We start from the raw sequence: 56895 nt of genomic DNA, 5'->3' as shown, positions 1-56895 counted from the left end.
TCATCGGCTGAAATCAAGTCATAGACCGCTACACGCACTAGACGAGAAAGGTCTCGTCTATCACTGGCATCAGGGTGCTGCATTAGCGCTCACCGCCGAAACAGCTGGAAAGCGGTTGAGGGGCGCGGTGGACGGCACTGCCAATGCGAAAGATTCTGTTGATAGCAATCAGGCTGTCCTGTCTGGTGGACACCCCACTTTCGGGATAGCCTGTCGTCAGGCCGGACCCCGAGCCATCGCCGAAAGCTGTTGGCGGTTGTGCCGCCAGATCCGCAACTCCTGGGCACAGCAGCTGGAACTGCGCCGATGGTGCAAATCGATTTACGAAGGATGACTAATGGATGCCCTGCTATTACACACTCAGCCCGCCTCGCAAACGTCTACCGTCGAGGCGGAACTCAACTATCTCGCCCCGGGCAACGCCAGGCCTGTCAACTACACATTCGAGCCGCCTGCGGGAACGCCGTGGAGTTCGGGCAAGATCGACGCACGGCGCGTGACGATCCACAACGCACGTCCGCTTGCGGAAGCCGGCGAGATCTCGCTCGACCGCAACGGCTTCCAGCTCGTTTCGCATCGCAGCGCGGTAAGCGACTTCAGCGACGACACGCTGATACGCTGCGTCTATCGCCCCGAAGCCGAGGCGTTGCTGCGGAACTTGACGGGGGCCGAAAAGGTCATCGTCTTCGACCATACGATTCGTGACAGCGCAAACGGCTCGCACGCGAATCCCGCACTTCGCCTGCCCGCGCGTCGTGTGCATAACGATCAGACGTTCGTCTCCGGACCGCGCCGCGTGCTCGACCATCTCGATGCCGAAGAGGCGCAACAGCGGCTCCAGCATCGCTTTGCGATCGTCAATCTGTGGCGCCCGCTCCGCGTGGTGGAGCAACTGCCGCTCGCGCTGTGCGATGCGCGCTCGATTGCCGCCGCCGATCTCGTTCCCAGCGACCACGTCTACCGCGACCAGACCGGCGAGACCTTTTCGTTTCTCGCGAATCCGCAGCATCGCTGGTACTTCTTTCCCCGCTTGCGTCCCGACGAAGTCCTGCTGCTGAAGATCTACGATTCACTGGAGGATGGCACGGCGCGGCTCACCGCTCACACCGCATTCGAAGATCCTACGAGTCAGGCTGACGCGCCTGCGCGGCGCAGTATCGAATTGCGCGCGCTTCTGTTCTGGCCGGCGAGCAAGGACACGCCGATCAGGGCAAGAGCAGCGATAACCTGATCGAAATAAGGCGTGACGTCGCAAGAGAGCGTGAAAGAAATGAAAGCATTCGATTTCGATTTGTTTGTGATAGGTGCCGGCTCCGGCGGTGTACGAGCGGCGAGAATTGCAGCCGGGCACGGTGCGCGAGTTGCGATTGCCGAAGAGAGCCGTTTCGGCGGTACCTGTGTGATCCGAGGCTGTGTGCCGAAGAAGCTGCTCATGTACACATCGCAACTCGGCCGCAATTTCGCGGAAGCGGCCGGTTTTGGCTGGCGCGCAGATAGCGTGCTACATGACTGGAGCGCGATGATGGCGGCCAAGAATGCCGAAATCGTTCGTCTCGAGAACGTGTATGCACAGCTTCTCGCTGACGCCGGCGTGACCCGGTTTCGGGACCGCGCCACTATCGCGGGGTTGCATCTCGTGGAGCTGGGAGGCAAACGCATATCGGCCAAAGTGATCTTGATTGCAACGGGGGCAAAGGCGGTCAAGCCTGATGTTCCCGGCGCGGATCTCATGATCACGTCGGACGACATATTCGAAATGGCCTCCATGCCACGCCGGATCGCAATCGTTGGGGCGGGGTATATCGCTTGCGAATTCGCGGGCATCTTCAGTGGGCTTGGCAGTCGTGTCACGCAACTGTACAGAGGCGAGCAGGTCCTGCGCGGCTTCGACGGCGAAGTGCGAGAGCACCTTGGCAAAGAGTTGGTGAAGAGCGGTATCGACTTGAAGCTCGGCACCGATGTCGTATCGGTCGCGCGCGCCGGAACTGCACTGCGCGTGGAGTTGGCCAACGGAGAAGTGCTCGAAGTCGATGCCGTGCTCGCTGCAACGGGGCGGCGGCCGAACACGAGGCACCTGGGTCTCGAGGCCGCGGAGGTCGAGCTGACAGAAGGTGGGGCCGTGAAGGTCGACGAATATTCGCAGACGACGCGGCCTGGCATGTACGCCGTCGGCGACGTGACCGATCGGCTCAATCTCACTCCTGTGGCCATTCACGAAGGCCATGCATTTGCGGACACGGTGTTTGGCAGCACGCCTCGCACGACCACGTACGATTACGTGCCTTTCGCCGTGTTTAGCCAGCCTCAGGTGGCGGCCGTCGGCTTGACCGAAGAACAGGCGCGTGGGCGCTTCGGCAACGTAAAGATATTTGCAACACAGTTCAAGCCGATGCGCACGGCGATGACACGCGGCAGCGATTCTGCATTGGTCAAGCTGGTCGTCGATGCGGAAACCGACAAGGTGGTCGGCGCGCACATCGTTGCGGCGGACGCGGCGGAAGTCATTCAAGCTATTGCGATTGCAATGAGCGCGGGCGCGACGAAGCGTGACTTCGACACGACGATCGGCGTACACCCGACGCTCGCGGAAGAATTGGTCACGTTGCGCACGCCGCGTTGAAGACGTCAAACGCTTTCACGGAACTCCAGCAGTATCCTTGCGTCGCTTCGCTGCGGAAACATTGGCGAGTTTTTTGCTTCGGGCTCGTATCAGTTCGGTCAGGATTTGCGCTTCCGGCGACAACGGGGTTCCCGCCATTGTTATGAGCGCCAGCCGGACCGGACGAAGGCGGTCCTCGATTGGCAACGCAACGATCCGATCGCCCAGATGTTCATACAGCGGGGCCACCAGCACTGCGAGGAGGTCGCTCTCGGCGATGCTCGCCTGAACGCCGGTGATCGCATCGCAATGCATGTCGACACGGGGGGCAGGCAGCCCATGTTCGAGGAAGATCTCCTCGACGGTCGAGCGATTCCTGCTTGTGGCCGCACCTACGATCCAAGATTGCTCGGATAGGTCGGAAAGGTGCCGAGAGCCGGCTTTGGGGTGCCCCTTTCGCGCTACCACTCGCATGGGATAGGTGATCAGTTCTTCGAAATGAAATGCCCGTGTATCCCTGTTGCCAGACGGAATCTGGGCAAGGATAAATTCAACACCCCCGTCCCGAAGAAGGGGAGTCAGATCGTGGAATTGCCCCTCGATAATGCTCAGACGAACGTCGCTCACCCTGCGCTGCAGTGAAGTCCAAAGCGGTGCGACGAGTTCGACGGCGGCGAGAGGCGAAGCGCCAATGGTAATGGACGCAGTTGAGCGACTGGTGATTCGTGCCATGTCCGCCTCTGCGCGGCGGACGTGATTGGCGATTGCGCGCGCATGGTGCAGCAATGTGCGACCGGCGGCGGTCAATGTTGTCCCGCGCGCAGTACGGTTGACCAGCGTCGCGCCAACATCGTGCTCAAGTTCAGCGATTCGGGCGCTCAAGGCGGGCTGCGTGAGACCCAATGATCGCGCAGCACCGCGAATACTCCCTTCATCGACGAGCGCAATCAGAGCGCTCAGCTGGTGGATTTTCATGACAGTAGGCAGGGACAAGATCTTTATCACTGGTGAGCCACACTGTACATCATCCCGGAAGGCGCGCGAGCCTGTTCTCGCAGGAAAAGGGGGCGAAGCGAATGGCCAGTGTGCAAGATTTTGTTTATCGCAATTCGGTGATTCTGTCTGGTGGGGGCCGTTAGTGCGAGATACATTTTCACCACACTAGGCTCACCGCAGCCGGGGAGACACGGACGCCGCGCGCGTCCACGGAAGTCACAAAATATATCGGAGATATGCATGGATATGGATGGATCGACCATCGAGGCCAGTGGGCTGCTCGACAAACACAAGCCAAGCCGCTTCCAGATCGTCGCGCTGACTTTGTGTGCCCTTTGCGTCTTGATGGATGGATTCGACGTGCAGGTCATCGGCTATGTGGCTCCGCCCATCATTCATGACTGGCGGTTGGCGAAAGCCGATGTCGGTGTGGTTTTCAGTGCCGGCCTGCTCGGTCTCGTGATCGGAACGTTCGGGCTATCGATGCTTGCGGACCGGATGGGCCGCCGCCCGCTATTGATCGCTACGACGTTGTTGCTCGGTATCTTCTCGATCTTCACAGCGCTGGCGGGCTCCTTGCCGGAACTGACCGTATTGCGTCTGCTGAGCGGACTCGCGCTTGGCTCGATAATGCCCAACGCGATGGCGCTTGCCGGGGAGTACAGTCCGCCGCGGCACCGGGTCTCGGCGATGATGGTGGTGTCGCTCGGATTCACCGTCGGGGCCGCGCTGGCGGGTTTTCTGTGCGCGTTACTGATGCCGCAATTCGGCTGGCGCGGCGTGTTCATCATCGGCGGTATCGTTCCGCTGGTGAATGTGGTCCTCATGGCGAGGTATCTGCCGGAATCGATCCAGTTTCTGCTTGCCCGCAACCGAACCCGTGCGGCAAGCAAGTGGATCGAGCGTGTAGGGCAACCGATGCCGGTTCACGAGACAAGCACTGCACCGCAGACCGCTGCGGAGCAATGGGTGCGGTTGTCATGGGCCGGTTGATCGATCGCCGAGGTTTTCGCGCAATACTTGGACCAGCCTTCGTGATTTCGGCGCTCTGTCTTGCCTCATTCGGCATTCGAAGTGCCGGCATGCCAGTCATATTCGCGGCGATATTCGTCATCGGCTTTTGCATTATTGGAGGACAGTCGGGCTTGAATGCCATGGCCGCCGCATATTATCCAGCTCACGTACGTGCGACTGGCATCGGATGGTGTCTCGGCGTTGGACGACTTGTAGCGGTACTAGCGCCGCTCCTCACTACAATGGCGTTACGCGATGGGTTGACGTCGCGCACCATCTTCATGGTGAGCGGTGTTGTTCCACTCCTCTGTGCGGCGGTGATTGCGACGTTGAGAATCAATTTGACGTTCTCGAAACCGTGACGTATCCCCGGTAGACGCCTTTAAAACAATATTTCTCTGGATGTAACGATCAGGACGAAAGTCTTGAGGGGAGCGCTCGTCTTTGGGCGCGACCTCAACGACGATGTGCTGAGGCGTGGTCGCTTTCTGCAAACAAAAAAAATATCTCCAGCAATTGAGTTGGCCGATAGGGCCATCAATGACTGGGAATGTAGTCCAGGAGACGCAATGAAACTGAAGTGGAGTGCCTCGGCCGTGCTCGCGATCATGTCGGGCGCGGCGCACGCGCAATCATCGGTGACGTTATACGGCGCCATCGATACGGGTCTGTTCTATCAGAGCACGTCGGCCGCTTCGTACGCGACGAACGCGAAGAACCAGGGCCACATCTACACCGTGAAGGACGCCGGCCTCTATGGGAGCTACTGGGGCATCAAGGGGACCGAGGACCTCGGCGGCGGCTACAAGGCCAATTTCAGGCTGCAAGGCATATTCAATAGCGGAAGCGGAAAATTAGGCCTCGGGGACACGACGGGGGCCGCCACCCTCTTCAACATGCAGTCGACGGTTGGCGTGTCGGGGCCGTTCGGTTCGATCGACCTGGGGCGGCAGTTTACGCCAATGATCTATGCAATGGCCGATACCGACGTCCGCGCTGCCGAGTACTTCGGCAGCATCTACGTGGCGTGGCTCGGCATGAACACGGCGGCGCACTGGACCGGTACCAACACGAATCTGCCGATCGGCGGCCTGTTCGACAGCTATGCGATCGTCTACCAGTCGCCGAAGTTCTATGGCACCTCGTTCGCGCTGGAATACGCACCGGGGGGCGTGCCTGGGCAGATCCAGGGCGGCTCGCGTGAATCCGCGGTGCTCAGGTATTCGAACTATGGTCTGAACCTCGCGGCGATGTACTACAACGCACACGATACGAACCTGGCGGCCGCGACGCCCACTGGCCTCGACAACAACCGTCTTTACTACCTCGGCGCGAAGTACACGTTCCACGGACTGTCCGTATCGGCCGGCTATGGGATCGGCGAGAATCCGTCGGACCGGGGCGCGACGAACATCGAGCTCATCTCAGGCGGGCTCGGCTATCAGTTCAGTCCTTTCTTCACGCTGACTTCGGGCTTCTATTATCTGAGGGATCGCAACGAACCAGCGAATCATTCGAGCGAATACGCGCTAGGGGCGGAGTGCAGCGTATCGAAGCGCACCGTTCTTTACGCACAGATGGGCTATGTCGCTAACCACGGGACGATGAACTCCCCCATCACCTTTGGCCAGCCTGTTGCACCCGGTGTCGCCACGACGGCGGCGATGCTCGGCATTCGCCACAGCTTCTAACCGGTCCCGCACTCGCGCCGCGGATCGTCTGCGCCGCGGTGGCTCGGGCGACAACGATGGATCTAAGGCAACTGCGCTACTTCAAGGTGCTCGCTGCACACCAGCATTTCGGTCGTGCGGCGGCGGTGCTGCATATCGCGCAGCCCGCACTGAGCCGGCAGATTCGATTGCTCGAATCGGAGCTGGGCGTGCGGCTTGTCGAGCGGCATTCGCGTGGGGCGTCACTGACGCCTGAAGGCGAACTGCTGCTCGATCGCGCGTATTTCCTGCTGCGCTACGTCGACCAGATCAAGGTCGACATCATTGACCTGCATGGCCGGCCACGCGGGCCGGTCGTGCTGGGTCTGCCGCCTGCCCTAGCAAGTGTGCTGGTGCTGCCGCTGATGCGTGTGTTGCGTGAGCGATATCCAGAGATCCAGTTGCGTGTCGTTGAGAACTTCACTCCGGCGCTTGGCGACGCGCTCGAACAGGGGACCGTCGATGTCGCCGTGTTAAGCGGGCCGATCGTTGCGTCACCGCTGACTCACACCGAATATCTGCTGACCGAACGGATTTGCGCGATCGGTCTTGCGAGCGATGCCCGTCTCGAGGGCGACTCGCTGCCGATTGCAACGTTGCGGCACGTGCCGCTTATTCTGACCGGCGTACAGAATTCCGGCATTCGCCTGGCGCTCGAACGGGCCATCGCCAAGGCGAACGTCGAACTCGACACGGTAATCGAAGTCGAGTCTGTGACGGTCGCGGTCCAGCTCGTGCGGGCTGGCATCGGGTGGACGATCCACTTCCCGGCACCCGTCCAAAGTGAGATCGAAAGCGAGCTATTACGAGCGGTGCCGATCGACGGCATCACGCTTGAACGCTACCTGGCGCGTTCAGTCGTGCGGCCGCGATCTGCCGCGACTGCCGCGATGACGGCGCTCGTACTCGAAACAGCTCGTTCGCTGATACTCGGCGGCCAATGGCTGATGGCTGAAGCCAGAAGCCCAGAGCCGGCGCACGACCTTGATCCGGCACTGCGACGGCAGCCTTGATTGCCGAGGTCGCGATGCCGGAAAGTTATGGAGGTGAGAAAAAAATGGTGTTGGATTCAGTCGGACGGATTCCTTAGCATTTAGGTACGGACTCAGCTGTCCGTCGGAAAATTTCCGCCTGACTATTCATCAAGGAGATTCAAATGGACATCACACCCGAGCAGATGGAAGCGACCCGCGTTGCCCGTTGGGGGAAGGTCGAACCCTACGGCGAGACTTTCATTGAAAGCCGGCTGCCGGGCTTCACCAAACGCCTGTACAAGATCATCAATCGCGGCGTTCTGGAGAACAAGGGCGTACAGCCCGCCATTCAAGGCGAACACCGGTTTGGCGTTACGTTGATTGAGGTGCCGGTCGGGCAGGGCGCGAACTTGCACTCGCACAGGACCGAGGAGGTGTTCTTTCCGCTGAACGGCAAAATGATCGTAATTTGGGGCGACAAAGGCGAGCATCAACTCGAGTTGAATCAGTGGGACTGCATCTCTATGCCAGTCGGTGTCATGCGTGGGTTTCGCAACCCGAATGACCATGATCTGGTGGTCTATTCGGTCGTCGGTGGCCGTGACTCGGAGGTCGGTCGAATCCAGTGGCATGACGACGTGCTCAAAGCGGCTGATGGTACTGGCCTCGCGTATGATGAAACTGGCTATCTCAAGAACGAGCAATAGTCAGGAGCTCGCGAGAGTGAGGTAAGCGAGCAGGCGTATCGGCTTTCGAAGATCGCACGCTCTCTTGGAAGCTCGGCTCGCGACGAAGTCGCCGAGGAGGCTTGTGCGCGGCGGTTCGTGGCCGATCACTACCTCCAATATGGACATTCGCGTGCTTAGACGGCGCGAGTCTGGGGCAAAGTTCTTACACGGATTCGTGACGGCGGGTGATTGAACTCCGTCCGATAGAGCCGACCCGATGAGCGCTCTATTCGTGATCAAGCCGTGGTAAGTCCGCAAGCCTTCGGCCCGCATCGGAATCAGTGATCACCATTTCGATGCCTTCGCGTCCGGCCACATCGACGACGCGGCGGACTTCTGGACCTGCGACGCGCTGCCCATCCAGCGGAAAGACTGTTACGACGGTGTCACCCTTCGCCAGTGCGTCTACCACTTCGATTACAGGCGATGCGTGCGGAGCGACCTCAAATTGGTCTCCACTCACGGACACCTGTCCCCAAAGCACGTGTGTGACCGTTTCCGAATTCCCGTCCATCCGAACCGCCGTTATAGCGTGCACAGCCGGTTCGAGCGATGGTATCCGACGCTCGCGGTCAACAAGCACGCTCACAATATCGCGGCATAGTGCCCCCGCTGTGGCGCGGTCTCCGAGTTCTCAGACCGTGACGCCTTCGACAAGCGCATGCAGCGTACCGACTACGACTACTACACGACTTCCGAAGCCGGGCTCAAGACGATCGCGGAAAACTACGTGGGTTTGCCGTACGAACCCGTTGAATGAAGCAAGAGTGATGTTCGATTGATTCGCACTCGCTCGCACCTTACTGGCTGGAGGGCGCCGGGTTCACAACCATCCGGCGCTCACCCTGCTTTGATAGGGAGGTTTGCGCATCGTCGCCCGTCTAGATCCGGTCGATGCGCAAACCCTGTTGCGTGGGAGATAGATGCGCGCTCAAGCTTCTGAGCCATCTCGCCCCGTGGCGCCTGTCCATTCTCTACCTTGCCGCTCCCTGCTTCGCTTAACCGCTTGTCTGGCGACGGATTCCATTTCGATCGAACTCAGCGATTCGACGACAGTTCGCGCGTAGGCATGGTGCCTGTCCGTAAGCGGTGCCGCGAGGTCTCTCGCATCCATGTACCGCAACAGCGCAATCTTCTTGTGTCCACAACGAATGCTATGGTCGTACAACACCAGCGCCGCCATTGCGTCGCGCTTGTGCACGACGTTCTCAACCAGCATTCGTGTGTCTGATCGTTTCATTTGGGACATTACGGCGCCTCGAAGAAGCGCGATGATACCGGCGCGACTGGACCGTCGCTCGAATTCCGCTGTCTCGTAGTGTCAGTTGAGGTGCTGGATATGGCAACTTCATTCTAGTAATACCTCCAGGGGGTAGGTGGCCGCAGCAGAGGCCAGGCGCCACGGCAGGACAGGGGAGCCTGCACCTGCCGCATCGTTGAGACGCGATCGGGTGACTGCGACCGCCTGCGGCCCTGTCAAGAAAGTTATCCCTGGACTACCTCGTACTGGGCATTGATATCGCCTTGAATCTCCACGATCCTCTTTCTGACGTCAGTGGGTCAATGTGGAGACGCCGCAATGAGTTCCTTTGCCAACGAAAGTCACCTCCGCCGAACTCCCGTAGTGCCGGATCCGAACGGCACCGAGCATTGGTTCGTCACGTCACACGCGCCTGTGGAAGATTGCGCGAATGCCTTCACTGCGTTTGCGGATCTTTCGCGGATCGAAGTATGGACGGTAGACGCACTGATGGCGCAGGCCGGCGCCGGCGGGGTGCACGCATTGCCCACTGCCATTGCCCGTTGGTTCCCGGAGGAAGCTGATCTCTTCTGGGCGCTCGAACATTCGATGCACAGGGTGCATGCCGGTCTGCGAATCTACGCAGTTGGCGCGGGTCAGTTCACCCACTCGGTCCGGCAATTGGCTGGCCGGATCGGGATCGCACCCGGGTTGGTCAGGATTTCACACCGCGGAGCAGATTGAATCCGTTGCCAGGGTGATGATCGAGTGGTGGCAAGCGGCTGACTCCCGGCTCAAGCTGATCAGGTATGAGGAATGGGAATGGACCCTGTCTATACCGTACTGCTAATCGACGATCATGCGCTCTTTCGCAAGAGTGTCGCGCAGCTCATTCAGATGGATCAGGCGTTTCGAGTGGTCGGGGAAGCTTCGTCCGGCCGTGCAGGCGTTGAACTCGCGGTTCAGCTCAAGCCCGATCTCGTCCTGGTCGATCTGAACATGCCGGATATGAGTGGCATCGAAACGCTCGAATCGCTTAGGCAACATGGCGTACAAGCCCGCTTGCTGATTCTGACCGTATCGGACAACGAGCGCGACGTCGTCGCCGCTTTCCGTGCTGGTGCGAGCGGGTATCTACTGAAAGACATGGAGCCGGAAGAACTGTGCCTTAGCCTTCAGAAAGCGCTGCAGGGCGCGTCCGTGCTCAGCGAAGCGGTCACGGGCAAGCTGTTTGATGCCTTGTCCGCCAGACAGCCTCCTCACGTCAACGGGACAGGACTTTCTCCACGCGAGTACGAAGTCCTGCAATATCTGGTGGAGGGGCTATGCAACAAGGAAATCGCGCGCAAGCTCGATATCAGCGTGGGAACCGTCAAGGTGCACGTCAAGCACCTGTTGCACAAGCTCGATCTGCATTCGAGGGTGGAGGCCGTCGTCTGGCATCAGGAGCACCATGCGCGCCGCGCTCTGACCCGTGGCTGACATCGCACGTCGGTAGCCGGACTGAAAGAACTCGTCCTTCGTTCGCCAGCCACTGGTACTATGCGCAATGCGGGCCATTGCGCATGGGTCCCCGCATCCGGTTGCCGGGTTGCCGGGTTGCCGGGTGGTCGGGTGGTCGGGTTGTCGGGTTGTCGATAGTCACGTGTAGAGCTGAGCGATGAAAAGCGAAAAAGATACCGAGTTGTTGGCTCGTGAGTCTGATGAAAGTGGCGACGGGAGGTCGATCGAGGCATTCCTCGGCAAGGTCGTCAAGGAGCACCGGACGAATCAGGGACTGACGATTGCTGACCTCGCAGACCAAAGCGGTCTATCGCGCAGCATGGTGTCGAAGATCGAGAATGGGCAGGTGTCGACCAGCCTGGACTCGATCGTGAGCCTTGCGCGCGCGCTGGGCATATCGATTTCCGCGCTATTCAAGAACTTCGAGCATCGCCAGGGGAATGCGCAGCACGTGAAGTCGGGTACGGGAATGGAGGTCGTGCGGCGCGGTACCACCAAAGGGCACACGTATCATCTTCTCGCCTATGACCAGGGGCCCGTCAAGCTGTTCGAACCGTTCCTCATCACGCTGGACGACGAAGCCGAGGTATTCCCGACGTTCGAGCACCCCGGCACCGAGTTCATCTATATGCTGCAGGGAAAGATGGAATATCGCCATGGCAATCGCAGTTATCTGCTGCAGCCCGGCGACGCGCTGACCTTTCAAGGGTCGGTTGCGCATGGTCCCGAGCGACTCATCAAATTGCCCATCCGCTTCATTACCGTCATCATGTACGGTCACTCGCCCGACGTGAGTGAATAGCACCTTTCACCTTCCATCTGCCATCACGGCCTTCCACGAGCTGGCGCGCCGGCGGGGCAACTGCCTTTCGCGCGTCACGGCCTCAACTAGCGCGCTCATCGCACCCACACCATTCAAAACGCAAGCGCATCGTCCGATGCGCATCGCGGGGATAGCTGCGCCCATCATTCCCAGTGGGCATTGCAGAGCATTTTTGGGGTAGATGGCGAGCGATTTTCTGGGTGGTGGGACTACATGCATCGCGATACTCCCCCATGGGTAGAAAAGTCGTACGGGTGTTTCCTGAGAGGAAAAAAAGTTGATTAGCGTTGACGGTGGCGTTTTAACTGGCTACTGTTGTGCTCAACGACTCCCCACTCCGGTTCGATGCGCACCATGTCCTCCACCATGCACCGCTTCACGCTGACCCTCTCGTGTCCCGACCGCATCGGGATCGTTTCTGCTGTAAGCACGTTCCTTGCCGAACATCACGCGTGGATCACCGAGGCCACGCATCACGCTGACGAGATCGAGAAGCGCTTTTTCATGCGTCATGAAATTGCAGCGGAGTCGCTGCCATTCGGCATCAATGCGTTTCGCGAGCGCTTTGCCCGCATCGCCCGCGAGTATTCGATGGACTGGAAGATCTCCGACAACTCGGTCAAGAAGCGGGTCGTGATACTCGTATCGAAGCTCGAGCACTGTCTCTACGATTTGCTCGCACGCTGGAAGGCGGGTGAGCTGGACATCGAAATTCCGTGCGTGATCTCGAATCACGAGACGTGGCGCAGCTTCGTCGAGTGGCACGGCATTCCGTTCCACTACGTGCCCGTCACACCCGACAACAAGGCAAAGGCGTACGAAGAAGTCCAGCGCCTGTTCGACGATGCGCGCGCCGACACGATGGTGCTCGCACGCTACATGCAGGTTCTGTCTCCGACCCTGTGCTCCGCTTATCCGGGGCGAATCATCAACATCCATCACTCGTTTCTGCCGAGCTTCGTGGGCGCCAAGCCTTATCACCAGGCATTTGGGCGCGGCGTGAAGCTCACCGGCGCGACCTGTCACTACGTGACGGAAGAACTGGACCAGGGGCCGATCATCGAGCAGGACGTGATTCGCGTGCGTCACTCGGACCGTCCAGACGATCTCGTGAGGCTTGGCCGCGATATCGAAAAGGCAGTGCTGGCGCGAGGGTTGCGATATCACCTCGAGGATCGCGTGCTGATCCACGGCAACAAGACCATCGTCCTGCGGTAGTTGCGCGGTCATCTTTGCTTGGTCCAGGTCGCAGAGCCGCCCCTAGCGGGGCAACACAAAGGAGTGTGTGTTATGCCATGGCGTCTTGTCCGCTTCGCTCTCTCGAAGAAGCACCCCGAACCGAGGATGTTCACCCGACACGACACCTTGCGTCCTTCGTACGACGTGGTGATCATCGGTGCTGGAGGCCACGGTCTTGCGTCGGCGTACTACCTTGCGAAGGAGCACGGCATTACGAACGTGGCAGTGCTGGAAAAGGGATATATCGGTGGAGGTAATACCGGGCGTAATACCACGATCATCCGCTCGAATTACCTGACGCCCGAAGGCGTGAAGTTCTACGACGAGTCCGTGAAACTGTGGCAGGACCTGTCTCAGGACTTCGACCTCAATCTGTTCTATTCGACGCGCGGTCACTACACGCTCGCCCATACGGATTCCGCGATGCGCACGATGCGCTGGCGCGCGGAAGTCAACAAGCACTACGGGGTGGATTCGGAAGTCGTCGGGCCGAACGAAATCAAAAAAGCCGCCCCGATGATCGATCTCTCATGCGGGGGCGTTGCGCCGATCATGGGGGCGCTGTATCACGCGCCAGGCGCCGTCGCGCGGCACGATGCCGTGGCCTGGGGCTACGGGCGCGGGGCGGATCAGCGAGGCGTGGAGATTCATCAGCAAACCGAGGTGCTCGGCATCGACGTGGTGGGGGGCAAGGTCAAAGGCGTGAAGACCTCGCGCGGCTACATCTCCACGAACAAGGTGCTGTGCGCCGTAGCGGGCTCCACGCCGCGCGTGACGGACATGGTGGGTGTGCGCACGCCGATCTTCATCCACCCGCTTCAGGCGATGGTGAGCGAGCCGCTCAAGCCCTGGCTCGATCCGATCCTCGTGTCCGGCAGCCTGCATGTCTACATCAGCCAGTCGGCGCGCGGCGAGCTTGTGATGGGTGCGTCGCTCGATCCGTACGAGCTGCATTCGACCCGCTCCACGCTCGATTTCGTCGAAGGCCTCACGGCCCACATGCTCGAAATGTTCCCGTTCCTCTCGCAGGCGAAGGTGATGCGGCAATGGGCAGGGATGGCCGACATGACGCCGGACTTCGCGCCCATCATGGGCAAGACGCCCGTCGAGGGCTTCTACCTCGATGCGGGCTGGGGCACCTGGGGCTTCAAGGCCACGCCCGTATGCGGCAAGACGATGTCGTACACGGTGGCGAACGACACGACCCATCCGCTGATCGAGGGTTTCTCGCTTGACCGGTTCCGCCGCTTCTCGCTGACGGGCGAAAAGGGTGCGGCATCCGTTGGCCACTGACCTGGAGAATGACGATGAAGATCATGACCTGTCCGGTGAATGGGGCGCGTCCGGTGTCGGAGTTCACGTACTGGGGCGAGATACGGCCGATGCCCGACCCGCAAGTCGCCGACGATGCGCAATGGGCCGACTACGTGTTCTGCCGCAACGGCGCTGCGGGCGTGAAGCAGGAGTGGTGGTGCCACACGTCGAGCAACACGTGGTTCATTGCCGAGCGCGATACTGCGAAAGATCTCGTGCTGCGTACCTACCTTGCCGGCGCGGAGGCCTGAATGCGTCTTATACCTCATCGCGGCGAGTGGATCACACGCAATACGCACATCGGCTTCTCGTACGAAGGCAAGCACTATAGCGGCCTTTCCGGCGACACGATTACAAGCGCGCTGTGGGCATCGGGCGTGCACGTGCTTGGCCGCAGCTTCAAATACCACCGGCCGCGCGGCGTGCTGTCGCTCGCCAATCACGATGTCAACGTGATGCTCCAGGATGGCGCGAGACTGAATGTTCGCGCCGACGTGACGGCCCTGACGCGCGGCGACTGGCATTCGGTCAACACGTTCGGCGGCGTGGACGCGGATCGCGGGCGCGTCATTGGCAAGCTCGCTGCGTTCCTGCCCGTCGGCTTCTACTACAAGGCGTTTCACAGCAAGCGCTGGTTTCCGCGCTGGGAACGCATGTTTCGTGCGATGACGGGCCTCGGCACGGTCGACTTTAAAGCGCCGCATATTCGCACACCCAAGCGCTATGGATTCTGCGACGTCCTCGTGATCGGTGCGGGTCCATCGGGTCTTTCGGCGGCGCTCGCTGCGGCTCAACAGGGGGCGGACGTCGTCATCGTCGACGAGAACGCGCGCATTGGCGGCAGCGGCGGCTATCAACTGGGCGGCGACGAGACGCGATTCGAGCGGGCCCGCGAGCTGGAGACGGCTGCGCTTGGGCACCCGCGCATTCGCGTGATGACGCAAACGCTCGCGGGCGCGTATTACGCCGACCTGTGGGTGCCCCTCGTGGAGCCGACGCGCATTACGAAGATGCGCGCGAAAGCGGTGATCGTCGCGAGCGGCGCATTCGAGCAGCCGGCCGTGTTTCGCAACAACGACCTGCCAGGCGTGATGCTGGCTTCGGCGGCGCAGCGGCTCGCGTATCGCTACAGCGTCGCGCCCGGCAAGCGGGCCGTGGTGCTCACGGCCAACGCCGATGGCTATCGCGCGGCGCTGGACATGCTCGCGCGCGGCATTCCGGTCGCGGCCGTCGTGGACCTGCGTGCATCGCACAAGTGCCAGGAACTCGAACGCCTTCTGAGAGCGAAGGGTGTCGACGTGCTGATGTCGAGTTGCGTCGTCGAGGCCGTGCCGGACGCCAAGGGCGGCCAGTTGACCGGCGTGCGCGTGGGCGCGTTTTCGGCGGAAGACGGTTTGCGCGCCTCGACGGTCGCCACGCGCCTGATTGAATGCGACACGTTGCTCATGAGCGTCGGCTGGGCGCCCGCGGCGAACCTGCTGTACCAGGCCAACACCAAGATGCGCTTCGACCACGACATCGAGCAGTTCGTGCCGGAGCAATTGCCGCCCGGTGTCTTTGCCTGCGGGCGGGTCAATGGCGTGTATACGCTCGACAGCAAACTGCTTGACGGCGCGCGCGCTGGCATTCAGGCGGCGGCGCATAGCGGCTTCTGCGATGTGAAGACGGCAAACGCGGCCCATTCGCGTCTCGCGGAACAGGAATCGCCTTCTCATCCCTGGCCGATCGTGGGCCACAGTTCCGGCAAGAACTTCGTGGATTTCGACGAGGACCTGCAACTGCAGGACTTCGCGAATGCGGTTCAGGAGGGTTTCGACAACATCGAACTGTTGAAGCGCTTCTCGACCAACGGCATGGGACCGAGCCAGGGCAAGCACTCGAACATGAACGGCTTGCGCATCCTTGCACGGCTCACCGGCAAGAAGCCGCAGGAAGTCGGCACGACGACGGCGCGGCCGTTCTTCCATCCGGTGCCGATGTCGCATCTCGCCGGCCGTGGTTTCAATCCCGAGCGGCGCACGCCTTTGCATGCGCAGCATCAGTTGCTCAACGCAGTCTGGATGGCGGCAGGGGTCTGGCAGCGGCCGGAGTACTACGCGGTCCCGGGCAAGGCGCGCGGGGCATGCATCGAGGAAGAAGCGCTCGCGGTGCGCAATGGCGTGGGCATCATCGACGTGGGCACGCTCGGCAAGATCGAGGTGCGCGGGCCGCAAGCCGCCGAGTTTCTCGAACGCGTGTACGTGTCGAAGTACGCGGGCCTGAAGCCCGGCATGACGCGCTATGCGGTGATGTGCGACGAATCGGGCGTGGTGATCGACGACGGCGTGATCGCGCGCCTCGCGGATGACCACTTCTACTTCACGACGACCACCTCGGGGGCGGCCGCGATCTATCGCGAGCTGTCGCGGCTCAATACGATCTGGCAACTCGATTGCGGCATCGTCAACGTTACGGGCGCGTTTGCGGCGGTCAATCTCGCTGGCCCGGCGTCGCGTGCGGTGCTCGGCAAGCTCGTCGATCTCGATCTGTCGTCTACCGCGTTTCCGTATCTCGGTGTGCGCGTGACGGGCGTCGCGCTCGGTCAGCATCGCGTGCCGGCACGGCTGATGCGGGTCGGCTTCGTCGGCGAATGGGGCTACGAAATCCACATTCCCGCCGAATACGGGGCGGCGCTCTGGCGCACGCTGCTCGATGCGGGCAAGGAACACGGCATTCGTGCGTTCGGTGTGGAGGCTCAGCGTCTGTTGCGCCTGGAGAAGGGCCACGTGATCGTCAGCCAGGACACCGATGGCCTGACGACGCCGCGCGACGCGGGCATGGAGTGGGCCGTGAAGATGGACAAGCCGTTCTTCGTCGGCAAGCGCAGCCTGCAGATCATCGACAGTGCGCCGGCCAAACAGCGTCTCGTCGCCTTCGCGCTGGACGTGGGGCAACGCGAACCCGGGCTGCGCGAGTGCCATCTCGTGATCGATCGCGGCGAGATTGCGGGGCGCGTAACGAGCGTCGCATGGAGCGCGAGCCTGAACAAAACGATCGGTCTCGCCTTCGTGCGACCGGATCAGGTCGAGCCCGGCACGTGCATCAGCTTCCGTTTGACGGATGGCCGGATGGTGAGCGCAACGGTTGTCGCCACACCGTTCTACGACCCGGAGAACGAGCGCCAGAAAGACACCGTCACGACCAAGGCGGCTTCGCCGAGAAAGGAGACCGCATGAACGCGCCACTTCGAATGAGCCCGCTTGGCGATGCACGCAAGCCGGCCAGCCTGCGATGGAGCGTGCGCGACGACATGCGTGTCGACGAGCAGATCGATGACGCAGACAGCGCGCGGGCCCAGATCCTCGGGATCGCCGACGTCTCATACCTTGCCCGCACCGGCTTCAAGGGCAAGGGCGTGGCCGACTGGCTGCGTGCGCAGGGCATTCCCGTGCCGGCGCAGCCCAATAGCTGGGCGCCGCTCGCAACCGGGGGCGTGGTGTTGCGGCTCGGTCTCGCCGAATACCTGATCGAAGATGGTCTCGTTCAAGGTAGCTCGGCGCCGATGTCGCATCTCGATACGCCCGTGCATGTGTATCCCGTGCTGCACCAGGACGTCGCGCTCGCGCTATGCGGCGAAGCGGTGCACGAGTTGTTGCTGCAAACCTGCAATGTCAACTTCGGCGCGCTCGACCTGGCGGCCCGGCCAGTCGTGCTGACCTCGATGGCGGGAGTCGCCGTCACCGTCATGCCAGGCGCCCGGGCAGGCAGGCCTTACTACCGGATCTGGGCCGACGGAACGTACGGGCTGTATCTGTGGGAAACCCTCTCGGGCATTGCCGCCGAGCTTGGCGGCGGTCCGGTCGGGATCGCCGCGATGACCGAAATCGATCAGTCGCCATCCCGATAGTGAGCATGTGGTCGACGCGGGCGCGAACACGGGCCAGCGTTCTCCGAAACCCCTGGACTTTTCACGTTTGAGGACATTCACATGACCCCCGAATCCGCCCGCAAGTTTCTCGCAGAGAACGAGGTGAAGTACATCCTCGCCCAGTTCGTCGACATTCACGGCGTAGCGAAAACGAAGTCCGTGCCCGCCGCTCACCTGGACAGCATTCTGACGGCAGGCGCCGGTTTCGCAGGCTTCGCCGTGTGGGGGCTCGGTATCGATCCGCAGGGTCCCGACTTCATGGCCGTCGGCGACATCGACACGTTGCAGCTCGTGCCCTGGCAGCCGGGCTACGCCCGCATCGTCTGCGATGGCCATGTCAAGCGCGAACCCTGGCCGTTCGAAAGCCGCGTGACGCTCAAGAAGCAGGTGCGCCGTCTCGAAGAACGGGGCTGGATTCTGAACACGGGCCTCGAGCCCGAGTTCTCCCTGCTGCGCAAGGGCCCCGACGGCGCGATCGTGCCGTGCGATCACACCGACGCGTTGCCCAAACCCTGCTATGACTACAAGGGGCTTTCACGTTCGCGCGAGTTCCTCGAACGCCTCACCGATGCGCTCATCAAGGCAGGCATCGATGTCTATCAGATCGATCACGAAGACGCCAACGGCCAGTTCGAGATCAACTACACGTACACCGATTGCCTGAAGTCCTGCGATCACTACGTCTTCTTCAAGATGGCGGCCGCGGAGATTGCCAACGAACTCGGCTTGATCTGTTCGTTCATGCCGAAGCCCTTCGCGAACCGGCCCGGCAACGGCATGCATATGCACATGTCGATTTCGGACGGCAAGAAAAACCTGTTCGCCGACGACCACGACGCGAACGGCCTCGGTCTTTCGAAGCTCGCGTATCACTGGACGGCGGGCATTCTCAAGCATGCCGCGGCGCTCACGGCGATCTGCGCGCCGACGGTCAATTCATACAAGCGTCTTGTCGTTGGCCGTTCGTTGACGGGGGCGACATGGGCGCCCGCCTACGTGAGCTATGGCGACAACAACCGTTCGTCGATGGTGCGCATTCCCGGCGGCCGGATCGAACTGCGCCTGCCCGACGCCGCGTGCAATGCCTATCTCGCGACGGCCGCCGTGATCGCAGCCGGGCTCGATGGCGTCGAGAACCGTCTCGAGCCAGGCAAGCCGTGCAATGCCAACCTCTATGAAATGTCCCCGCAGGAACTCAAGGAGAACGGCATCAGCATCCTGCCGCAGAACCTCTCGGCTGCGTTGCACGCGCTGGAGCACGACGAAGTGATGCTCGAAGCGCTGGGGCCGGCGGGCGGGGAATTCCTGCGTCTGAAGAACATGGAATGGATCGAGTACATGCGCCATGTGTCGGACTGGGAACAGAAGACCTACCTCGAATTTTTCTGATTAAAAACCGGGACGGTTTGTCGCCTTGAATGTGATCGCGAGGAGAAAACGATGTGTGGAATTGTAGGACTACTTGTTAAAAAGCCTGAGCTGCGGGAGCGGCTCGGCGAATTGATGGTGCCGATGTTGCTGGGCATGACGGAACGGGGGCCGGATTCGGCAGGGTTGGCCGTGTTCACGGAGCCCGCCAGGAATGGCATGCGCAAGATCAGCCTCTACTCGGGCCTCACCGATGAGGGCGCCGACTTCAACTGGCAAGGGCTCGCGCATGAGCTGAACGAGCACCTCGGCGCGAAGGCATCGGTGCATGCGAAGGACAACCACGCGATCCTGACCGTCACCATCGATCCCGAGACGGTCAAGCACTGGATCCGTGAAACGCACCCCCGGCTGCATGTGCTGTCGACCGGCCGCATGATCGACCTGTACAAGGACACGGGTACGCCCGGCCAAGTTGCGGACCGCTACGCTTTCAGCGGCCTGACGGGCACGCATCTGGTCGGCCATACGCGCATGGCGACGGAGTCCGCCGTGACGCCCGACCGGGCCCACCCGTTCACGGCCGGCGAAGACTTTTGTCTCGTGCACAACGGCTCGCTGTCGAACCCCAATGGCGTGCGGCGCATGCTCGAACCGCATGGCATTCGCTTCGACACGGACAACGACACGGAAGCGGCATGCCGTTTTCTGGAATACCGGCTGCGTGAGGGCGACGATCTCGAAACCGCCTTGCAAAAGGGCTTCGAGCAGCTCGACGGGTTCTACACGTTCCTGATGGGCACACCGGACAAGCTTGCACTGATCCGCGATCCGTTCGCGTGCAAGCCCGCCGTGGTGGCCGAGACGGACGACTACGTCGCCATTGCTTCCGAGTTCCGCTCGCTCGCGCACCTTCCCGACATCAAGCATGCGCGTGTTTTCGAACCGGCCCCAGAGGAGATGTACGTATGGAAAGTATGAACTTCGACCTGGCGTCCGCCTCGGTGACGGACGTGAATGGCTTCCTGCATCGTGAAGCCGCGCAAGCGGGCACGCGCAAGGTGTTCATCTCCAATCCCGATGGCGCGCACAACATCGCGGTGGGGCTCGATTTGCCCATCGAAGTGGAGATCGACGGCCACGCGGGCTACTACGCGGCCGGCATGAACAAGGAAGCGAAAGTGACGATCTCGGGCAGCGCCAGTACGGGTGTGGCCGAGAACATGATGAGCGGGCGCGTGCATGTGAAGGGCTTCGCCTCCAATGCGGCGGGTGCGTCGGCGCACGGCGGTCTGCTCGTCATCGAAGGCGATGCGGGCCTGCGTTGCGGCATCTCGCTCAAAGGCGCGGACATCGTCGTGAAGGGATCGGTCGGCAGCTTTTCCGCGTTCATGGCGCAGGCCGGCCGGATCGTGATCTGCGGCGACGCGGGCGATGCGCTGGGCGACTCGCTGTACGAGGCGGTGATCTACGTGCGCGGCAAGGTCAAGTCGCTGGGTGCCGATGCGCGTGAAGAGCCCATGCAGGGCGCGGACGTGGAAGCCGTTGCGCAACTGTTGCGCGCGGCGGGTCCAGCATTCGCCGAGTTCGACCCCAAGGAATTCAGACGCGTGGCATCGGCTCGCTCGCTGTACCACTGGAATGCCGACGCGAATCAGGAATATTGAACCAGGGACCCCGCCATGGAAATCAAGCCCGTACACATGAAACACATCGCCACTGAAGAGTCCTGGGGCTTCGACCGCAAGACGATCGACTATATCCAGAACGCCGCGGCACACGGACTGTATGAGATCCGTGGCCTTGGGGCGAAGCGGCGCGTGCCGCACTTCGACGACCTGCTGTTTCTCGGCGCATCGCTGTCGCGCTATCCGCTGGAGGGATACCGCGAGAAGTGCGTGACGAAGACGGTGCTGGGCACACGCTTCGCCAAAAAGCCGATCGAACTCGCGATTCCCATCACGGTTGCAGGCATGAGTTTCGGTGCGCTATCGGCCAATGTGAAGGAGTCGCTCGGCCGTGCGGCCACGGAGATGGGCACCTCGACGACGACTGGCGACGGCGGCATGACACCCGAAGAACGGATGTCGTCGAAAACGCTCGTCTATCAGTGCCTGCCGTCGCGCTATGGTTTCAATCCCGACGACGTGCGCAAGGCGGACGCCATCGAGGTCGTGATCGGACAGGGCGCGAAACCGGGTGGCGGCGGCATGCTGCTCGGCCAGAAAATCTCGCCGCGCGTGGCAAAGATGCGCACGCTGCCCGAGGGTATCGACCAGCGCTCGGCATCGCGCCACCCGGACTGGACGGGCCCCGACGATCTGCAGATCAAGATCCTCGAACTGCGCGAAATGACCGACTGGGAGAAGCCCATCTACGTGAAGGTAGGCGCTACGCGCACGTTGAATGACGTCAAGCTTGCGGTGCATGCTGGTGCGGACGTGATCGTCGTCGACGGCATGCAGGGCGGTACGGCCGCCACGCAAACCTGCTTCATCGAGAACGTTGGCATTCCTACGCTTGCCGCCTTGCGTCAGGCCGTCGATGCACTCGAAGACCTCAACATGAAGGGGCAGGTTCAGCTGATCATCTCCGGGGGCATCCGCAGCGGCGCCGACATTGCGAAGGCGCTGGCGATGGGCGCCGACGCGGTTGCGATCGGTCAGGGGGTGCTGGTATCGCTTGGCTGCAATAGCGCTTCGTATGTCGAAGACGGCCACCATGTCAACGCGCTCGACGACTACGCGCGCCTCGGCACGGCGCCTGGCTTCTGCCACCATTGCCACACGGGCAAGTGTCCCGTGGGCATCACGACGCAGGACTCGGTGTTGCAGGAGCGTCTGAAACCCGACGTCGGCGCGAAGCGTCTGAAGAACTACCTGAAGACGCTGAACATGGAGCTGACGACGATCGCGCGAGCGTGCGGCAAGCAGAACGTGCACCACCTGGAGTTGGAGGACCTCGTGGCGCTCACGGTCGAAGCGGCGGCGATGGCCCGCGTGCCGCTCGCCGGGACCAACTGGATCCCTGGCGTGAACGGCGCACGATGACGGCGCAACTGATCGACGGCCGCCACCTCGCGCGACGTCTGCGCACGCGCTTTCGCGAGCGTGTGGCGGCCTTGTCCGCGCGAGGTGTCGTGCCCGGTCTCGCGGTGGTGCTGGTCGGCGACAACGCGGCGTCCGAGCCGTACGTGGCGAACAAGGTGAAGGCGTGCGAGGATTGTGGCGTACGCTCGTTCATGCATCGCTTTCATGTGGACTGCCGCGAGGCGGAACTGCTCGACCGCATTGCCGCCCTCAACGTCGAGCGCAGCACGCACGGCATTCTCGTGCAGCTCCCGCTACCGCCACAGATCAACGTGCGGCGCGTGCTGGAAAGCATCGTGGTCGACAAGGACGTCGACGGTTTTCATCTGTACAACGTGGGCGCGCTGGTGGTGGGCAACTCGATCTTTCCGCCTTGCACGCCATACGGGGTCCAGCTATTGCTCGAAACGACGAGCATCGACGTGGCGGGGAAAAACGTCGTGGTGGTCGGCGCGAGCAATATCGTCGGCAAGCCGATGGCGCTGATGTTGCTGCAGAAGGAAGCGACCGTCACCGTTTGCCACGTGAAGACGCGGGATCTCGCACAGCACACGATACACGCCGACATTCTCGTCGTGGCGGCGGGCAAGCCCGGGCTCATCAAGGCGGAGATGGTGAAGGAGGGGGCGATCGTCATCGACGTCGGCATCAACCGGATGCCGGACGGACGCATTGTCGGCGATGTCGACTTCGAGCCCGTGCGCGAGCGGGCAGCGTGGATCACGCCGGTGCCGGGCGGCGTGGGCCCGATGACGGTCACGATGCTGATCGAGAACACGCCGCGCTCCGCCGAACGCTTTGCGGACGGCCAGGCGTTTCACCCGCCGCAGCCTTTCTGGCAGGTGCCGGCAAGCTAAGCGAATCATCAATCTTCTCTATACAGTGCGTTTCAGGCGGTCTGCGGACCGCCCATTTTATTTTGACTAGCGGTTGTTGTCATTGCCGATCGCGCTGGCCGTCGCGAGCAATGCCTCGGCCATCCGGATGCTGGCGGCATCGATCAGGCGGCCATCCAGCGATACCGCGCCTTTGCCTTCCTTCGCGGCCTGCGCCATGGCGTCCATGATGCGGCGTGCCTTCGTCACCTCCGCTTCGGCGGGTGTGAATACCTGGTTCGCGTGTTCGATCTGCGACGGATGTATCGCCCATTTGCCTTCGTAGCCGAGCACGGCGGCGCGGCGGGCTGCTGCAACGTATCCATCGGGGTCGCTGAAGTCGCCGAACGGGCCATCGATGGGACGCAATCCATACGCGCGGCATGCGACCATCATCCGCGTTTGTGCGGCATGCCATTGATCGCCCCAGAAGTAGTCGCGTTCGCCACGCTCGTTTTTGTCGGCGAGGACGCCGTAGTCCCGATTCACGCCGCCGATCACCGTCGTGCGCGCGCGCGTCGAGGCCGCATAGTCCGCGACGCCGAACGACATGGCCTCGAGACGCCGGCTCGACTGCGCGATGCTCTCGACGTTCGCCATGCCGAGCGCGGTTTCGATCAGCACCTCGAAGCCGATCCGCCGGTCGCGTTTGCGCGCCGTTTCGATCTGCGTGACGAGCATGTCGACGGCATACACGTCGGCCGCCACGCCGACCTTGGGGATCAGGATCATGTCGAGGCGCGGGCATGCCTCGACGATATCGACGACATCGCGATACATGTAATGCGTGTCGAGGCCGTTGATGCGGACCATCATCGTCTTGTTTCCCCAGTCGATGTCGTGGAGGCCTTCGATGATGTTCTTGCGTGCCTGCTCCTTGTCGTCCGGCGCGACGGCGTCTTCGCAGTCGAGAAAGATGATGTCCGCGGCCGAACGTGCGGCCTTTTCGAACATCGCGGTGTTCGAACCGGGGACGGCCAGCTCGGAGCGGTGCAGCCGTGCTTTGGCCGGCTCGATGACAGTGAAACTCATAGTGAAGTCTCCTGGATTGTCCAATAAGCGCTGACCGGCGCAAGAGCGCTCAGCCCGTTGCGCCGAAGCCTGAAGCGATGCAGTTGATGGAAAGCAGCAGGGGCACCTGATACGCCCGGCGCTGCCGTTCGGTCGTCGCCGTGCGGTAAAGGCGCAGCAGTTCGATCTGTTGCCGGCTGATGAGGTCGATGGCGGGCAGGCGCCGCTGGAGGCGGGCGCTGAACCTCGGAAAGCGCGTGCCCAGTCCGGCCGAACCCGTGACGGCCTGCACCCTCTTCACAGTGAGCCGGTATTCGGCTTCGACCTGCGCAAAGATCGTGTCGCGGATGTGCGGATCCTCAACGAGGTTCGCGTATTCGCGCGCGATCACCAGGTTCACCTGAGCCAGCGTTTTCTCGACTTCATCAATGACGAGGCGGAACACGCGTGACTCGTGGAACATGCGCCGGAGCAGCTCGGCTCCGCGCTCTTTGCGCACCGCGAGAAAACCCTCTATCGCGCTGCCGACGCCATACCATCCTGTGAGCGCATGCCGGTTTTGCGCCCATGCGAACACCCATGGAATCGCCCGCAAGTCTTCGAGGCTTTTCGCGCCGAACCGGCGGGCAGGGCGTGAGCCCATGTTCAGCATCGACAGTTCTTCGAGCGGGCTGGCGGCCTGGAAATACGCAAGCATGCCAGGCTGCTCGATGAACTTCACATAGGCGGCCCGCGACGCGCCGCTAAGCGCTTCCATCGCCTCGTCGAATTCGCCCCTGGGCAGCAATGCGTCCTCCCGCTCGGACTTGAGCGTGTGTTCAAGCACGCTCGATGCAAGCAATTCGACGTGATACTGCGCCGTGCCGCGATTCGCGTACTTGAACGAGACCACTTCACCCTGTTCGGTGACGCGAAAACGCCCGTTGACCGAACCGGCCGGTAGCGCGGCAATGGCGCGCCCAGCCGGAACGCCGCCACGGCTCACCGATCCACCGCGTCCATGGAAAAACGCAATCGCCACGCCCAGCTCGTCGCCAAGCCGCTTGATCTTCGTTTGCGCCTTCGACAGTTCCCAGTTGCTGGCGAGGAAGCCGCCGTCCTTGTTCGAATCGGAGTAGCCGATCATGACTTCCTGCACGCCGCCTTGCGCGCGTAGGCTGCGACGGACCATTGGCACGGCCAGCAACTCGCGCAGGATCTCGGGTGCGCGGCGCAGGTCGTCGATGGTTTCGAGCAGCGGCACGACGGGCAACGTGCAGCTCTCGACGCCGAGCGTGTCGGAAAAGAGGCCGGCTTCCTTCGCCAGCAGATAGACGCCGAGCACGTCGCTCGCGCGATGCGTCATGCTCAGGATGAATGCGCCGAACGCATGGCGGTCCACCCGTTGACGCATGTCGAGCACGGTACGGAACATCTGTAGCGTCTGCGCTTCGTCGGGCGGCAGCGACTCGAACCGGTGGTTCCTTTGCTCTGCGCTGTCCGATGGCTTTGCCAGCTCGCCGATCAGCCACGCTTTCCATTCGGGCGAATCGCTCGCGGGCGGTTCGCTCGCGGTCCCGCATGTCGCGCGCCACAGCGCGCGCAGCGTTTCCCCGATGACCGTCGTGTTCTGGCGCAAGTCGAGTTGCACCGTGCTGAAGCGAAACGTCTCGACTTCGTGACGCAACGGCCGCACGAGCATCCGCGCGAGCTGGTGGCTTTGCGTCGCGAGCAGCGCCTGCTCGATCACAAGCAGGTCAGCCGCCAGATCGTCCGCGCTCGCGTAGGCGCCCGCAACCGGCGAATCGTGGCTCGCCTGGTTGCTCTCGGCGAGCGTGGCATCGAGACGGCGCAGGATGCAGGTCAGGTATTGGCGGAACAGCTCCCCCGGATTGCGCGATGCGATCGGCCCGGGTTCGCCGCTGCGCGTCAGCGCGCGAGCCAACGCCGCGTGGAAACTGTCCGGTACGGGCAGCGCTTCTGACGTGATGCTGAGCATTTGCGTCAGTTCGACGAGACGCAGGCGGTAGCGCTTGAGCGACGCAGCCCGGTGCTCATGCAAGGTGGCGCGCGTCACGCTGTCATCCACGAATGGATTGCCGTCGCGGTCTCCGCCTATCCACGAGCCGAACTGGAAAAAGCGCGGCATGTCGAATCGCTCGCCCGGATAACCGCGTTCGAGCGCGCTCTGCAGCTTGTCGATGAGTTGCGGCACGGCTTCGAAAAGCGTTTCGCCGAAGAAGTGCAGTCCCCATGCAACTTCCTGGGCGACGGTGGGCTTTTCCAGCCGCAATTCGCCGCTCATCCACAAGAGCTCGATGTCGTTGCGCAGCGCGAGGACGAGCGTATGGCGCTCTCGCGGCGTCCAGCGCGGGGACTCGAGTTCCATGAGACGACGGTAGATGCGCCGGTGGCTTTCGAGCACGGTGACGCGCTTCGCTTCGGTCGGGTGAGCCGTCAGTACCGGCCGCACCTTCAGGTGGCGCAACGCATCGCGCACTGCGGCGGCGGGCACGCCGGCGTCGGCGACTTCTGCGATGACCCGCGCGAACGAGTCGGGCAGCCGGTCGTAACCCCCTTCGATCTCGATCTCGCGTCGCCGGCGCATGGCGGTGCTCTGCTCGGCGATGCTGAGCAACTGGAACCACATTCCCTGGGCCTGCAGCATGCGCCGCAGGACGACGCGCGCGGTGCGATCGTCCATGCGTTCGCGCATCAGCTCGCTCATAGACTCGTGTGCGGACTCGCCACGCAACGCGCGTTCGACCTCGGGCTGACGGGCGCGCGCGATGTCGCACAGCAGTTGCGAAAGGAGATCGATCACTGCGTGCTCATAATGCTCCGCGCTGAGCGTTGGCAAGGACGCCGAGGCCGTTGCGAGCTTGTGCAGCCCGTCTTCGGCGGTGTGTCCGAGCGCAGGGAGGGGGCGCACAGTCTCGACGCGCGGCGGGTCGGACTGTGTTTCCGTGCCATAGCCCCAGTCAGGCAACGCGGCGCGTGACATGGTGTTCGAGCACAGAGGCAACCGTGGAGCCCAGGTCGGAGGCGCTGGGCGCCACCGCGAGGCCGTAGGACTGCATGATTTGCGCTTTTTCGGCCGCGCTGTCGCCCGCTGCCGAGATGATCGCGCCCGCATGGCCCATGCGCCGTCCTTTAGGCGCGGTCAAACCCGCCACATAGCCGACAACAGGCTTGGTCATATGCTCGCTGACCCACCTGGCCGCTTCGGCCTCTTGCGGCCCGCCGATTTCGCCGATCATCACGACGGCCTCGGTCTCGGGGTCCTGCTCGAACAACTTCAGGTGGTCCAGGAACGAACTGCCGTTGATCGGGTCGCCGCCAATGCCCACGCTCGTCGTGACGCCGAGGCCAAGCGCATTGAGTTGCGCGGCGGCTTCGTAACCGAGCGTGCCCGAGCGCGAGACGATGCCGACATTGCCGCGCCGGTAGATATGGCCGGGCATGATGCCGAGCATCGCGCGTCCCGCGCTGATGATGCCCGCGCAGTTCGGCCCGACCACCATGGTGCGGGTCTCCTTGGGATAGCGCAGGAGATAGCGCTTCACGCGCATCATGTCCTGCGCCGGAATGCCGTCCGTGATCACGCAGACGAGCTTCAGGCCCGCGTCGGCGGCTTCCATGATGGCGTCGCCGCAGTAGGGGGGCGGCACGAACACGAGGCTCGCCGTTGCGCCCGTTTCGCTCACGGCGTCTTTCACCGTGTCGAACACCGGGCGTTCGAGGTGATGCTTGCCGCCCTTGCCGGGTGTCACACCGCCAACCACGTTCGTCCCGTAGGCGATCATCTCCTTCGCGTGGAATGAGGCCTTGTCACCGGTGAATCCCTGCACGATGACGCGAGTGGTTTCGTCGATCAGGATGCTCATGTCGGTACTCCTTATCTGTGGTTGGCCGCGCGGCGCGCACGATGGGCTTTCGAGGCCTCAACGGCCTTTTGCGCCGCTTCCAGCAGCGAATCCGCTGCGATGATGGGCAGGCCGCTGTCCTGGATGATGCGTCGCCCCTCGTCGACATGTGTCCCCGCGAGGCGCACCACGAGCGGCACCGTCAGCCCGCGGGCCGCCTGGACGACGCCCTCGGCGACCCAGTCGCAACGATTGATACCGGCGAAGATGTTGACGAGCACGGCCGACACGTTGCGGTCCGAGAGCACGAGGCGAAACGCGGCCGCCACGCGCTCGGGCGATGCGCCGCCGCCCACATCGAGAAAGTTGGCGGGCTCGCCCCCGGCGTACTTGATCGTGTCCATGGTGGCCATGGCGAGCCCGGCGCCGTTGATGATGCAGCCGATATCGCCGTCGAGCCCCACATAGTTCAGTCCGAACTGGGTGGCCTCGGCCTCACGGGGGTCTTCCTGCGTCGGATCGCGCATCTCCGACACATGCGGATGCCGGAACAGGCCGTTGTCGTCGAACGATATCTTGGCGTCGAGCGCAATGACGCGATCGTCTTCGGTCACGACGAGCGGATTGATTTCGACCATCGTCGCATCGAGGTCACGAAACGCCCGATAGGCACCCATGATCGCGGACACGGCGCGGCTCACCTGCTTGATGTTCAGGCCGAGCCCGAAGGCGAGTTCGCGCGCCTGGAAGGGCTGCAAGCCGACGGCGGGCTCGACCACGGTCTGGAGCACGGCTTCCGGGTTCGTGCGCACGATCTCTTCGATATCCATGCCGCCGTGCGCCGAAACGATGACGCGCACGCGTTCGGCTTTGCGGTCGAGCACGATGCCGAGATAGATTTCCCTTTCGAACTTCTCCGCGACCTCGATGTAGACACGCTCGACGGCCTTGCCATCTGGTCCCGTCTGCGCTGTGACGAGGCGCTTGCCGAAGAGACCGGTAGCGGCTTCATGCACGTCGTGGTAGGTCTCGCACAGCTTGATCCCCCCCGCCTTGCCGCGCGCGCCAGAGTGGATCTGGGCCTTGACGGCCCAATGCCAGCCGCCAAGTTCCGTCGCGCAGTACACGGCCTGGTCCGGCGTGTAGGCGACCGCGCCGCGCTGGATCGGCACGCCGAACCCCGCCAGCAGGTCCTTGGCCTGATATTCGTGAATATCCATGTTGGTGTCTCCGGTGATTTGCGTCGAATTCGTTGCGAGGTCGCGCGTGGTTCCGTGCCGCTCAGACCACGAGATTGCGGGGCTCGCCGCGCGCGAATGCCTCGATGTTCTCGATCAGCTGGTCGGCGAGGAACTGCATGGCATTGCCGGAAGCCCAGGCGACGTGAGGCGTCAGGATGAAGTTGGGCAAGTCGAGCCCGAGCAGGGGATTGCCCGCGACGGGCGGCTCCTGGCTCAGCACGTCGAAGCCCGCTCCCGCGATCAGTCCTTCCTCGAGCGCGGTGGCCAGCGACGCCTCGCACACGAGGCCGCCTCGCGCCGTGTTGATCAGCAGCGCGCTACGCTTCATGAGGCGCAGTTCGTCGAGTCCGATCAGGTTGCGCGTGGCGGCCGTGAGCGGGGCGTGCAGCGAGATGACGTCCGAGGTGCGCAGCAGCGTGTCGAGCGAGACGTATTCGAGGTCCGGCGAGCGGGCGCGCTTCGCGTCGTGAGCCGCGAAGACGACACGCATGCCGAAGCTCCCGGCAATCTGCGCCGTTGCCTGGCCCAGCGCGCCGCCGCCGATGATGCCGAGCGTCGAACCGTGCAGGTCACGAATGGGATGGTCGAAGAAGCAGAACTGCTTGGCCTGTTGCCAGCGCCCGCGCGACACATCGCTGCGGTAAGCGAGCAGGTTGCGCCGCAACGCGAGGATCAGCGCGAAGGTATGCTCGGGCACCGTATGGGTCGCGTAGTCGCGAATGTTCGCGACTGCGATGCCGCGCTCGCGGCAGTACTCTGTATCGACACAGTCGTAGCCCGTCGCCGCCACGGCGATCATCCTGATCGACAGATGCCTGTCGAGCACGGCGGCGCGCAGCGGCACCTTGTTGGTGATGGCGATGGTCGCGCGTTCGAGCCGATGCCCGACCTCGTGTGACGACGTCGACGCGAACTGGACCCACCGGTGATCGAACGCCGGGCGACGGACATCGGCGTTCAGTGTCGAACGGTCGAGAAAGACGATTTCGTGTTGCATGATGTCGTGCCTGCCATAGAGTGATCGGAAGTGATCGGAAGAATTGCGACCGGACGCGCCTCGGCTCGCCGATTCCGTCGAGACCGCCGCAATCAGGCCACGGCGACCCGGCGCACTGCGGGCTGGGTGACAGCGTCCGCCGCGGCTTGCGCGTGCGGTGCATGGGTACGCCAGTACTGTCCGGCCGCACCCACCCCGCTGCCCGGGCAGACGTCGATGCCGGCATCGAGCATCGCCATCTCCGCGCCCGCAATCGCGCTCATCAGCATCAGTTCGTTCAGGTCTCCCAGGTGACCGATGCGGAATACCTTGCCGGCGACCTTCGAGAGCCCGGCGCCGAGCGCGAGGTTGTAACGGCGGAAAGCCGTGTCGATGACCTGTGCGGCGTTGAACCCTTCGGGCACCACGATCGCCGAGACTGTGTCCGAGTGCCACTTCGGCGCCTTTGCACACAACTCCAGACCCCAGCCTTCCGCGACGGCGGCGCGCACGCCAGAGGCCAGGTAGTGATGGCGTGCGAAGACCCGGTCGAGGCCCTCATCGAACAGAAGATCGAGCGCCGCGCGCAGTCCGTAGAGCAGTGACAGCGCGGGCGTGTAGGGGAAGTAGCCGGTTGCGTTGGCGCGCACCATATCGGCGAGATCGAAGTAGCAGCGGCGCGATTTCGCCTGGGCAATCGTCTTCAGCGCCTTTTGGCTCACACACAGGATGCCGAGTCCCGCAGGCAGCATCAGCCCTTTCTGCGAGCCGGTCACGGCGAGATCCACGCCCCATTCGTCCATGCGGAAGTCGATGCAACCGATCGAACTCACCCCGTCCACGAACAGCAAGGCGGGGTGGCCCGCGTCATCCATCGCGCGGCGCAGGGCGCCGATATCGCTCGTCACGCCCGTCGCGGTTTCGTTGTGGCACGCGAGGATGCCTTTGATCGTGTGCTGGCGGTCCGCTTTCAGGATCTCTCCGACCCGTTCGATGGGCACACCTTCGCCCCAATCGACATCGAGAATTTCGACGTCCAGCCCGAGACGCTGCGCCATATCGGCCCAAAGATGGCTGAACTGGCCAAAGCGCGGAACGAGAACACGGTCGCCTGGCGAAAGCGTGTTGGTGAGCGCCGCTTCCCACGCGCCCGTGCCTGACGACGGGAAAATGAAGGGCTGGCCGTCCACCGTCCGGTAGAGTGTTTTCAGATCGGAAAGCAGACCATGCGCGAGTTCGGGAAACTTCGTCGAGCGGTGATCTTCCATCGATACGACCATCGCGCGTTGCACGGCGTCGGGGATGTTCGTCGGACCGGGGACCGCGAGAATGTTACGTCCCGGGACGCGCGTGCCTGGCGTGTTCGACATGATTGTCTCCTTGGGTAATGGTCGTGAGAAATCGTGAGGAGTCGTCTGAAGCGTTCAGTGCGCGGTGTGCGCAGTTGCGTCGTCATTCGCGAACGCGCCGGTCGTCGTGGCGATGGGCCCATCGCGATAGACCGGAAACTTCGCGGTGAGGGCGAGCACGGCGTCGGCCGTGCGGCGGATGACGAGATCGTTGGCGGGCGCGTCCAGCACGTCGGCGATCAGATGGGCAAGCTCGCGCGTTTCGGTTTCGCGCAGGCCGCGTGTCGTGATGGCAGGCGAGCCGATGCGCACACCACTCGTGACGAACGGCTTTTGCGGATCGTTGGGAATGGCGTTCTTGTTGACGGTGATGAGTGCGCGGCCAAGCGCGGCTTCGGCCTCTTTGCCCGTCACGTTCTTCGCGCGCAAATCGACGAGGAACACGTGTGAGTCGGTGCGTCCCGACACGATGCGAAGGCCGCGCTGCTGAAGGGTTTGCGCGATGACACGTGCATTCAGGAGTACCTGTTGCTGGTATTGACGGAATTCACCGGTCATCGCTTCGCGCAGGGCGGCCGCCTTGCCCGCTATCACGTGCATCAGCGGGCCGCCCTGGATGCCGGGAAAGATCGTCGAGTCGATCGCCTTCGCCGCTTGAGCGTTGGCGAGAATCAGACCGCCACGCGGCCCGCGCAGCGTCTTGTGCGTGGTGGTGGTCACATAGTCGGCAATGCCGACCGGGCTGGGGTAGAGGCCGGCCGCGACGAGACCGGCATAGTGCGCCATATCGACGAGCAGCGTTGCGCCGACGCCGTCGGCGATCTCACGAAAGCGTTGCCAGTCGATCACAAGCGAATAGGCGGACGCGCCCGCGACGATCATGCGCGGCCGATGCGTCTGCGCCAGCTTGCGCACTTCGTCGTAGTCGATGACTTCCGTTTCCGGGTTCAGGCCGTACGACACCGCATTGAACAGCTTGCCGCTCACGTTGACGGAGGCGCCGTGCGTGAGGTGGCCGCCATGCGCGAGCGACATGCCGAGAATCGTGTCGCCCGGTTTGAGCGCGGAGAGATACACGGCCTGATTGGCCTGCGAGCCCGAGTGCGGCTGCACGTTCGCGTATTCGGCGTTGAAAAGTTGCTTCGCGCGGTCGATCGCGAGCTGCTCGACCACGTCGACATGTTCACATCCGCCGTAGTAACGCCTGCCCGGATAGCCTTCCGCATATTTGTTGGTCAGTTGCGATCCTTGCGCTTCGAGCACGGCGGGCGACGTGTAGTTTTCGGACGCGATCAGCTCGATGTGGTCTTGCTGGCGCTGAGTCTCGGCTGCGATAGCCCGATGCAACTCAGGGTCGGTCACCGCAATCGTGATTTTGTAGCTGAACATGGCTGAACCTCGCTTTAGTGGAGTCGTTCACTCGGCAACCCACGCGTTCCCTTGCCGCTTTTTTTCGGTCGCCTGGTTGGCATGCCTGTGAATCGATCGTAGTGCCGTGCACGCGAGAACACTCATTCGGCTTACTTATTCGACCCATAACCCTGCGTGCGAGCCTTACTGGACGGGCTCTTCGCCTTGCGGAGTACCCCTTCATGGGCATTGCGCGCCGAGGCCCGGCTGATAGAGTTGAGGCGTGAAATCAGGCCGCTTTTGAACGTGCGGCCCGGGCATTCGGGAGGCCAGGAAAGGCGATGCTGCATCTGACTTTGCGCCAGTTACAGGTATTCGAAGCGAGCGCGCGGCACCTGAGCTTTTCGCGTGCAGCCAGGGAGCTTCACCTGACTCAGCCTGGCGTTTCGTCGCAACTGAAGCAGCTCGAAGCGGTCATCGGCATGCCGCTGTTCGAACAGGTCGGCAGACAGGTGTTTCTGACCGCGGCGGGCAAGGAGCTTTACAACCATACGCGGCTGCTTCAGCAGCAACTGTCCGTGCTCGAAGCGTCGCTCGACCAGTTGCGCGACACGAAGCAAGGAAAGCTGAAAGTGTCCCTGGTCAGCGGCACGGCCAACCCGCTGGCGCTGCAGTTGATTGCCAATTTCTCGCGCGCGTTTCCTGGCGTGACGGTGAGCCTCTCGGTCGGCAACCGGGAGTGTGTCCTCAACGAGCTCGCCACCAACGAGACGGACCTCGCGATCATGGGGGCGCCCCCAGAAGGGCAAGGTTTGGTCGCGGTGCGTGTGGCGAGCAATCCGCTCGTGATAATCGCGCCACCCGATCACGCGCTCGCACGGGAGCGCCGCATTGCGTTGCATACGATCGAACGCGAAACCTTTCTCATGCGTGAACCGGGCTCAGGAACACGCCGGGCGATCGAGCGCTTCTTTGCCGAGCATCGCATTAATTTTCGGCCCGGCATGGAAGTGAGCAGCAACGAGGCCGTGAAATGGGCCGTGCAGGCGGGAATGGGACTGTCAGTCATTGCGCTGGCAACGATCATGGCGGAACTCGAAACGTTGCGGCTGAAGGTGCTAGACGTCGAGCACTTTCCGATTCTGCGGTATTTGTATCTGGTGCACAGAGAATCCAAGCAGCTTTCCTCGGCGGCGTGCGCGTTCAGGGAGAGCCTGATGAGTGGGGCGCAAGAAGCGGGCGAGCGTGTGGCAATGCAAGCGTAGGCGCCAGCGTTCCCGCGGCCAGAGCGGAAAGGAAGCCACAGGAAACCACATGAACATGATCGACAAGAACCTCGCGGCGAGACCCTATCTCGCTTCGTCGGGGATGGACGTGATCTTCATCGAGGGATTTCAGGGCGATACCGTCATCGGCATCGATCCCGACGAACTGACCGCGCTACAACCCGTGCGAATCGACCTGTGGGCCGGGGTGCCGCATAGCCACGCATGCGACACGGACGCGATCGCCGATACGATCGACTACGGCAAGGTGCGCGAGGCACTGCAATTGCGGCTCGTGAACCACGGGGTGAAATTACTGGAGGCACTGGCAGAGTCGATTGCGCAAATGCTATTGGCCGATTTCCACGCACATTGGGTGCGCGTTTCGATTGCGAAGCCTGCGAAGTTCGTGAACGTGAAGGCTGTCGGTGTGACTATCGAGCGCACCATACGATGGCCGTAAGCGGCGGCACCTATTGGGTCATATCTGCACGAAGGGCCGGGCGGCCGGGTCATGCGGGGTGAGGTCGGCAAACTGGCCTTCCAGCCACGCACCCGACTTTTCGATCAAAAAGCGGCGGAAGGCCACGCAGGTCGGAGACATCCGCTTCGCGTTCATGTGAACCACGTGCCATACACGGCTAATGGGCGTGCCGTTGACATGCAGGACCGACACTTCGCCTGCCAGCAGTTCAAGCCGTAACGTATGCAGCGGCAACACGCCAACGCCGATGCCCGCGGCCACCGCCTGCTTGATCGTTTCGTCGCTGTCGCACGTGAGAGTACGGGCTGGAGTGAACAGATGATGGCGAAACATTTCGCTCGCGACGTCCTCGGTATCGGAGCCTGGCTCACGCATCAGGAACGTGTCGTTGCGCAATTCGTGCAAGTCGAAGCAAGCCGCGTCGATAAAAGGGTGATTCGCGTTCGCGACGACGACATGCGGGTTGTACGCGAGCGGCTCGCTGTGCACATCGAGTTCGACGGGCGGGCGCCCCATGATGGCGAGATCGATTTCATTGTCCTGTAACTGGCGCAGCAATGCATCACGCTTGCCGATCGAAAAACGGATATCGACCTTGGGTTGACGTTCCACATAGCGCCCAATCTGCCGAGGAATGAAGTAGCGGGCCGTGCTGACGATGCCGATGGAGATATTGCCGGCATCCGCCGATGAAAGGCAACGCATGGCATCTTCGGCATCCTTGATGTCACCGAGAATGCGCTTTGCGTGGTGCGAAAGCGTTGTGCCGGCTTCCGTCAAGGCAATGCGCCTGCCGACGCGCTCAAAGAGCGGCAATCCGATTGCCTCCTCGAGTTGCTTGATCTGCATTGAGACGGCGGGCTGGGTCAGGTGCAGGGTTTCCGCGGCGCGGGCGAAGCTCTCGAATTGAGAGGCGGCAGAAAAGATCTGCAACTGACGCAGCGTGAGATTGCGAAGGAGATTGAGCATGATCGGCACTCCCTGAGGCGACAGATAAGCATCGCTTAAAGCGCAAGTAAAAACATTTGAGTTTTCCCCGAGTATGCGCTGGCTTACCTTTCTAGTCAGCAGTCCTGGCGAGCAACGGACGATCGAGGTCGCGATGAATGCACGAATTGAACCCGCTGAGCATGCGCAACCGGTTGGCGCAGGCAATCGACGCACCGTGGCGATCGTGACCCAGCCGACACTGGCGCTATTCCTCACCGCGCACCTCGACGCTGGCCCCGAGCAAGCGCTTGCCACCGGGCGGCATGAAGCGAATGCCGTCTCGCTGCATAGCGTGCTCCAGGGCATTGCGCAGGCGGCGAAGATCATTGCGACCCGTATCGCACAGGGTACGATCGTCGATTCGGAGACGCTAGAGGTGGCGAGTGCCTCGCCCGATCGCGGGTCATGCGTTGATGCCGCGCAGGAAGCCTTCATCGCGTTAAGCGAGTGCAGGGCGCAGAAAGCGGGCATTGTGCTGCCTTCCGGGCAGGCGAAGCATACGGCGCTGGCACGGCCTTATGTGCTGTTCGCCAGTCCGCTTGATAGCGCGGCCAGTATCGAATCGAACGTCGCCCTCGGAACCGTCTTCTCGATACGGCAGGCAGAGGCGCGAAGCCATGGCGGTGACTGCGAGATTGTCGGCACGAAGCAGATTGCCGCGGGCTACGCGCTCTATGGTCCCTCCACGATGCTGGTGATCACAGTCGGGCGCGGCACCCATGGATTCACGCTTTGCCGTCAACGGGGCGAATTCATGTTGACGCATCACGCGATGCGCATACCCGAACAAGGCCCCGTGGTCGCCGTCAATTGCGGCAACGAGCGCTCGTGGGAGCCGCCTGTGCAGCGTTATGTGAACGAGTGCCGTGACGGCAGCGCGGGCGTGCGCCAGCGCGATTTCGACACGCGCTGGATCGATTCGCTGGCGGCCGATGCGCACCGCACGCTGATGCGCGGCGGCCTGTGTCTTTTTCCGTGCGCAACGCACCAGGTGTCCCGCGCGGCACGCCAACCGTTGCTGTATCAGGCGCAGTCGCTCGCGTGGATCCTCAAACAGGCCGGCGGACTTGCCAGCTCGGGGCGCGGACGGATATTCGACGACGACGCCGATGCGTATGCACGCACGCCGCTATTTGTCGGCAGCCAGCGGGAAGTCGAGCGCATCGAGCGATACCACCGCGAACACGATCGAGGTGAAGACACGCCGTTTACGTCACCGCTATTCAATGAGCGCTCTCTATTTCGCCCTGAAGCGCGCGTGTAATTGGGGGGGGCATGTCGATCAAACATCCAATCGTTGCGGTCACGGGTTCGAGCGGTGCCGGCACCACGACTGTCATGAACAGTTTTCAGCACATTTTTCGGCGCGAAAAACTGAACGTGCAGATTGTCGAGGGCGACGCATTCCATCGCTTCGACCGCGTGGGCATGCAGGCGGCAATGAAAACCGCTGAGGAACAGCGTCATCAGTTTAGCCACTTCGGCCCTGAGGCGAATCTGCTGCAGGAACTCGCCGAGTTGTTTCGTGACTATTCGGCGACGGGGCGGGGGAGGGTGCGTAAATACCTCCACGACGACGAAGAGGCCGCACAGTACGGTCTGGAACCCGGTTTGTTCTCGCCGTGGACGGATATCGAGCCGCCCACCGACATGCTTTTCTACGAGGGGCTCCATGGCGGTTTTATCGGCCGCGGCATCGACGTTGCTCAACATACGGACCTGCTGGTGGGGGTCGTCCCCATCATCAATCTGGAATGGATCCAGAAGCTTCATCGGGACGAGGCGCTGCGCGGGTATTCGCGGGAAGCCGTCATGGACACGATCCTGCGGCGCATGCCGGATTACGCTCACCATATCTGCCCGCAGTTCAGCAGGACGCACGTGAATTTTCAGCGCGTGCCGACCGTGGACACATCGAATCCGTTTGCAGCCCGCGACATTCCGAGCGCCGACGAGAGTTTCGTCGTCATTCGCTTTGCCAACCCCAAGGGCATCGACTTTCCGTATCTGCTCACCATGCTGCACGACTCGTTCATGAGCCGGCCCAATGTCATCGTCGTACCGGGCGGCAAGATGGGACTGGCGATGCAGTTGATCTTCACACCCATGATCCTGCAGATGATCGACCGCCAGAAACGGGCATCGTGACCATCCGCCGGAATACTTGTACTCACCAGACAGGAGACACGAATATGCAAGTCATGCCGCGCAATATGCCGATCGATGCCGTGCTTTTCGACCTCGATGGCACGCTGTTGCATACGTCGCCCGATATCGGCAACGCGCTCAACCGGGCGCTCGCCGAAAACGGCTTTCCCCTGCTCGCGCCCGGCGTCGCGCAAACATTGATTGGCGGCGGTTCGGAGATTCTCGTCGATCGCGCGTTGGCGCTGCTCGGCGTTGATGCGCGCCCCTCCACGCTGGATCTGGTCCTGCGCCGCTATGAGGCTTCATATCAACAGATTTGCCGCGATGAAAACCAGTTGACCGGGTTCTACCCCGGAGCGGAAGCGACGCTCGACAGCTTGCGGGAGATGGGGCTCAAGCTAGGCCTCGTCACCGATTCGGAGTCGCGCTTCGTCGATCCGTTGATGTGGCGTTTCGGCATGCAGGCATGGTTCGACATAGTGGTCGATGCCAATGTCCGCTTGCCGCGCAAGCCCGATCCCGAGCCACTGTTGCACGCCTGTGAAGCGCTCGGCGTGGACCCGACCCATACGCTTTTCGTTGGCGATTGCGTGACCGATGCGCTCGCGGCACAGGCGGCCAATATGCCGATGGTGTGCGTGAGCTACGGATACAGCCACAATCACCCGGTATCGGAGTTGCCTTGCTTGCGCGTCATTCACCACATCAGCGAGCTGCACGATTTGATCGGTGGTCCGCACAGGTGGCATGGAGCAACGCATGTTGATCAGGGGATCCCCATGCGGGTGACGCAAGCGCAGCAGCCGAACTGAGATCAACGAGGTGCGTCACGGATCGACTGCGGGCGCGGTTTCGAAGCCGCGCCGCGCGATCATGAATAAGAGTGCGCGCGCGAGCCGTGTTCCCGCTGCAAGAGTACGGCCTCGAGCCGCGAGTGAAGATCGAGCTTGCGCAGCACGTGCTTGACGTGAACTTTCACGGTGCCGACGCTGATATCGAGTTTGCGCGCAATGGCCTTATTGCTCAGGCCGGCAACCAGAAAGTCGAAAACCTCGAGTTCGCGCGCGGTCAATTCGCTCTGTGTGGCAGGCAGGCGTTGGCCACCCGACAATGCATGAACCAGCGCGCCCGTTACCGACTCGCTGAGAACGGCGGATCCCCGCAGCGCCTTTTCGAGCGAGAGGCACAAATCTTCGGGGTCCATATCCTTCAGCAAATAACCGTTCGCGCCGGCGCGCAATGCGGCCACCACGTCACGCTCGTTATCCGACACCGTCAGCATGATGAAACGGGCTTCGACGCCGGCCTCGCGCATGCGGTCCAACGTTTCGATCCCGTTCATGCGCGGCATGTTCAGGTCGATCAGGATGACGTCCGGCTTCAGACGCACGGCCATTTCGATGCCGTCTTCTCCGGAAATCGCTTCGCCCACCACCTCGAATGCGGGATTCATCTGGATGAGTTGCGCGACACCCTTCCGAAACAACGCGTGATCGTCGATCAGAAGTACTGTGTTTGTGACCATCGGCTCTTCCTGGGCTCATGTGCCAGGGCGACCAGCTACATCGGCCTGGCTTCGTCAACGGTGCGCACGGCAGCGCGATCTTTGGAACACGGAGCGGAGGCTTTTGTTGTTCGAACTTGATGCCCAAATCATTCTAGCAACATGAAGCAATGGAAAAAAATGGATTCCTGCCCGATGTGTACGCTTTGCGGGTTTTCCTTAGTGCCGATAGCGCGGCGCCGATACGCTTTCTGGCAGCCGAAGAAGATCACCTTCTGATAGACCGGATAAGGCCCTACCTCCTGGTGAGTAGGCCACGCTACTCCCGGAGTGTTAGCGCGATAAAACTGGCCTAACGGACGCCGGCACCACTGCTGGCGCGAGCCTTGTGCGCTGCGGGGACGAAGCTCAGTACCACGCGCGAGCCGCGCTCAGCGGGCTTCAGTTCCAGACGCCCGCCGAGGCTGCGGGCTCGCTCGCGCATGATCGCGAGGCCGTAGTGATGTTCGTCGCCCTTTGAGCGCGCAATGCCTCTGCCATCGTCCTCGATCGTCACCGTCATCGTGAGTCCGTCCGACATGAGCTGCACCTGCGCCGTCGTGGCGCGCGCATGGCGGATCACATTTGTCAGCGCTTCACGCACGACCTGCACGACATGCATTTCCTCGTTGACTGAGAGACGCATGCGCGGCACACGATTGTCAATCGAGATTTGTACCTCACTGCGCGATCCGAATTCTTCGGCAAGGTCATCGAGCGTGGATGCGAGACCATGCGCGTGCATCGGCGAGCGGAACGTCGTGAGCAATTCGCGCAGCTGCCGGTAGGCGCTGTCGATGCCCTCGCGAATCGCGCGCGCGATTTCGGCGACATCGCTTTGCGAGAGTTGCGGCGGCAGCACGGCTTGCAGCCGTGCGAGCTGGATCTTCATATACGACAGCGATTGCGCGAGCGAGTCATGCAATTCACGCGCAATGGCATTGCGTTCCTCGAAAAGCGCCATGCGGCGGTCGCGCACATCGCGGCTGACATTGGAGATGGCATGGGCAAGCACACTGGCGATCGTTTCCAGCAGATACAAATGGCGCTGTTCGAAGCGCGTGTCCGGCTCGCCTTCCGCGATCAGCACGCCATAGCTTGCGAGCGGTACGCGCACCGGGGCGGCGAGCCCCGGGGGCGACACCCCGCCGTCATTGAGCGAAGAAAACGTATAGTTGCCGGCGAGTGTCATCAGTTCGTTCGTGACGCGGGCCTTGACGATCTGCGGCACGTCGCCGTTCGGCGCGACAACGGGATCGATATCGAGCAGTTGGGCGGTCGATTCGGTCACCACCAGCGCAATACGGTTCGCTCGCAACACGCCAACAAGACGTTGCAGCAGCGCCTCGAGCGTGCGGCCCGATGGCTCTTCCTCGGCGAGCTGCGCGCAGATGTGGTGAAGCAGTTCGAGCGATTGGTCCGCAAATGCAATGTAGTCTTCGACGATTCGCTTGAGTTGCGCCGATTCGCTTTGCTCGGTGCGCAACCGGACGGCGAGTTGCGCCTGAAGCTTCAAAAGTCGGTCAATTTCGTCGTCGCCTTGCGGTATTGTCTGCCCGGATTCCGCGAGCGCCCGCAATGCCGCGGCCGGCTGTGTGACGAGGGCGCGGTGCGCACCCCTTGCGAGCGCAACGATCCCAAGAATCAGCAGGCAAACGGTTGTGCCCTGCAGCAGTCCGAGCACGGCCTTTTGCACTTGAGCCTGATATGCGACTTGCGAACGTAGTGCATTCAATGCCGAAATTCTTGCATCCGGCCCACGGGCACTGTCTGATGCCGACCTCTCGGTCGCGGCCGCGAGCGCGCTGGCGAGTTCTTTCGTCGGGGCGCCGCGTTGCCTCCAGTCGTTCAGTAGCGTATCGTTGCTGACAAGCGAGTCGGCCTGCTCAGTGAGCGCCTGAGCCCTTCCTGGCAAGCCTGACTGGGGATTCGCCGCGGCTGCTCGCAGTCCTGCGGCCTGGTCGAGAGAAGACAGGGTCTGCCTGAATCCTTCATTACCTTTGGCCTGCATATATCCACTCACATAAAGCAGGGCAGTCAAGGCGACGATGCAGGCGAGCAGCGCGCAGACCTTAGCAAAGAGCGGATAGTGGTAAGCGTCCTCAGACCGGGCAGTATTCATGGGTGAATGAAGTCGTAATGTGCACCGAACCCGGGCGCGAACTTTAATCGTGTTTTTCCGAGCGAGAATGGCATGTCGGTTTATCTGTTCGCCACCATACTTCTTGGCGCGGTCGCCGCGCTAGTGTTGCCCAGACTTGGCTACGGCGCCAGTAACAGTAGTTTATTGTACGTCGCGATCGTACTGGCGGGATGCCTTACCGCATTTCTGCTGGCGATGGCTTACAGTGCTCGCCGCACAGCGCCGCGTGTTTCACGCGCGGTCAAGTCGCCCGAGCTGGGCGCATTTGCGGCGAATCTTTCCATGCCCGCCGTGTTACTCGACAACGACGCGCTCGTGTTCGTCAATAGCGCATTCCTCAAGTACGCGCGTTGGGAACCGTACGCGGATGAAATCGTCGGGATGCCGTTCAGCAACCTCGTTCATCCGCAGTCCTTACTGGATTTGACGGCGCTGCTCACACAGTCGCGCGACGGAGAGGAGCGCACCTCCGCAACATTGCGAATCGCCTACGGCGACGGCAGTTTCCGTTCGCAACCCGTGACAGCACTGCGTGCGCGTGACTCGCGCATGACGCTGCTGCAGTTTCCGGCGCCCTACACGAGTACGGATGCCCAACGCAGCGAGTTGCAAACGCTTCAACATTGCCAGGATGCCGTGCTCCAATTGCCCCAGGCGCTCTTTCGTGTGGATCGCGAGTTGCGTCTGATCTTCTCGAATCCCGCGTGGCGCGGCCTGGTCCGTGCCGTCGGTAACGACCCGGAGCCGCGACCGTTTTCGGCATTCTTTCATCCAGAGGACGCGGAAACCCTGAATGCCCGGCTCAAAGCGTTGCTCGGCGGGCACATGAGCGAAATGGTCGGGGAAGCGCGACTCATTCGTGCCGACAACACGATGGCGCAGGTGGAACTGCGTTGCCATGCAGTGGCCGATCACGAAGGCGCGCTGGTCGGCGCCGTCGGTCTTGCGACCGATGTGTCGAATCGCGAACGCCACGAAGAGACTTTGCGCGCCAGCCGACGCAGTTTGCGCACCCTGTTGTCCAATTTGCGCGCGATGATTTATCGGGGGCAGAACAATCGTGACAGGTCAATGGCATTCGTAAGCGAAGGGTGCTTCGATCTGACCGGCTATGAAGCTTTCGAACTGATTGATGAAAGCCGTCTGACATTCCGTTCGTTGATCCACCCCGATGACCGCGAATTCGTCTGGAACGAGGTGCAGACGCAGATCGTCGCGCGCAAGCCGTATGAACTGACTTACCGGATCGTGGATCGCGCAGGACAAACGAGGTGGGTTTGGGATCAGGGATGCGGCGTATATTCCGCCCGGGACGAACTGATGGGCCTGGAGGGATTCATCGTGGAAGTGGCGCGCAGGCAGATGATCGAAGAAGACGCCCGGCGCACCCAGTCTTTCGAGAATTCCACGGGTCTCATGAGCATGCCGTTGTTTAACGGCCGCCTGGAGTTTTCCCTGGCTCTGTCGTCGCGACATTCACTGCCGTGCGCGATCTTCGCGATCAATGTTGGAGAACTGGAACATGTTGCGACACGCTTCGGCCAGGATTACGCCGATCGCGTGCTGATCGCGATTGGCCGGAGGCTCGAAGCGATCCAGGGCCAACTGAACTGCGCTGCGTTGCTGGATTCTCATGTGTTTGCGGTGCTGCTGGTCGACTTCAGCGCGGACGGACTGGCCTGGTGTAGCGGCGGTGCGCAACACCTCGGCGATGGGGGGCAGACGACAGGCACCGATGCGATGCTGGAGGCGCTACGGAACAGCCTGCAGAAACTTCTTGAAGACCCCGTCAAGGTAGAAGGCCACGAATTCAAGGTCCCAACGCGTATTGGGTGCAGCTGGATCGAGGCGGGCGCGGCCGACACCAGAAAGGTCATCGACCGCGCACTGTTCGCTTCAGGATGGGAAGGGGAAAATGAGCGCGGCGGCGCGGAGTGAAGGGTGGTTGGGAAGACCACGGGCGCGGGTTACCCGATGGCGCGCACGCGAAACGCTTCCCACTTGAACCGCGCGATGAAGTAAGCGTCCATCACTGAAATGGCGTAGACGAAAATCCCCCCGGCATTGCGTCCAATGAAAGACCGCTCAGGTGCGGCAAGCTGCACGGTCACGAATCCGAGCGACAGCATGAAGAAAATCATGATCAATGCGCGCGTGGGCATCCGGTTGATCAACTGACCGGCGCCTGGCAGAACGGCTCCCGCGACCAGCACGAGATAAGGATGCACCGGACGCCGTGCGCGCGACGGTTCAGGTTTGACCATAAACACCTCCTCTGATGACATCGGCACACACCCGCACCGCCTGGTCGAGCAGCGATTCGACGAGCGTTGTATTCAGCCTCGTTTCGCGAAACGAGGCCCGGCGCAGTACGAGATACTCACCGCGGTCCGCGCCTTGTGCCTGATAGACGATCCGCACGCCTTGAGGCGTGACGAGCATCTCCTTCGCACGCGGGTCAGCGAAGAACTGCTTTACGTGCGGGTCCAGCACGGAAATGGGTAACTCGTTAGCGGGTTTGTCGGCCTTGATCGTCGTCTGGCGCGGCCACTCCTGGGGGGGCACGAGGCGAAGCGGCAAACTGTCGGCAGGGGAGTAGAACTCGGTGTTCTGCGCGCGGGCGAGGAGATCCACCGCTCCCTTCATCGGCAATTTACGCTTCACCGTGACGAGCAACCAAAGCGACGGCACCTTGCGAAAAGCAGCATCGTCGACGAGCGGGGCCACGTGGACCTCGTATCCATCGTAGGACCCCGCCAGAACGGGCCAGGAGACCCCGTCCTGGGTCAGGCGATGCTGCTCGAACAGCGCGAGGCATGAGTCGAACAGCCTGCCTCGCTCCGCTCTTAGTGCCTTGCTGTTCCGCCGGTACATCAGTACGAGTGCGATCGGAAATAAAACCGCAAGTACAATACCTAACGAGTGCATATCGGCCGCTCCACGTAGTTCATCTCGGCTTTAGCAAGGAAAATATCGATTAGTAATCCTTGGGACGCGGCCAGTCCATCGTGAACTGATCGCCACGCTTGACGTACTTGTAGCGATGCAGCGCAAACCAGATCGACGCCGTGATATAGAAGGCCATGATCGACAGGAGCGAGGTGCCGTACCCGAGATAGGTCGCGAAGTACGTCGCGGTGCAGAGCATGGCCAGCACGATCGACGGAATCGGATGGAACGGGTGAATATAGCCGCGATTGATGATGCCGAGCGGCCATTTCCGGCGGAACCTGACGATGTTGATCGACATGAACGTATACCCGAGCAGGCCCGAAAGAATCGAGAATGTGATCACCTGATCGAGCAGCCCCGTGAACGCGAAAGAAATGGCGATCGGCACGAGGAAAATGATCGCGCGGTACGGCGTGCGGTAGCGGGGGTGAACGGCGCCAAACCACATCGGCATATAGCGGTCTCTCGACATGGAAAACCATGCGCGCGAGGCATCGTTGATACAGCCATTCGCCGACGCAACGGCCGAGAACAGCGTCCCGACGAACAACAGGGCCTGCAATGACTTGCTGCCGGTAAGCCGCGCTGCGTCGTAGAGGGGCGTGACCGCCTGGCCGAGATACTCCCAAGGCATGAGGCCCGTGGCGACATACCACGTCATGGCGGCTGCGACGAGCAGCGTGATCATGCCTGACATCGTCCCGAGCGGAATGGAACGGCCTGCGGAGCGAACCTCTTCGGCGGCCTGGCACGTACCTTCGATGCCGAGGTAATACCACATGCCAAATTGCAAGGCTGCGACGACGCCCAGCCAGCCATACGGCAACTGAGTCAGTAACTCGTGATGAAGGAGCGTTTGTCCCGGATGCCAGGGGGAGACCCCGAGGAACAGCATGACGATCGCGAGGAACGCAATGGCCGTGATGACGAAGTTGACTGTGAGCGTGACGAAAACGCCCCTGTAATTGAGCAACGCGAGACAGGCGATCGTGACGAGTGTAAATGGCCGTGAATCGAAATTCGCAAAGCCCGAATCAGTGGCGACGGCTTTCATCAGGTCGCCCACCACGAGCGCGTCCGCGGCCTCGAGCATCGTGTAAGCCATCACGAGATAGAGCCCGACGTTGAACGCCATCAGCGGCCCGATAATGTGCTTGGCCTGGGTGTATTGCCCGCCCGCTGCCGCGACAGTCGAGGTCACTTCCGAGTCGATCATCGCGACGCAGGTGTAGAGCAGACCGATGATCCAGCACGCTATCAGCGATCCGTATGCGCCGCCTTTCGCGACCGAAAAGTTCCAACCCATGAACTCGCCGACCAGCACGATGCCGACGCCGAGCGCCCACACGTGAATCGGTCCCAACACCTTCAGTAAAGCGATGCGCTCGCCTGTCTGTGCCCCTGCTGCTGCGTCACTCATGAGTGGCTCCCTGTGGTTTAGGCCAACACTGTGTGGCTATTCGTTCCCTTCCGTGGAACTCATCAGGAAGTCGTCGTCGTATTCACGGCTAACCCTGAATGCGTCGAAGAGGATCCACGCGAAGATGAGAATGGACAGGCCCCATGCGGCATTGCTCGACCATTGCCAGAGATTCATGACATCACCTCCCGAATTTTTCCGCGATAACCTGTCGGTATTGCTTGTCCGATACGCGCAGTACGAACATGAAGTACCCGACAATGACGAGTGCCGTGACGATCAGCGAAACGGGTTCAATCTGATAGTCAAAGCGTTGGGTAATGATCGGTTTCGCTTGCTGAACATCGAAACCCAGCTTGCGCCATTGCTGTTCCATCACGGCGTTTTGCCCCAGGTCGCGCCACGTAACCTGTTTGCTCTCAGCCTGCGTTGCGGGAGCCTGATCGGGGGCCTTCAGCAACAGGGGCGCGAGAAGGCTGCAATACACGAGAACGAGCAGGAAGATGCTATCGATAAGCTGTCCGAAACCTTTCTGTACAGGCGGTACGTAATCTTCTGTCATGATGATTCTCCTCTTCAGTCGGTATTGCGGATTGCGCACGCAAGCAAACACCGTTCATCGCAGTTGCCGGCAGGGGCAACTGCGTGACACGGCCCTGCGCACACAAACGTGAAAAAGGCAGCCCTAGTCGATGGCAGGGCTGAACGATCCATCGCGGCCTCGCGCCAACTCCGCCTTGGCAGCGCGATTGGCGTCCAGGTGACGGATATCGAGGCCGTAGATGTGATCCTTGTCTTCCTTGTAGTGGCGAATCATCGCGATGATCGACGCGGAATTGAACACCAGTACGGCACCTGCGCCGATTGACAGGGCGAGCCTGACCGCTGCGTCTTCGGTCAGGGAAGTAACGGCAAAGTACACGTAGCCCACTGTTGCCCACAGCAGGAGGAGAGCGAGTTGCGCCATTCGCTTGTCGCGGGAAAACATTCGATCAATACGCTTACGGATTGCGTGTTCCATGTCGTCCACTCCTTCCTGGGGTTACGCCGGATAATCCGGCAAAGATCTTGGATCGGGCTATCTTCCGGGTTCTGTGGGGTCAACAAAGTTTCGTGACAATATCTGTGCGTCCAGGTGGCCTTGTCAACAGCGGGCGAGGGGTAGCCCGTTTAATGGTGACCACGCCTACCTTTTTGGAGGTACTCTCGTTTCGTACCGCGCAACGGCATTCGCGATGGGTGCGAGAAATCGCGAGACGAATCGTGGGGACCCGAAAAAACGCCCGAACGCCGTGGCGGGGCCGACCTTTGACCTCCCTGTCTGAGAGACGGCAGTGGCTGCGTGAGTGAGCGGCAATGCGCGGCGATACCCCTTAGGGTGTACGCGTGTTCCCTGACAAGAAAAAAAGATGATTGACGTTGACGCTTTGGGTGGGCTTCGCTACTGTTGGCTTCTGTCGTTTCTCTTCATTCGCGTGACGGCTCAACGATGATGTCTCTTCATCTACGGACACGGAAACCGGCCAATGAACAACCATCGAGCGTCTTCTCTTGACCAGCCTCTCGTCATCGACGGCGTAGCTGCGGCTTCAAATGTCGTCGAGTCAATCAAGGCGAGAGTACAGGCCGAAAAGCTACGCCCGGGTCTGGCCGTCGTGCTGGTGGGAAGCGATCCGGCAAGCAGCGTCTACGTGCGGAACAAAAAGCGTCGTGCCGAAGAATGTGGGTTTCTGTCCCGTCAGTACGATCTACCCGAGGCGACCCGCGAGGCCGAGTTACTTGCGCTCATACGGGACCTCAATCAGGATCCCGAAATTCACGGCATCCTGGTGCAGCTTCCGCTTCCGCCGCAAATCAATCCCAATGCAGTTATCGATGCGATTGCCCCAAGCAAGGACGTCGATGGATTTCATTATTCAAATGCGGGCCGCCTGGGAACGGGAGACATCGAACAAGCCATTGTTCCTTGCACGCCGCTTGGTTGCCTACATTTGCTAAAACAGGTTCTAGGCGATGGTCTACGCTGCAAGCATGCGGTCGTGATAGGGCGCTCCAATATTGTCGGCAAGCCGATGGCGAACTTGCTGATGCACAATGATTGTACGGTCACCATCGTCCACAGCCGTACGGTCGACCCACAGAACATTTGCCGTCAAGCCGACATCGTCGTCGCCGCGGTCGGTATCCCGAAGCTCGTGAAAGCGGACTGGATCAAGGAGGGGGCGGTCGCAATCGACGTCGGTATTAACCGGGTCACGCGAACCAACGGAGCATCCGGCCTCGTCGGCGACATCGACTACGACAACGTCTTGCCGCTTACCCGCGCCATTACGCCGGTGCCGGGCGGGGTTGGCCCGATGACGATCGCGATGTTGATGCTGAACACGCTGAACGCGGCGGTGCGTTCGAATCAGCCAGCCGCAATGTTGACAGTTTGAGTGGGACCGTGTGTTGAAGGTGGATATCGTCAATAGACCGCGAGACTGCGCGTGACGGCGACCACGAGAACGCCGGCGATGATCGTCCAGTAGGGGAGAAGTCCTGCACGCCTGGCGGACTTGCCTTCCTCAGTGCGATGCATGTCGTCCATCATCGTTTCCGGAAAAACCCCTTTATCCGTGACGTAATGGCGATAGAGAAACACAGGAATGATCAACGCCGCAAAGGCGAGGCCCGAAACGAGCGTCCCCGAACCCCAGATGTTCGATCCCATGCCAAGCAGACCGAGATTGACGAATGAGAATAACGTTCCGAGTGCCAGCAGCCAGTTAGGAGCGCGAAATGGCCGGTGCCAGTCCGGACGGTCGCGCCGGTGAATCCAGGCGGCGTTCAGGTTCAAAAAGATGAAGATGATATAGCCGACGTTGGACATGGCCAGCACGAATACATAGTCCGACATCAAGAGCAGGACAAGGTTGAAGCACAGGTCCGTCCACATCGCCCGGGTCGGCGCGCCGTCCTGGTTGACGTATGAGAGGTATTTCGGCAACCAGCCTTCCCGCGAAGCCTGATAGAGCGTCCTGGAGGACCCCGCCATCGCTGTCATGATGGCCTGAACGAGCGCCAGCACCAGCATGACAGCAAGCACGCGTTCTACCAGCGGGCCACCGTGGATCATCGGGGCCATGGCCTTCGCCATACCCAAACCGCTATAGATGTCGGGGGCCAGCATGCCGCTATATACGGCTGGTGTCACGACGTTCCCGGCCGCGTCCTTGACCTCAGGGCTGACCAGGTGGCCCAGCCCGAGTACGCCCTGAAACGATAGCGGCAACACCGTGAAGACGAAGATGCACAACAGGCCTGAATAGAGATTGGCCTTGAACGTATCGACCTTTGGGTCGCGGAATTCGCGCGTATAGCAGATGGCCGTCTCAAACGCGTAGGTCGAGTAACCGGCGACGAAAAGGCCACCCGCCATCAGGGTGATTCCGGCGCGTCCCCATGTGCCATCTACGATCTGTCCGTTCGGGTCCTGTGCGAACGGAAGGAGCGGCAACAGGTTGTGAAGTGGCAGGTCACCATGCAGAAGGGGCACGGTGCAGACAATGATCAATGGGATGAGCGCAAGGACGCCGAGCGTCATCTGGATGCGCGCCGTGCGCAGGATGCCGCGATTCTGCATCGCGAAGGTGACCAGCAGAATTGTCGCGCCGAGTATGAAGGTCGCGTTGATTCGCAAGCTCAGACCGCTTCTCAGCCACTCGAGATTGACGAGTGTGATCTGCCAGGTATTGATGGCGGCTTCTGGCGGAAACATGATCGTCAAAACATAGCCTGCCGCCAGTCCGGAACCGATCGCGATGACCGGCGACCAGCCAAACCAGCTACACCACACGGATAACGGTGCGAGCAGTTTTGAGTAACGCACCCACGCAATTGCGCCATAGACCGACGCGCCGCCTGATTTGTGCGGGAACAGGCCCGCCATCTCCGCATAGGAAAACGACTGGATAAAGCCCAGTCCAATCGAAATGATCCAGACCGCCCACGAGAGCTTGCCGACGGTTGCGGCAATCGAGCCGATAGAGAAAAGGACCAGCGCCGATGCGCCGCTCGCCACCCAGAATGCGCCCGTCCACCTAATGCTTCTTTTCAACGAACCTTGCGGTTCGAGGGCGTAGGGTTCGGAAATCGCACTCATTGCTGGCTTCCTTTGCCGATGGGACACCTCGTTGGGTGCGCCTTTTCATAGGTCAATGCGGGGAGAAATACGCTCGCGCGATTGCGCTTCGGATTGTGTGCGCCTTATGGCGCAGCGAGCGCTTGTCGACAACCGAATGTAGCACGCATGTACCAAAGGAAAAAGACGATGCTTCTACCGTGCGAGCCCATTCGAGACGCGAAACCCACAGCGATCACAGTCTTCGCGACCTCACACGCATCCACTGAGAAGTCGAAACCTGGCGGGGTGTCGGTGGGACTCGAGCGAACATTGAATATGGCGCACGCAAGTATTTCAGGTTGCGTGGTGACCTGCGACCAGCAAGCCGCCTCGGAGGGTGGTTCAACGCTCAAATTATAACACCCGACCCTTTTAAAAATGCGATAATTAGTATTATGTAAAACACAGTATTGCAGGCACTTACGGACAGCCGGATCCAGACACGCCTGCTGGTGAATTGACCGGAACGCCTTCGCATCGAGTCCAGCGCTGCCCGTAGTGACTGCGGCCAGCCGCGACAGCCGGCCGCAACTGCCAGGCTCACAGCGGCCTTTCGTTCCTTTTGATTGTCTTCGTGGCGCCTTGCTGCCCAGGTGACGGACACTCAGCCGCGCGGACGGACCGCCGGGCGCGCCTTCATGGGCGCCACCATCGTCGTGCCATCGAAGTGCCCATTGAACCCCGACGCTTCGGTCAACATTGCTGGAACGGCGCCAGTTCACTCGTTGTCGCTTGTATTGATGCTCACTGGCGCAGGACGGAGCCCCTGAATGGGTCCCCAAGGAGACGGCGGCAATGCCTTTGTAGCACGTGGGCCACCAAGTGGACCAATTTTTCTCTTTTTGTGTCCCCGGAGATACAAGCGCGTCTTGCATTCTTGTGGCTGTTGGGCTACAATTTCCTCGTTTTCAGGCAATTGTGATGCCTTAGGGCTACAAGTGACGAATCTGGCAGATGTTGGAGAGATGCTCAAGCAGGCGCGCAGCGACGCGGGCCTCTCGCAAAAAGACCTTGCTGAACGCGCGGGCGTCGCACGCACAACGCTCGCGCGCATGGAGACGCTCGCGCGTGGTGACATGAGCGTGGCGGTGCTCGTCCGGCTCCTCGAAGCGGCCGGCTACGACCTCCGGGTCGTCAAACGCGGTCATGCCCGCACGCTCGACGACGTGCTCAAAGAACAGAAACAATCCGGAGCTTGAGCATGCGCCTTCACGTCTACGTCAAGGGCAAGCCCGTCGCGCAGTTGTACCGCCATCAAGACAATTATGCGCTTCGGTACAGCACCGATGCGTCACCCGAGGACTGCGTCAGCCTGGCCATGCCTGTTCGCGAAGAACCGTGGGTGTGGCCCCGCGATTTGCACCCATTCTTTCGCCAGAACCTGCCCGAAGGATTCCTTCTTCAGGTCATTCGTGAGGAATTCGGCCCCCTCCTCGACGGAACGGACCTGTCGTTGCTCGCCGTCATAGGCGGCGCCGGCATTGGCCGCGTGACAGTGGCGCCTGAGGGCGGTCAGCCCGGGGGTGAGCTCGACCCGCTTGACCTGAATACCCTGCTTCATCATGACGTCTCGACCGAGCACTTCGCGGAGCTGGTGAGGTACTACGCGCGCGCTGCCATCTCGGGCGCGGTGCCGAAGTTCCTGGCGCCGGAGGTTTCCTCCGCGCAAACGCCAGTCGGCAAGCAGACACTGCGCACCAGCCGGCACATCATCAAAGGTTCGGACGAGCAGACGCCCTACCTTGGGTTCAATGAGCATTACACGATGCGCGTGCTCGCGAGACTCGACGTCGTTCGAGTCGCCAAAACAACCATGTCTGACGACGGGCGTGTGCTGGTCGTCGACCGCTTTGATGTCGATGAGAGTGGGATGCCTGCATACGGCGTCGAGGACGCGTGCAGTCTCCTCGGTCTCCCGCCACATGAGAAATATCGGCCCTCGACAGAGCAGGTGCTGAACGCAACGAAGCCCTACATCAGCAGCGCGAACTGGAGACAGCAGGCCGAACATTTTGGCTGGCTGATACTGACCAACTACGTTGTTCGCAACGCGGACTGCCACTCGAAGAACATTGCTCTTCTCTACTCGAACATCAACGACGTCGTGTACACCCCCGTGTACGACATTGTGACCACCCAGGCGTACCCCCGCTTTGCCAGCAATCCACCCGGGCTCAGTGTCGACGGACGCAAGACCTGGACGCCGGGCAAAACACTGGAGCGATTCTTCAACACGCGGCTGGGTATCCCGCCTCGGCGTTACCGCGAGATGGTCGAGGCGCTCTGCGATTCGGCCGTGTCAACAGGGAAAGAGGTTGTCGAGGCTGCGAAGAACGAACCTCGATGGCACTGGATTGCGAAGCAGATTCTGCACGCGTGGAACGAGGGCATGGCGACAGTGCGAAGCGCCAAGCCGCAAGCAGAGCTCAAGGGCCTCACACCCATTCTTGAGGCGGCCGGATTCTCGGATTCAGACAAGCCGGAGAGCACGCGAGAAGTGATTGGACGTTCCGAGCTTCTCGCTCCTGCGAGAAAAAGCTGACCCCTGCAGGTCCGGGTTCTGGACCGGGAAATGGGAGTTACGGGCTGGGCGCGCAACCAGATGGACGGCTCGGTGGAGCTATTGGTGCAGGGTTCGCCGAAGCAGCTCGTCGACATGTGCTCATGGCTAAGAGAGGGCATGCCCGCCGCCGCCCTCGTCGACGAATTCGAGGTAACCGAGCTGCCGCCCCCGTTTGCGCGCTTCGACGCCTTCGATCGGTTACCCACGCTGTGACGCCCACGCCTCGGTCGCCTGCGCCGACACAACTCGACGTCAGGTCGTATCCGGCCGACATGCGACCGGCCCCTGCCCGGGGCGTGCGGGTGCCGCGATCCCGCCAGGCTCATCGTCTGGTGATTGTCGTTGTAAGTCCGGAGGCAGCCAGCGCGCAATGCGAAGGCCGCACGTTACGGAAGCCCGGCCGCGTAGTGTGGGGAAAACCACCTGGAGAACCAGGCAATGACCGACGGTAGGCAGATCGGCAGGATCGTCCTTGCGAGATGCTCGAGTTCATCCGCGAAGTCTTCGAGCCCCGCCTTCGCTTTGGCCCGCTGGCTTCGCACTGCGCACCGCATGCATCAACGGTGTTGCGCACAGTTACTCTCCCGCTGTACCTTGAGCCCGTCCAGGTAGTCACAAGGAGAAACTCCATGTTCAAGTCCAAGCTACGCCGAGCGCTGGCCAAGGAGCGGCGAACGACGATGGATAGCAGGCGCCTCGATCGGGCGGCTACCGCGCAGCGCCAGCCTGATCAGCCGGAGAGCGAGCCGAAATCAGATGTGCCGCGCTTTGGTGAACGGCCGTCTCGTCACTGATCACCGACGCTTTCGCACACCCGTATTTCCTCGGTGACGCGATCCTTGCCGAGTGACGCGTACGCAAGGCACCATGGATGCTAGGAAAGTCAATGCGTACGTTTAGATATCCGAACTTGTCAAGCCATTTTCAGATGTCCGCTTCGGGGGTGCGGCGGAATTCCTGGACTATTTGGGAGCTAGTCCATGTATTCATACGAAGAACGCATCCGAGCGGTCAAGCTCTACTTGAAGCTTGGAAAGCGCCTTACCGCGACCGTTCGTCAATTAGGCTATCCCACAACGAAATCGCTCGAACGTTGGTATCACACGTACGAGCGATGTCTGGATTTGCCGAAGGAACGTATCTGCTTGAGGCCGCGCTATTCGGCAGAACAAAAGAAGGCGGCCACAGACCACTATATGAGCCATGGCCAGTGTCTGGCAGCAACGACAAAGGCCTTGGGATATCCGGGACGCGGGACGCTCGTCGCCTGGCTCGACGAGCTGCATCCTGAGCGAAAGAAACGCGTAGGAATCTGGAACTCCGTGATGTCGGTGAGCCACTTTTCATTCGGTGCTGCGGCCCGGAAATCCCGGTTGATAAGGTTATCTGGAGCCGGACCTATTTCTCCAGCGTAGGAGCCGTATCGACGTCGCCTCGTCGTGGCCGCGCTCAGGTGTTCCTGCTTCATCAAGCGCCGCACGACATTCTCCGAGATGAAGACTTTCTGCCTGCCAAGTGCCGCGCGCACTCGGCGATATCCGGAGCAGCGGTGATTCAGTTCGAAGATATCTGCGATGGCAAGGCGTACACCCGCATACTTGTCGGCGACATAACCCAGTCCAAGAATTCCGCCGCACCCCGGGAACACGGCGTTTCTATAAAGCTACTACAAACTAAATTTCGATAAATTCTTTTCGCGCCACCAGATCCGGCCCACCACCGGCGCACGAAACCCGCCGACTACATAAACGACTGCCCACCATCAACGGTCACAACCTGACCGGTTATATGGCGGCCGGTTTCACCGAGCAAGAACGTAATAGCCGCTGCCTGGTCGCTTGCCGCAGCCATGCGGCCCAGAGGAATGCCGAGTCGCCATAGCGCCAGGTTGCCGTCAATGGCGATTTCGTGACGCACCGGATCTGTTCCCATCATCGCCGTGGCAGTCGAGCCGGGACAAACAATATTGACGGTAATGTTCTTGCGCGCCAGCTCCAGCGCCATATAGCGGCCCAACTGGATAACGGCCGCCTTTGACGCTCCGTAGGCGGCCGCCGTCAATTGCGGCTGACGCGCCCCGATAGAAGCGACTAGCACGATACGGCCACGGCCTTGCTCCAGCATCCGCTTCGCCACCGCTTGAGAGACGAGGAACGCGCCCGTCGCGTTGACAGCGAAGATGCGATCCCACGTGGAGCGCGAGGTCGACGTAAACGACTCGGCTGAATACAACCCCGCCGCGAGCGCGAGGCCGTCAATTGCTCCATGGGTTTTGACGACAGCATCGACTGCAAGTCCTATTGCCGCTTCGTCGGTCACATCGATGCCATGCGCCGAATGCCGGTGCGGCTGCGGCAACTCAGTTACGAGCTCTCGCACGTGTGCCGCGTCCAGATCAGCGAGCGCGATGCGTGCGCCCTGCTCCGCCAGCATTTTCGCGGTGGCAAATCCGATGCCGTCACGTGCGCCGCCTCCAACGACAAATATGGTCTTCCCATCGAAATCGGACTGCCCCACGACAACCTCCTTGCACTGATCAATTGAGCAACGTAATTCGAGGCTCTACCGCTTCGCCTCTTGATAGAGCCCGGCCTGCGTAGCGACCTTCCAGTAAGCCGCCCCTGCAGTGAAGCCGCCATCCACCACCACTTCCTCACCGGTCATCCCGCCCGACGCCGAACTCGCGAGGAACGCCACCACCGAAGCGATCTCACTGGCCTCGACCGCCCTGCCTGCCGGCGTCATGTCGATCATCGGCCGCAGATGCGGCGAATGGCGATTGATGTCCGTAACGACGAGCCCCGGGCAGACGCAGTTGACGCGCATGCCGAACGCCGCAAACTCGAGCGCGGCCGATTTGGTCAGGCCGCGCACGCCCCATTTGCTGGCCGTGTAGGCGGGGTCGGCGTGACCCGAAAACGCCGCGTTGGAGGCGATGTTGACGATCGCGCCGCCACCCTGCTTCTGCATGATCGGCGCGACGCAGCTTACGCCAAAGAAGGTCCCGTTAAGGTTGACATCCAGCACGCGCTTCCATTCGGACTCCGCATAGTCCTGGATTGTTTTGCGAAAGAGCATGCCCGCGTTGTTGACGAGGACGTCGATACGCCCCTTCCACTGCAATACATCTGCAACTACACGGTTCCAGTTCTCAAGCGAGGTCACGTCGAGCTCGAAGAAGCGTGCCTCCAGACCGCGCGCGCGCAATTCGGCGGCGCTTTGATCCCCCTCTTCAGGCGCAATATCGCAGATGGCGACATAGGCGCCTCCCTCTGCAAATAGCGTCGACTCGACGTGGCCCATGCCACGCGCGCCACCGGTGATAACGACGACCTTGTCCTTGAATGTCAGCATTGCAACTCCTGTAAGCACCTGGCGGATTGCTCCGCTCCGGGCAGGCAAACGAATGAACGAATGTATGAGTCTATTAGCGAGGCATGATCGTCCTGCCAGCCAGCGGCCAGCCTATCGGCGCGATTGCGGGATCCTCTGCGTCGCCGGCGCCTGTACCCCAAAGGGCCGCCAGCACCCGTTTTCCATTCGGCGCATCCCGTCCTTCGGAAACAAGCCAGGCGAGCGGCGCAACCATGGCCTCCGGCGCGATCAACTGCGAGCGATCGAAGCCTGCCTCCGGCGGAATCATTGGGGTGTCGGCGGGGCCGCCTGGCAGCAGCACATTAACGGTCACGCCCGTACCCGCGAGGTCTTGCGCCATGATGGCGCACGCTGCGTTCGCGCGTTGGGCGGGTGATGCGCGATGTGGAGCGGCAGGTTGCCCAGGTGGCTGACCCAGGCTGCGCTGAATTAACGGAGCTGATCGCCCGCACGAGGCGCATCCTGACGCAGAAGCCGAAGGATAAGCACAAGCTTTATGCACTGCATGCACCGGAAGTCGAGTGCCTAGCCAAGGGCAAGGCGCGCAAGCCGTACGAATTCGGGGTGAAAGTGTCGATCACGACGACCCACAAGGAAGGACTGGTGGTTGGCATGCGCTCGATGCCAGGCAATCCGTACGATGGGCACACGCTGGCTGAAGCGCTAGAGCAGGCGGCGATCCTGTGCGACGCCACGC

General features: G+C 61.5%; 52 protein-coding genes and 3 pseudogenes. 33 read left to right on the top strand and 22 right to left on the bottom strand.

The window, feature by feature from the left end:
• The first annotated feature begins 337 nt into the window (after positions 1-337).
• A complete protein-coding gene (locus M3A49_RS32325) occupies positions 338-1231 on the top strand; it encodes a CmcJ/NvfI family oxidoreductase (protein WP_266232601.1) in 894 nt (297 codons plus the stop codon).
• 39 nt (positions 1232-1270) lie between these two features.
• The gene (gene gorA, locus M3A49_RS32320) at positions 1271-2620 is read left to right on the top strand and encodes a glutathione-disulfide reductase (RefSeq protein WP_266232600.1); all 1350 of its coding nucleotides are present in this window, start codon (positions 1271-1273) and stop codon (positions 2618-2620) included.
• Positions 2621-2635: 15 nt separating this feature from the next.
• Here the strand turns inward: gorA and M3A49_RS32315 are convergent, their stop codons facing one another.
• Complete coding sequence (locus M3A49_RS32315) at positions 2636-3574, bottom strand: LysR family transcriptional regulator (protein WP_266232599.1); 939 nt, start codon at positions 3572-3574, stop codon at positions 2636-2638.
• 261 nt (positions 3575-3835) lie between these two features.
• Here M3A49_RS32315 and M3A49_RS32310 point away from each other — a divergent pair, with 261 nt between their 5' ends.
• The 18 genes from M3A49_RS32310 to folD all read left to right on the top strand — a co-directional run bounded on the left by M3A49_RS32310 (position 3836) and on the right by folD (position 23360).
• The gene (locus M3A49_RS32310; protein WP_266232598.1) at positions 3836-4588 is read left to right on the top strand and encodes an MFS transporter; all 753 of its coding nucleotides are present in this window, start codon (positions 3836-3838) and stop codon (positions 4586-4588) included.
• Complete coding sequence (locus M3A49_RS42790; RefSeq protein WP_416339053.1) at positions 4561-4971, top strand: MFS transporter; 411 nt, start codon at positions 4561-4563, stop codon at positions 4969-4971. Before M3A49_RS32310 ends, M3A49_RS42790 begins: the two co-directional genes overlap by 28 nt.
• Before the next feature lie 207 nt (positions 4972-5178).
• A complete protein-coding gene (locus M3A49_RS32305) occupies positions 5179-6300 on the top strand; it encodes a porin (protein WP_266232597.1) in 1122 nt (373 codons plus the stop codon).
• Positions 6301-6356: 56 nt separating this feature from the next.
• Entirely contained in the window at positions 6357-7331 is a 975-nt protein-coding gene (locus tag M3A49_RS32300; protein WP_266232596.1) for a LysR family transcriptional regulator, read from the top strand.
• 143 nt (positions 7332-7474) lie between these two features.
• Positions 7475-7999, top strand: a complete 525-nt coding sequence (locus M3A49_RS32295) for a cupin domain-containing protein (RefSeq protein ID WP_266232595.1) — start codon at positions 7475-7477, stop codon at positions 7997-7999.
• Between the two features lie 1600 nt (positions 8000-9599).
• Entirely contained in the window at positions 9600-10004 is a 405-nt protein-coding gene (locus M3A49_RS32290; protein WP_266232594.1) for a hypothetical protein, read from the top strand.
• A gap of 78 nt (positions 10005-10082) precedes the next feature.
• On the top strand, positions 10083-10742 hold the full coding sequence (narL, locus tag M3A49_RS32285; protein WP_266232593.1) for a two-component system response regulator NarL: 660 nt from the start codon (positions 10083-10085) through the stop codon (positions 10740-10742).
• Between the two features lie 178 nt (positions 10743-10920).
• Complete coding sequence (locus tag M3A49_RS32280; protein ID WP_266232592.1) at positions 10921-11565, top strand: helix-turn-helix domain-containing protein; 645 nt, start codon at positions 10921-10923, stop codon at positions 11563-11565.
• Positions 11566-11952: 387 nt separating this feature from the next.
• Positions 11953-12804 (top strand): formyltetrahydrofolate deformylase, encoded by an 852-nt coding sequence (gene purU / locus M3A49_RS32275; RefSeq protein WP_416339059.1) that lies wholly within the window; start codon positions 11953-11955, stop codon positions 12802-12804.
• Positions 12805-12930: 126 nt separating this feature from the next.
• Positions 12931-14118, top strand: coding sequence for an FAD-dependent oxidoreductase (locus M3A49_RS32270; protein ID WP_266232590.1), 1188 nt, complete (start codon positions 12931-12933; stop codon positions 14116-14118).
• Positions 14119-14132: 14 nt separating this feature from the next.
• On the top strand, positions 14133-14390 hold the full coding sequence (locus tag M3A49_RS32265; RefSeq protein ID WP_266232589.1) for a sarcosine oxidase subunit delta: 258 nt from the start codon (positions 14133-14135) through the stop codon (positions 14388-14390).
• Positions 14391-17354 carry a glycine cleavage T C-terminal barrel domain-containing protein gene (locus tag M3A49_RS32260; protein ID WP_266232588.1) on the top strand — a complete coding sequence of 988 codons (2964 nt, stop codon included), beginning with the start codon at positions 14391-14393 and terminating at the stop codon, positions 17352-17354.
• Positions 17351-18025 carry a hypothetical protein gene (locus M3A49_RS32255; RefSeq protein ID WP_266232587.1) on the top strand — a complete coding sequence of 225 codons (675 nt, stop codon included), beginning with the start codon at positions 17351-17353 and terminating at the stop codon, positions 18023-18025. Before M3A49_RS32260 ends, M3A49_RS32255 begins: the two co-directional genes overlap by 4 nt.
• An 81-nt stretch (positions 18026-18106) precedes the next feature.
• Positions 18107-19435 (top strand): type III glutamate--ammonia ligase, encoded by a 1329-nt coding sequence (glnT, locus tag M3A49_RS32250; RefSeq protein ID WP_266232586.1) that lies wholly within the window; start codon positions 18107-18109, stop codon positions 19433-19435.
• Between the two features lie 51 nt (positions 19436-19486).
• The gene (locus M3A49_RS32245) at positions 19487-20395 is read left to right on the top strand and encodes an amidophosphoribosyltransferase (RefSeq protein ID WP_266232585.1); all 909 of its coding nucleotides are present in this window, start codon (positions 19487-19489) and stop codon (positions 20393-20395) included.
• Positions 20383-21081, top strand: coding sequence for a protein glxC (locus M3A49_RS32240; RefSeq protein WP_266232584.1), 699 nt, complete (start codon positions 20383-20385; stop codon positions 21079-21081). Before M3A49_RS32245 ends, M3A49_RS32240 begins: the two co-directional genes overlap by 13 nt.
• A 15-nt stretch (positions 21082-21096) precedes the next feature.
• A complete protein-coding gene (locus M3A49_RS32235; protein ID WP_266232583.1) occupies positions 21097-22464 on the top strand; it encodes an FMN-binding glutamate synthase family protein in 1368 nt (455 codons plus the stop codon).
• A complete protein-coding gene (folD, locus tag M3A49_RS32230) occupies positions 22461-23360 on the top strand; it encodes a bifunctional methylenetetrahydrofolate dehydrogenase/methenyltetrahydrofolate cyclohydrolase FolD (RefSeq protein ID WP_266232582.1) in 900 nt (299 codons plus the stop codon). The genes M3A49_RS32235 and folD overlap by 4 nt, the downstream gene beginning before the upstream one ends.
• A gap of 66 nt (positions 23361-23426) precedes the next feature.
• Here folD and M3A49_RS32225 read toward each other — a convergent pair whose 3' ends face one another.
• From M3A49_RS32225 to glyA, 7 genes are all read right to left on the bottom strand, one after another.
• A complete protein-coding gene (locus M3A49_RS32225; RefSeq protein ID WP_266232581.1) occupies positions 23427-24410 on the bottom strand; it encodes an HpcH/HpaI aldolase/citrate lyase family protein in 984 nt (327 codons plus the stop codon).
• 49 nt (positions 24411-24459) lie between these two features.
• A complete protein-coding gene (locus tag M3A49_RS32220; protein ID WP_266232580.1) occupies positions 24460-27372 on the bottom strand; it encodes a phosphoenolpyruvate carboxylase in 2913 nt (970 codons plus the stop codon).
• Entirely contained in the window at positions 27350-28255 is a 906-nt protein-coding gene (gene sucD, locus M3A49_RS32215; protein ID WP_266232579.1) for a succinate--CoA ligase subunit alpha, read from the bottom strand. Before sucD ends, M3A49_RS32220 begins: the two co-directional genes overlap by 23 nt.
• A gap of 11 nt (positions 28256-28266) precedes the next feature.
• The gene (locus M3A49_RS32210) at positions 28267-29454 is read right to left on the bottom strand and encodes a malate--CoA ligase subunit beta (RefSeq protein WP_266232578.1); all 1188 of its coding nucleotides are present in this window, start codon (positions 29452-29454) and stop codon (positions 28267-28269) included.
• 61 nt (positions 29455-29515) lie between these two features.
• Positions 29516-30472: a D-2-hydroxyacid dehydrogenase gene (locus M3A49_RS32205; RefSeq protein WP_266232577.1), complete on the bottom strand. Its 957-nt coding sequence runs from the start codon at positions 30470-30472 to the stop codon at positions 29516-29518.
• 92 nt (positions 30473-30564) lie between these two features.
• A complete protein-coding gene (locus M3A49_RS32200) occupies positions 30565-31821 on the bottom strand; it encodes an aminotransferase class V-fold PLP-dependent enzyme (RefSeq protein ID WP_266232576.1) in 1257 nt (418 codons plus the stop codon).
• A 54-nt stretch (positions 31822-31875) separates the two neighbouring features.
• On the bottom strand, positions 31876-33189 hold the full coding sequence (gene glyA, locus M3A49_RS32195; RefSeq protein ID WP_266232575.1) for a serine hydroxymethyltransferase: 1314 nt from the start codon (positions 33187-33189) through the stop codon (positions 31876-31878).
• Between the two features lie 302 nt (positions 33190-33491).
• Here glyA and M3A49_RS32190 point away from each other — a divergent pair, with 302 nt between their 5' ends.
• On the top strand, positions 33492-34415 hold the full coding sequence (locus M3A49_RS32190; protein WP_266232574.1) for a LysR family transcriptional regulator: 924 nt from the start codon (positions 33492-33494) through the stop codon (positions 34413-34415).
• Positions 34416-34464: 49 nt separating this feature from the next.
• Positions 34465-34878, top strand: coding sequence for a dihydroneopterin aldolase (locus tag M3A49_RS32185; protein WP_266232573.1), 414 nt, complete (start codon positions 34465-34467; stop codon positions 34876-34878).
• Between the two features lie 18 nt (positions 34879-34896).
• Here M3A49_RS32185 and M3A49_RS32180 read toward each other — a convergent pair whose 3' ends face one another.
• Positions 34897-35868, bottom strand: coding sequence for a LysR substrate-binding domain-containing protein (locus M3A49_RS32180; RefSeq protein WP_266232630.1), 972 nt, complete (start codon positions 35866-35868; stop codon positions 34897-34899).
• Between the two features lie 133 nt (positions 35869-36001).
• Here M3A49_RS32180 and M3A49_RS32175 point away from each other — a divergent pair, with 133 nt between their 5' ends.
• From M3A49_RS32175 to M3A49_RS32165, 3 genes are read left to right on the top strand one after another with little or no spacing between them, the layout of a single operon-like run.
• Positions 36002-37153 carry a class 1 fructose-bisphosphatase gene (locus tag M3A49_RS32175; protein ID WP_266232572.1) on the top strand — a complete coding sequence of 384 codons (1152 nt, stop codon included), beginning with the start codon at positions 36002-36004 and terminating at the stop codon, positions 37151-37153.
• An 11-nt stretch (positions 37154-37164) separates the two neighbouring features.
• Positions 37165-38037: a phosphoribulokinase gene (locus M3A49_RS32170; protein ID WP_266232571.1), complete on the top strand. Its 873-nt coding sequence runs from the start codon at positions 37165-37167 to the stop codon at positions 38035-38037.
• The gene (locus tag M3A49_RS32165; protein ID WP_266232570.1) at positions 38034-38849 is read left to right on the top strand and encodes an HAD-IA family hydrolase; all 816 of its coding nucleotides are present in this window, start codon (positions 38034-38036) and stop codon (positions 38847-38849) included. The genes M3A49_RS32170 and M3A49_RS32165 overlap by 4 nt, the downstream gene beginning before the upstream one ends.
• Positions 38850-38908: 59 nt before the next feature.
• On the opposite strand, the gene narL (M3A49_RS32160) is transcribed toward M3A49_RS32165, so the two are convergent.
• Entirely contained in the window at positions 38909-39562 is a 654-nt protein-coding gene (gene narL, locus M3A49_RS32160) for a two-component system response regulator NarL (RefSeq protein ID WP_266232569.1), read from the bottom strand.
• Between the two features lie 331 nt (positions 39563-39893).
• Positions 39894-41315, bottom strand: coding sequence for a histidine kinase (locus M3A49_RS32155; RefSeq protein ID WP_266232568.1), 1422 nt, complete (start codon positions 41313-41315; stop codon positions 39894-39896).
• A gap of 459 nt (positions 41316-41774) precedes the next feature.
• On the opposite strand from M3A49_RS32155, the gene M3A49_RS32150 reads away from it, so the two are divergent.
• The gene (locus M3A49_RS32150) at positions 41775-43661 is read left to right on the top strand and encodes a PAS domain-containing protein (protein ID WP_266232567.1); all 1887 of its coding nucleotides are present in this window, start codon (positions 41775-41777) and stop codon (positions 43659-43661) included.
• Between the two features lie 29 nt (positions 43662-43690).
• On the opposite strand, the gene M3A49_RS32145 is transcribed toward M3A49_RS32150, so the two are convergent.
• From M3A49_RS32145 to M3A49_RS32120, 6 genes are all read right to left on the bottom strand, one after another.
• Positions 43691-44008, bottom strand: coding sequence for a hypothetical protein (locus tag M3A49_RS32145; protein WP_266232566.1), 318 nt, complete (start codon positions 44006-44008; stop codon positions 43691-43693).
• The gene (locus M3A49_RS32140) at positions 43974-44450 is read right to left on the bottom strand and encodes a hypothetical protein (protein WP_266232565.1); all 477 of its coding nucleotides are present in this window, start codon (positions 44448-44450) and stop codon (positions 43974-43976) included. The genes M3A49_RS32145 and M3A49_RS32140 overlap by 35 nt, the downstream gene beginning before the upstream one ends.
• Before the next feature lie 250 nt (positions 44451-44700).
• Positions 44701-46095 (bottom strand): APC family permease, encoded by a 1395-nt coding sequence (locus tag M3A49_RS32135; RefSeq protein ID WP_266232564.1) that lies wholly within the window; start codon positions 46093-46095, stop codon positions 44701-44703.
• Positions 46096-46131: 36 nt separating this feature from the next.
• The gene (locus M3A49_RS32130) at positions 46132-46272 is read right to left on the bottom strand and encodes a hypothetical protein (protein ID WP_266232563.1); all 141 of its coding nucleotides are present in this window, start codon (positions 46270-46272) and stop codon (positions 46132-46134) included.
• A gap of 4 nt (positions 46273-46276) precedes the next feature.
• On the bottom strand, positions 46277-46657 hold the full coding sequence (locus M3A49_RS32125; RefSeq protein WP_266232562.1) for a hypothetical protein: 381 nt from the start codon (positions 46655-46657) through the stop codon (positions 46277-46279).
• A 123-nt stretch (positions 46658-46780) separates the two neighbouring features.
• Positions 46781-47116 carry a hypothetical protein gene (locus M3A49_RS32120; RefSeq protein ID WP_266232561.1) on the bottom strand — a complete coding sequence of 112 codons (336 nt, stop codon included), beginning with the start codon at positions 47114-47116 and terminating at the stop codon, positions 46781-46783.
• A 505-nt stretch (positions 47117-47621) separates the two neighbouring features.
• Here M3A49_RS32120 and M3A49_RS32115 point away from each other — a divergent pair.
• Positions 47622-48533 (top strand): bifunctional 5,10-methylenetetrahydrofolate dehydrogenase/5,10-methenyltetrahydrofolate cyclohydrolase, encoded by a 912-nt coding sequence (locus M3A49_RS32115; RefSeq protein ID WP_266232560.1) that lies wholly within the window; start codon positions 47622-47624, stop codon positions 48531-48533.
• Between the two features lie 29 nt (positions 48534-48562).
• Here M3A49_RS32115 and M3A49_RS32110 read toward each other — a convergent pair whose 3' ends face one another.
• Positions 48563-50239, bottom strand: coding sequence for an APC family permease (locus M3A49_RS32110; RefSeq protein ID WP_266232559.1), 1677 nt, complete (start codon positions 50237-50239; stop codon positions 48563-48565).
• 959 nt (positions 50240-51198) lie between these two features.
• Here M3A49_RS32110 and M3A49_RS32105 point away from each other — a divergent pair.
• The 5 genes and pseudogenes from M3A49_RS32105 to M3A49_RS32085 all read left to right on the top strand — a co-directional run.
• Positions 51199-51459, top strand: coding sequence for a helix-turn-helix domain-containing protein (locus tag M3A49_RS32105; protein ID WP_254357385.1), 261 nt, complete (start codon positions 51199-51201; stop codon positions 51457-51459).
• Positions 51460-51461: 2 nt separating this feature from the next.
• On the top strand, positions 51462-52802 hold the full coding sequence (locus M3A49_RS32100) for a type II toxin-antitoxin system HipA family toxin (RefSeq protein ID WP_266232558.1): 1341 nt from the start codon (positions 51462-51464) through the stop codon (positions 52800-52802).
• Positions 52803-52832: 30 nt separating this feature from the next.
• Positions 52833-53036, top strand: a complete 204-nt coding sequence (locus tag M3A49_RS32095) for an acylphosphatase (RefSeq protein ID WP_416339052.1) — start codon at positions 52833-52835, stop codon at positions 53034-53036.
• 416 nt (positions 53037-53452) lie between these two features.
• The gene (locus M3A49_RS32090; RefSeq protein ID WP_266232557.1) at positions 53453-53617 is read left to right on the top strand and encodes a hypothetical protein; all 165 of its coding nucleotides are present in this window, start codon (positions 53453-53455) and stop codon (positions 53615-53617) included.
• A gap of 186 nt (positions 53618-53803) precedes the next feature.
• A pseudogene (locus M3A49_RS32085) lies at positions 53804-54130 on the top strand (IS3 family transposase); the annotation flags it as partial.
• Here M3A49_RS32085 and M3A49_RS32080 read toward each other — a convergent pair.
• The 4 genes and pseudogenes from M3A49_RS32080 to M3A49_RS32065 form a co-directional block, all read right to left on the bottom strand.
• Positions 54130-54432 (bottom strand): annotated as a pseudogene (locus M3A49_RS32080) (IS3 family transposase); the annotation flags it as partial. The pseudogenes M3A49_RS32085 and M3A49_RS32080 sit on opposite strands and share 1 nt — an antisense overlap.
• 131 nt (positions 54433-54563) lie before the next feature.
• Positions 54564-55340 (bottom strand): SDR family NAD(P)-dependent oxidoreductase, encoded by a 777-nt coding sequence (locus tag M3A49_RS32075; RefSeq protein ID WP_266232556.1) that lies wholly within the window; start codon positions 55338-55340, stop codon positions 54564-54566.
• Between the two features lie 45 nt (positions 55341-55385).
• On the bottom strand, positions 55386-56177 hold the full coding sequence (locus tag M3A49_RS32070; RefSeq protein ID WP_266232555.1) for an SDR family NAD(P)-dependent oxidoreductase: 792 nt from the start codon (positions 56175-56177) through the stop codon (positions 55386-55388).
• A gap of 73 nt (positions 56178-56250) precedes the next feature.
• Positions 56251-56538: a hypothetical protein gene (locus tag M3A49_RS32065; protein WP_266232554.1), complete on the bottom strand. Its 288-nt coding sequence runs from the start codon at positions 56536-56538 to the stop codon at positions 56251-56253.
• 5 nt (positions 56539-56543) lie between these two features.
• Between M3A49_RS32065 and M3A49_RS32060 the strand changes: the two are divergent.
• Positions 56544-56895, top strand: a pseudogene (locus M3A49_RS32060) (IS5/IS1182 family transposase); the annotation flags it as partial.

Source organism: Paraburkholderia sp. CNPSo 3076 (genome assembly GCF_026343935.1).
Classification (GTDB): Bacteria; Pseudomonadota; Gammaproteobacteria; order Burkholderiales; family Burkholderiaceae; genus Paraburkholderia; species Paraburkholderia nodosa.
This window is presented reverse-complemented; position numbering and strand designations above follow the sequence as displayed.

Excerpts from the sequence above, each read along its gene's own strand:
- M3A49_RS32325 (WP_266232601.1), top strand. The coding sequence starts at position 338 with ATGGATGCCCTGCTATTACACACTCAGCCCGCCTCGCAAACGTCTACC.
- gorA (WP_266232600.1), top strand. The coding sequence starts at position 1,271 with ATGAAAGCATTCGATTTCGATTTGTTTGTGATAGGTGCCGGCTCCGGC.
- M3A49_RS32315 (WP_266232599.1), bottom strand. The coding sequence starts at position 3,574 with ATGAAAATCCACCAGCTGAGCGCTCTGATTGCGCTCGTCGATGAAGGG.
- M3A49_RS32310 (WP_266232598.1), top strand. The coding sequence starts at position 3,836 with ATGGATATGGATGGATCGACCATCGAGGCCAGTGGGCTGCTCGACAAA.
- M3A49_RS42790 (WP_416339053.1), top strand. The coding sequence starts at position 4,561 with ATGGGTGCGGTTGTCATGGGCCGGTTGATCGATCGCCGAGGTTTTCGC.
- M3A49_RS32305 (WP_266232597.1), top strand. The coding sequence starts at position 5,179 with ATGAAACTGAAGTGGAGTGCCTCGGCCGTGCTCGCGATCATGTCGGGC.
- M3A49_RS32300 (WP_266232596.1), top strand. The coding sequence starts at position 6,357 with ATGGATCTAAGGCAACTGCGCTACTTCAAGGTGCTCGCTGCACACCAG.
- M3A49_RS32295 (WP_266232595.1), top strand. The coding sequence starts at position 7,475 with ATGGACATCACACCCGAGCAGATGGAAGCGACCCGCGTTGCCCGTTGG.
- M3A49_RS32290 (WP_266232594.1), top strand. The coding sequence starts at position 9,600 with ATGAGTTCCTTTGCCAACGAAAGTCACCTCCGCCGAACTCCCGTAGTG.
- narL (WP_266232593.1), top strand. The coding sequence starts at position 10,083 with ATGGACCCTGTCTATACCGTACTGCTAATCGACGATCATGCGCTCTTT.
- M3A49_RS32280 (WP_266232592.1), top strand. The coding sequence starts at position 10,921 with ATGAAAAGCGAAAAAGATACCGAGTTGTTGGCTCGTGAGTCTGATGAA.
- purU (WP_416339059.1), top strand. The coding sequence starts at position 11,953 with ATGCACCGCTTCACGCTGACCCTCTCGTGTCCCGACCGCATCGGGATC.
- M3A49_RS32270 (WP_266232590.1), top strand. The coding sequence starts at position 12,931 with ATGTTCACCCGACACGACACCTTGCGTCCTTCGTACGACGTGGTGATC.
- M3A49_RS32265 (WP_266232589.1), top strand. The coding sequence starts at position 14,133 with ATGAAGATCATGACCTGTCCGGTGAATGGGGCGCGTCCGGTGTCGGAG.
- M3A49_RS32260 (WP_266232588.1), top strand. The coding sequence starts at position 14,391 with ATGCGTCTTATACCTCATCGCGGCGAGTGGATCACACGCAATACGCAC.
- M3A49_RS32255 (WP_266232587.1), top strand. The coding sequence starts at position 17,351 with ATGAACGCGCCACTTCGAATGAGCCCGCTTGGCGATGCACGCAAGCCG.
- glnT (WP_266232586.1), top strand. The coding sequence starts at position 18,107 with ATGACCCCCGAATCCGCCCGCAAGTTTCTCGCAGAGAACGAGGTGAAG.
- M3A49_RS32245 (WP_266232585.1), top strand. The coding sequence starts at position 19,487 with ATGTGTGGAATTGTAGGACTACTTGTTAAAAAGCCTGAGCTGCGGGAG.
- M3A49_RS32240 (WP_266232584.1), top strand. The coding sequence starts at position 20,383 with ATGGAAAGTATGAACTTCGACCTGGCGTCCGCCTCGGTGACGGACGTG.
- M3A49_RS32235 (WP_266232583.1), top strand. The coding sequence starts at position 21,097 with ATGGAAATCAAGCCCGTACACATGAAACACATCGCCACTGAAGAGTCC.
- folD (WP_266232582.1), top strand. The coding sequence starts at position 22,461 with ATGACGGCGCAACTGATCGACGGCCGCCACCTCGCGCGACGTCTGCGC.
- M3A49_RS32225 (WP_266232581.1), bottom strand. The coding sequence starts at position 24,410 with ATGAGTTTCACTGTCATCGAGCCGGCCAAAGCACGGCTGCACCGCTCC.
- M3A49_RS32220 (WP_266232580.1), bottom strand. The coding sequence starts at position 27,372 with ATGTCACGCGCCGCGTTGCCTGACTGGGGCTATGGCACGGAAACACAG.
- sucD (WP_266232579.1), bottom strand. The coding sequence starts at position 28,255 with ATGAGCATCCTGATCGACGAAACCACTCGCGTCATCGTGCAGGGATTC.
- M3A49_RS32210 (WP_266232578.1), bottom strand. The coding sequence starts at position 29,454 with ATGGATATTCACGAATATCAGGCCAAGGACCTGCTGGCGGGGTTCGGC.
- M3A49_RS32205 (WP_266232577.1), bottom strand. The coding sequence starts at position 30,472 with ATGCAACACGAAATCGTCTTTCTCGACCGTTCGACACTGAACGCCGAT.
- M3A49_RS32200 (WP_266232576.1), bottom strand. The coding sequence starts at position 31,821 with ATGTCGAACACGCCAGGCACGCGCGTCCCGGGACGTAACATTCTCGCG.
- glyA (WP_266232575.1), bottom strand. The coding sequence starts at position 33,189 with ATGTTCAGCTACAAAATCACGATTGCGGTGACCGACCCTGAGTTGCAT.
- M3A49_RS32190 (WP_266232574.1), top strand. The coding sequence starts at position 33,492 with ATGCTGCATCTGACTTTGCGCCAGTTACAGGTATTCGAAGCGAGCGCG.
- M3A49_RS32185 (WP_266232573.1), top strand. The coding sequence starts at position 34,465 with ATGAACATGATCGACAAGAACCTCGCGGCGAGACCCTATCTCGCTTCG.
- M3A49_RS32180 (WP_266232630.1), bottom strand. The coding sequence starts at position 35,868 with ATGCTCAATCTCCTTCGCAATCTCACGCTGCGTCAGTTGCAGATCTTT.
- M3A49_RS32175 (WP_266232572.1), top strand. The coding sequence starts at position 36,002 with ATGAATGCACGAATTGAACCCGCTGAGCATGCGCAACCGGTTGGCGCA.
- M3A49_RS32170 (WP_266232571.1), top strand. The coding sequence starts at position 37,165 with ATGTCGATCAAACATCCAATCGTTGCGGTCACGGGTTCGAGCGGTGCC.
- narL (WP_266232569.1), bottom strand. The coding sequence starts at position 39,562 with ATGGTCACAAACACAGTACTTCTGATCGACGATCACGCGTTGTTTCGG.
- M3A49_RS32150 (WP_266232567.1), top strand. The coding sequence starts at position 41,775 with ATGTCGGTTTATCTGTTCGCCACCATACTTCTTGGCGCGGTCGCCGCG.
- M3A49_RS32145 (WP_266232566.1), bottom strand. The coding sequence starts at position 44,008 with ATGTCATCAGAGGAGGTGTTTATGGTCAAACCTGAACCGTCGCGCGCA.
- M3A49_RS32135 (WP_266232564.1), bottom strand. The coding sequence starts at position 46,095 with ATGAGTGACGCAGCAGCAGGGGCACAGACAGGCGAGCGCATCGCTTTA.
- M3A49_RS32130 (WP_266232563.1), bottom strand. The coding sequence starts at position 46,272 with ATGAATCTCTGGCAATGGTCGAGCAATGCCGCATGGGGCCTGTCCATT.
- M3A49_RS32125 (WP_266232562.1), bottom strand. The coding sequence starts at position 46,657 with ATGACAGAAGATTACGTACCGCCTGTACAGAAAGGTTTCGGACAGCTT.
- M3A49_RS32120 (WP_266232561.1), bottom strand. The coding sequence starts at position 47,116 with ATGGAACACGCAATCCGTAAGCGTATTGATCGAATGTTTTCCCGCGAC.
- M3A49_RS32115 (WP_266232560.1), top strand. The coding sequence starts at position 47,622 with ATGAACAACCATCGAGCGTCTTCTCTTGACCAGCCTCTCGTCATCGAC.
- M3A49_RS32110 (WP_266232559.1), bottom strand. The coding sequence starts at position 50,239 with ATGAGTGCGATTTCCGAACCCTACGCCCTCGAACCGCAAGGTTCGTTG.
- M3A49_RS32100 (WP_266232558.1), top strand. The coding sequence starts at position 51,462 with ATGCGCCTTCACGTCTACGTCAAGGGCAAGCCCGTCGCGCAGTTGTAC.
- M3A49_RS32095 (WP_416339052.1), top strand. The coding sequence starts at position 52,833 with ATGGGAGTTACGGGCTGGGCGCGCAACCAGATGGACGGCTCGGTGGAG.
- M3A49_RS32090 (WP_266232557.1), top strand. The coding sequence starts at position 53,453 with ATGTTCAAGTCCAAGCTACGCCGAGCGCTGGCCAAGGAGCGGCGAACG.
- M3A49_RS32070 (WP_266232555.1), bottom strand. The coding sequence starts at position 56,177 with ATGCTGACATTCAAGGACAAGGTCGTCGTTATCACCGGTGGCGCGCGT.
- M3A49_RS32065 (WP_266232554.1), bottom strand. The coding sequence starts at position 56,538 with ATGGCGCAAGACCTCGCGGGTACGGGCGTGACCGTTAATGTGCTGCTG.